55 protein-coding genes and 6 pseudogenes (2 of these 61 running past the window's edge) are annotated in these 54963 nt (G+C 61.4%); 40 read left to right on the top strand and 21 right to left on the bottom strand.

Annotated elements, in window-relative coordinates:
* Window positions 1–93 carry the 5' portion of a hypothetical protein gene (locus AC1VON_RS09600; protein WP_483121726.1) on the bottom strand. Its footprint begins 129 nt before the window's first position, so the window shows 93 of its 222 coding nt (coding positions 1–93); the start codon lies at window positions 91–93; its stop codon lies beyond the left edge, outside the window.
* Between the two features lie 471 nt (window positions 94–564).
* On the opposite strand from AC1VON_RS09600, the gene AC1VON_RS09595 reads away from it, so the two are divergent.
* A complete protein-coding gene (locus AC1VON_RS09595) occupies window positions 565–1179 on the top strand; it encodes a class I SAM-dependent methyltransferase (protein ID WP_483121724.1) in 615 nt (204 codons plus the stop codon).
* Window positions 1180–1586: 407 nt separating this feature from the next.
* On the opposite strand, the gene AC1VON_RS09590 is transcribed toward AC1VON_RS09595, so the two are convergent.
* The 3 genes and pseudogenes from AC1VON_RS09590 to AC1VON_RS09580 form a co-directional block, all read right to left on the bottom strand.
* Window positions 1587–1808 carry an ArsR/SmtB family transcription factor gene (locus AC1VON_RS09590; protein ID WP_483121722.1) on the bottom strand — a complete coding sequence of 74 codons (222 nt, stop codon included), beginning with the start codon at window positions 1806–1808 and terminating at the stop codon, window positions 1587–1589.
* 1529 nt (window positions 1809–3337) lie between these two features.
* Window positions 3338–3554: pseudogene (locus tag AC1VON_RS09585) on the bottom strand (conjugal transfer protein TraD).
* 1 nt (window position 3555) lies between these two features.
* A pseudogene (locus tag AC1VON_RS09580) lies at window positions 3556–3881 on the bottom strand (conjugal transfer protein TraD).
* A 181-nt stretch (window positions 3882–4062) separates the two neighbouring features.
* On the opposite strand from AC1VON_RS09580, the gene traA reads away from it, so the two are divergent.
* From traA to AC1VON_RS09565, 3 genes are all read left to right on the top strand, one after another.
* Entirely contained in the window at window positions 4063–7104 is a 3042-nt protein-coding gene (gene traA / locus AC1VON_RS09575; RefSeq protein ID WP_483121720.1) for a Ti-type conjugative transfer relaxase TraA, read from the top strand.
* 128 nt (window positions 7105–7232) lie between these two features.
* Window positions 7233–7463, top strand: coding sequence for a helix-turn-helix transcriptional regulator (locus tag AC1VON_RS09570; RefSeq protein ID WP_483121718.1), 231 nt, complete (start codon window positions 7233–7235; stop codon window positions 7461–7463).
* Window positions 7464–8654: 1191 nt separating this feature from the next.
* The gene (locus AC1VON_RS09565; protein ID WP_483121716.1) at window positions 8655–9122 is read left to right on the top strand and encodes a histone H1/H5 family protein; all 468 of its coding nucleotides are present in this window, start codon (window positions 8655–8657) and stop codon (window positions 9120–9122) included.
* A gap of 27 nt (window positions 9123–9149) precedes the next feature.
* Here the strand turns inward: AC1VON_RS09565 and AC1VON_RS09560 are convergent, their stop codons facing one another.
* Both AC1VON_RS09560 and AC1VON_RS09555 read right to left on the bottom strand, forming a co-directional pair.
* Complete coding sequence (locus AC1VON_RS09560) at window positions 9150–9437, bottom strand: GIY-YIG nuclease family protein (RefSeq protein ID WP_483121714.1); 288 nt, start codon at window positions 9435–9437, stop codon at window positions 9150–9152.
* 61 nt (window positions 9438–9498) lie between these two features.
* Window positions 9499–10335 carry a universal stress protein gene (locus AC1VON_RS09555; protein ID WP_483121712.1) on the bottom strand — a complete coding sequence of 279 codons (837 nt, stop codon included), beginning with the start codon at window positions 10333–10335 and terminating at the stop codon, window positions 9499–9501.
* A 154-nt stretch (window positions 10336–10489) separates the two neighbouring features.
* Between AC1VON_RS09555 and AC1VON_RS09550 the strand changes: the two genes are divergently transcribed.
* A complete protein-coding gene (locus tag AC1VON_RS09550) occupies window positions 10490–10888 on the top strand; it encodes a c-type cytochrome (RefSeq protein WP_172352538.1) in 399 nt (132 codons plus the stop codon).
* A gap of 17 nt (window positions 10889–10905) precedes the next feature.
* Entirely contained in the window at window positions 10906–12459 is a 1554-nt protein-coding gene (locus AC1VON_RS09545; RefSeq protein ID WP_483121709.1) for a bifunctional aminoglycoside phosphotransferase/ATP-binding protein, read from the top strand.
* A 13-nt stretch (window positions 12460–12472) separates the two neighbouring features.
* On the opposite strand, the gene AC1VON_RS09540 is transcribed toward AC1VON_RS09545, so the two are convergent.
* Entirely contained in the window at window positions 12473–15154 is a 2682-nt protein-coding gene (locus AC1VON_RS09540) for a bifunctional acetate--CoA ligase family protein/GNAT family N-acetyltransferase (protein WP_483121707.1), read from the bottom strand.
* A 136-nt stretch (window positions 15155–15290) separates the two neighbouring features.
* On the opposite strand from AC1VON_RS09540, the gene AC1VON_RS09535 reads away from it, so the two are divergent.
* The 5 genes and pseudogenes from AC1VON_RS09535 to AC1VON_RS09515 form a co-directional block, all read left to right on the top strand.
* On the top strand, window positions 15291–15677 hold the full coding sequence (locus AC1VON_RS09535; RefSeq protein ID WP_172352541.1) for a DUF302 domain-containing protein: 387 nt from the start codon (window positions 15291–15293) through the stop codon (window positions 15675–15677).
* 11 nt (window positions 15678–15688) lie between these two features.
* Entirely contained in the window at window positions 15689–17566 is a 1878-nt protein-coding gene (locus AC1VON_RS09530) for a heavy metal translocating P-type ATPase (protein WP_483121705.1), read from the top strand.
* Window positions 17566–18012, top strand: a complete 447-nt coding sequence (gene trxC / locus AC1VON_RS09525; protein ID WP_172353140.1) for a thioredoxin TrxC — start codon at window positions 17566–17568, stop codon at window positions 18010–18012. The genes AC1VON_RS09530 and trxC overlap by 1 nt, the downstream gene beginning before the upstream one ends.
* Window positions 18013–18098: 86 nt before the next feature.
* Window positions 18099–18485 carry a hypothetical protein gene (locus AC1VON_RS09520; protein ID WP_483121704.1) on the top strand — a complete coding sequence of 129 codons (387 nt, stop codon included), beginning with the start codon at window positions 18099–18101 and terminating at the stop codon, window positions 18483–18485.
* A gap of 95 nt (window positions 18486–18580) precedes the next feature.
* Window positions 18581–18853 (top strand): annotated as a pseudogene (locus AC1VON_RS09515) (NAD(P)H-dependent oxidoreductase); the annotation flags it as partial.
* Here AC1VON_RS09515 and AC1VON_RS09510 read toward each other — a convergent pair.
* Window positions 18827–19183: pseudogene (locus tag AC1VON_RS09510) on the bottom strand (alcohol dehydrogenase catalytic domain-containing protein); the annotation flags it as partial. The pseudogenes AC1VON_RS09515 and AC1VON_RS09510 sit on opposite strands and share 27 nt — an antisense overlap.
* A gap of 476 nt (window positions 19184–19659) precedes the next feature.
* Here AC1VON_RS09510 and AC1VON_RS09505 point away from each other — a divergent pair.
* Both AC1VON_RS09505 and AC1VON_RS09500 read left to right on the top strand, forming a co-directional pair.
* Entirely contained in the window at window positions 19660–20307 is a 648-nt protein-coding gene (locus AC1VON_RS09505) for a helix-turn-helix domain-containing protein (protein ID WP_483121702.1), read from the top strand.
* A gap of 45 nt (window positions 20308–20352) precedes the next feature.
* Window positions 20353–20868: a GNAT family N-acetyltransferase gene (locus AC1VON_RS09500; RefSeq protein ID WP_483121700.1), complete on the top strand. Its 516-nt coding sequence runs from the start codon at window positions 20353–20355 to the stop codon at window positions 20866–20868.
* 334 nt (window positions 20869–21202) lie between these two features.
* Here the strand turns inward: AC1VON_RS09500 and AC1VON_RS09495 are convergent.
* Window positions 21203–21343, bottom strand: a pseudogene (locus AC1VON_RS09495) (hypothetical protein); the annotation flags it as partial.
* 135 nt (window positions 21344–21478) lie between these two features.
* Here AC1VON_RS09495 and AC1VON_RS09490 point away from each other — a divergent pair.
* On the top strand, window positions 21479–21679 hold the full coding sequence (locus AC1VON_RS09490; RefSeq protein WP_340163198.1) for a DUF1858 domain-containing protein: 201 nt from the start codon (window positions 21479–21481) through the stop codon (window positions 21677–21679).
* On the opposite strand, the gene AC1VON_RS09485 is transcribed toward AC1VON_RS09490, so the two are convergent.
* A complete protein-coding gene (locus tag AC1VON_RS09485) occupies window positions 21676–22380 on the bottom strand; it encodes a Crp/Fnr family transcriptional regulator (RefSeq protein WP_483121698.1) in 705 nt (234 codons plus the stop codon). The two genes, AC1VON_RS09490 and AC1VON_RS09485, sit on opposite strands and share 4 nt — an antisense overlap.
* Before the next feature lie 204 nt (window positions 22381–22584).
* Between AC1VON_RS09485 and AC1VON_RS09480 the strand changes: the two genes are divergently transcribed.
* From AC1VON_RS09480 to AC1VON_RS09455, 6 genes are all read left to right on the top strand, one after another.
* Complete coding sequence (locus AC1VON_RS09480) at window positions 22585–23784, top strand: NnrS family protein (RefSeq protein WP_483121696.1); 1200 nt, start codon at window positions 22585–22587, stop codon at window positions 23782–23784.
* A gap of 161 nt (window positions 23785–23945) precedes the next feature.
* Entirely contained in the window at window positions 23946–24392 is a 447-nt protein-coding gene (locus tag AC1VON_RS09475) for a pseudoazurin (protein ID WP_483121694.1), read from the top strand.
* Between the two features lie 258 nt (window positions 24393–24650).
* Entirely contained in the window at window positions 24651–25754 is a 1104-nt protein-coding gene (gene nirK / locus AC1VON_RS09470) for a copper-containing nitrite reductase (protein WP_172352550.1), read from the top strand.
* A 69-nt stretch (window positions 25755–25823) separates the two neighbouring features.
* On the top strand, window positions 25824–26702 hold the full coding sequence (locus AC1VON_RS09465) for a formylglycine-generating enzyme family protein (protein WP_483121692.1): 879 nt from the start codon (window positions 25824–25826) through the stop codon (window positions 26700–26702).
* A 24-nt stretch (window positions 26703–26726) separates the two neighbouring features.
* A complete protein-coding gene (locus tag AC1VON_RS09460; RefSeq protein WP_172352552.1) occupies window positions 26727–27173 on the top strand; it encodes a group III truncated hemoglobin in 447 nt (148 codons plus the stop codon).
* A 92-nt stretch (window positions 27174–27265) separates the two neighbouring features.
* Window positions 27266–27697: a potassium channel family protein gene (locus tag AC1VON_RS09455; RefSeq protein WP_483121690.1), complete on the top strand. Its 432-nt coding sequence runs from the start codon at window positions 27266–27268 to the stop codon at window positions 27695–27697.
* 20 nt (window positions 27698–27717) lie between these two features.
* Here AC1VON_RS09455 and hemN read toward each other — a convergent pair whose 3' ends face one another.
* Window positions 27718–29067 carry an oxygen-independent coproporphyrinogen III oxidase gene (gene hemN / locus AC1VON_RS09450; RefSeq protein WP_483126298.1) on the bottom strand — a complete coding sequence of 450 codons (1350 nt, stop codon included), beginning with the start codon at window positions 29065–29067 and terminating at the stop codon, window positions 27718–27720.
* Between the two features lie 154 nt (window positions 29068–29221).
* Here hemN and AC1VON_RS09445 point away from each other — a divergent pair, with 154 nt between their 5' ends.
* From AC1VON_RS09445 to AC1VON_RS09400, 10 genes are all read left to right on the top strand, one after another.
* Window positions 29222–29935, top strand: coding sequence for a Crp/Fnr family transcriptional regulator (locus AC1VON_RS09445; protein WP_172353141.1), 714 nt, complete (start codon window positions 29222–29224; stop codon window positions 29933–29935).
* A 228-nt stretch (window positions 29936–30163) separates the two neighbouring features.
* Window positions 30164–31774: a cytochrome-c oxidase, cbb3-type subunit I gene (ccoN, locus tag AC1VON_RS09440; protein WP_172352555.1), complete on the top strand. Its 1611-nt coding sequence runs from the start codon at window positions 30164–30166 to the stop codon at window positions 31772–31774.
* A gap of 10 nt (window positions 31775–31784) precedes the next feature.
* Window positions 31785–32516, top strand: a complete 732-nt coding sequence (gene ccoO / locus AC1VON_RS09435; RefSeq protein WP_172352556.1) for a cytochrome-c oxidase, cbb3-type subunit II — start codon at window positions 31785–31787, stop codon at window positions 32514–32516.
* Window positions 32517–32528: 12 nt separating this feature from the next.
* Window positions 32529–32678, top strand: a complete 150-nt coding sequence (locus AC1VON_RS09430; RefSeq protein WP_172352557.1) for a cbb3-type cytochrome oxidase subunit 3 — start codon at window positions 32529–32531, stop codon at window positions 32676–32678.
* Between the two features lie 2 nt (window positions 32679–32680).
* Window positions 32681–33544, top strand: a complete 864-nt coding sequence (ccoP, locus tag AC1VON_RS09425; RefSeq protein ID WP_172352558.1) for a cytochrome-c oxidase, cbb3-type subunit III — start codon at window positions 32681–32683, stop codon at window positions 33542–33544.
* A gap of 169 nt (window positions 33545–33713) precedes the next feature.
* Window positions 33714–35273, top strand: a complete 1560-nt coding sequence (gene ccoG, locus AC1VON_RS09420; RefSeq protein ID WP_483121687.1) for a cytochrome c oxidase accessory protein CcoG — start codon at window positions 33714–33716, stop codon at window positions 35271–35273.
* On the top strand, window positions 35270–35785 hold the full coding sequence (locus tag AC1VON_RS09415; RefSeq protein WP_483121685.1) for a FixH family protein: 516 nt from the start codon (window positions 35270–35272) through the stop codon (window positions 35783–35785). The genes ccoG and AC1VON_RS09415 overlap by 4 nt, the downstream gene beginning before the upstream one ends.
* Entirely contained in the window at window positions 35782–38067 is a 2286-nt protein-coding gene (locus AC1VON_RS09410) for a cation-translocating P-type ATPase (protein WP_483121683.1), read from the top strand. The genes AC1VON_RS09415 and AC1VON_RS09410 overlap by 4 nt, the downstream gene beginning before the upstream one ends.
* Window positions 38064–38234 carry a cbb3-type cytochrome oxidase assembly protein CcoS gene (gene ccoS, locus AC1VON_RS09405; protein ID WP_140775307.1) on the top strand — a complete coding sequence of 57 codons (171 nt, stop codon included), beginning with the start codon at window positions 38064–38066 and terminating at the stop codon, window positions 38232–38234. The genes AC1VON_RS09410 and ccoS overlap by 4 nt, the downstream gene beginning before the upstream one ends.
* Entirely contained in the window at window positions 38234–38995 is a 762-nt protein-coding gene (locus tag AC1VON_RS09400) for a CBS domain-containing protein (RefSeq protein WP_340163199.1), read from the top strand. Before ccoS ends, AC1VON_RS09400 begins: the two co-directional genes overlap by 1 nt.
* 111 nt (window positions 38996–39106) lie before the next feature.
* Here AC1VON_RS09400 and AC1VON_RS09395 read toward each other — a convergent pair whose 3' ends face one another.
* From AC1VON_RS09395 to AC1VON_RS09385, 3 genes and pseudogenes are all read right to left on the bottom strand, one after another.
* Window positions 39107–39655, bottom strand: coding sequence for a hypothetical protein (locus tag AC1VON_RS09395; RefSeq protein ID WP_172352562.1), 549 nt, complete (start codon window positions 39653–39655; stop codon window positions 39107–39109).
* A gap of 166 nt (window positions 39656–39821) precedes the next feature.
* Window positions 39822–40082, bottom strand: a complete 261-nt coding sequence (locus AC1VON_RS09390; protein ID WP_483121680.1) for a DUF6455 family protein — start codon at window positions 40080–40082, stop codon at window positions 39822–39824.
* Between the two features lie 193 nt (window positions 40083–40275).
* Window positions 40276–40881, bottom strand: a pseudogene (locus AC1VON_RS09385) (VIT1/CCC1 transporter family protein); the annotation flags it as partial.
* Between the two features lie 191 nt (window positions 40882–41072).
* Between AC1VON_RS09385 and AC1VON_RS09380 the strand changes: the two are divergent.
* Genes AC1VON_RS09380 through AC1VON_RS09370 form a run of 3 tightly spaced genes read left to right on the top strand, consistent with a single transcriptional unit; the run spans window position 41073 to window position 44111 of the window.
* Window positions 41073–41858, top strand: a complete 786-nt coding sequence (locus AC1VON_RS09380; RefSeq protein WP_483121679.1) for an FMN-binding protein — start codon at window positions 41073–41075, stop codon at window positions 41856–41858.
* A gap of 25 nt (window positions 41859–41883) precedes the next feature.
* Window positions 41884–42603, top strand: a complete 720-nt coding sequence (locus AC1VON_RS09375; RefSeq protein ID WP_246740840.1) for an FAD:protein FMN transferase — start codon at window positions 41884–41886, stop codon at window positions 42601–42603.
* On the top strand, window positions 42600–44111 hold the full coding sequence (locus tag AC1VON_RS09370; protein ID WP_483121677.1) for an RnfABCDGE type electron transport complex subunit D: 1512 nt from the start codon (window positions 42600–42602) through the stop codon (window positions 44109–44111). The genes AC1VON_RS09375 and AC1VON_RS09370 overlap by 4 nt, the downstream gene beginning before the upstream one ends.
* A 7-nt stretch (window positions 44112–44118) precedes the next feature.
* On the opposite strand, the gene AC1VON_RS09365 is transcribed toward AC1VON_RS09370, so the two are convergent.
* From AC1VON_RS09365 to AC1VON_RS09355, 3 genes are all read right to left on the bottom strand, one after another.
* On the bottom strand, window positions 44119–45330 hold the full coding sequence (locus AC1VON_RS09365) for a sensor histidine kinase (RefSeq protein WP_483121675.1): 1212 nt from the start codon (window positions 45328–45330) through the stop codon (window positions 44119–44121).
* Between the two features lie 128 nt (window positions 45331–45458).
* The gene (locus tag AC1VON_RS09360; protein ID WP_483121674.1) at window positions 45459–46124 is read right to left on the bottom strand and encodes a response regulator transcription factor; all 666 of its coding nucleotides are present in this window, start codon (window positions 46122–46124) and stop codon (window positions 45459–45461) included.
* Window positions 46121–46447 (bottom strand): PepSY domain-containing protein, encoded by a 327-nt coding sequence (locus tag AC1VON_RS09355; RefSeq protein WP_172352569.1) that lies wholly within the window; start codon window positions 46445–46447, stop codon window positions 46121–46123. The genes AC1VON_RS09360 and AC1VON_RS09355 overlap by 4 nt, the downstream gene beginning before the upstream one ends.
* Window positions 46448–46574: 127 nt before the next feature.
* Between AC1VON_RS09355 and AC1VON_RS09350 the strand changes: the two genes are divergently transcribed.
* Window positions 46575–46841, top strand: coding sequence for a hypothetical protein (locus AC1VON_RS09350; protein WP_172352570.1), 267 nt, complete (start codon window positions 46575–46577; stop codon window positions 46839–46841).
* A gap of 56 nt (window positions 46842–46897) precedes the next feature.
* Complete coding sequence (locus AC1VON_RS09345; protein WP_172352571.1) at window positions 46898–47365, top strand: DUF2231 domain-containing protein; 468 nt, start codon at window positions 46898–46900, stop codon at window positions 47363–47365.
* 49 nt (window positions 47366–47414) lie between these two features.
* On the opposite strand, the gene AC1VON_RS09340 is transcribed toward AC1VON_RS09345, so the two are convergent.
* Window positions 47415–48029 (bottom strand): cation-transporting P-type ATPase, encoded by a 615-nt coding sequence (locus AC1VON_RS09340; protein ID WP_483121671.1) that lies wholly within the window; start codon window positions 48027–48029, stop codon window positions 47415–47417.
* 10 nt (window positions 48030–48039) lie between these two features.
* Window positions 48040–48849 carry a universal stress protein gene (locus tag AC1VON_RS09335; protein ID WP_483121670.1) on the bottom strand — a complete coding sequence of 270 codons (810 nt, stop codon included), beginning with the start codon at window positions 48847–48849 and terminating at the stop codon, window positions 48040–48042.
* A 264-nt stretch (window positions 48850–49113) separates the two neighbouring features.
* On the opposite strand from AC1VON_RS09335, the gene AC1VON_RS09330 reads away from it, so the two are divergent.
* From AC1VON_RS09330 to AC1VON_RS09310, 5 genes are all read left to right on the top strand, one after another.
* The gene (locus tag AC1VON_RS09330) at window positions 49114–50598 is read left to right on the top strand and encodes a PAS domain S-box protein (protein WP_483126297.1); all 1485 of its coding nucleotides are present in this window, start codon (window positions 49114–49116) and stop codon (window positions 50596–50598) included.
* Window positions 50579–51202, top strand: coding sequence for a response regulator FixJ (gene fixJ / locus AC1VON_RS09325; RefSeq protein ID WP_483121668.1), 624 nt, complete (start codon window positions 50579–50581; stop codon window positions 51200–51202). The genes AC1VON_RS09330 and fixJ overlap by 20 nt, the downstream gene beginning before the upstream one ends.
* A gap of 463 nt (window positions 51203–51665) precedes the next feature.
* Window positions 51666–52943, top strand: a complete 1278-nt coding sequence (gene hemA / locus AC1VON_RS09320; RefSeq protein WP_483121666.1) for a 5-aminolevulinate synthase — start codon at window positions 51666–51668, stop codon at window positions 52941–52943.
* Between the two features lie 83 nt (window positions 52944–53026).
* Entirely contained in the window at window positions 53027–53455 is a 429-nt protein-coding gene (locus AC1VON_RS09315) for a DUF2267 domain-containing protein (protein ID WP_172352574.1), read from the top strand.
* 121 nt (window positions 53456–53576) lie between these two features.
* Entirely contained in the window at window positions 53577–53906 is a 330-nt protein-coding gene (locus AC1VON_RS09310) for a hypothetical protein (protein WP_483121664.1), read from the top strand.
* A 107-nt stretch (window positions 53907–54013) separates the two neighbouring features.
* Here AC1VON_RS09310 and AC1VON_RS09305 read toward each other — a convergent pair whose 3' ends face one another.
* Together AC1VON_RS09305 and AC1VON_RS09300 are read right to left on the bottom strand one after the other, a co-directional pair.
* The gene (locus AC1VON_RS09305) at window positions 54014–54523 is read right to left on the bottom strand and encodes a hydrolase (RefSeq protein WP_483121662.1); all 510 of its coding nucleotides are present in this window, start codon (window positions 54521–54523) and stop codon (window positions 54014–54016) included.
* 137 nt (window positions 54524–54660) lie between these two features.
* A protein-coding gene (locus tag AC1VON_RS09300) for a c-type cytochrome (protein ID WP_483121660.1) crosses the window boundary here: on the bottom strand, window positions 54661–54963 show its 3' portion. Its footprint extends 30 nt past the window's final position; only the last 303 of its 333 coding nucleotides appear in the window; the start codon falls outside the window, past its right edge; its stop codon occupies window positions 54661–54663.

Raw genomic sequence — 54963 nt, 5'->3', positions numbered from 1 at the left:
TGATGGCAGACCGCCTTTGAGCGCGCCCCATTTCAAGTCGTGGGCCGGTGTGAAGACGTAGCCGAGAACAACGGGGAGTTTTTGACCAGCCACGCCTTCATCCGGTGACGCCGATGTTCATGCCGGTATTATAGGAGACGATCCGGGACGCCGCATCTTCGTGACGGCGCGATATTGCACCGATCACGGTCGATGACTTCTTGGCGTGGCGCCCAAGAGGAGCCCTGAGCCGAAGCGCACTTCGTTCATTGGTAGTGATTTTGCTCTCTGCTTCGATCGACAATAAAAGCCCGCCGACCGGAGCCGATGGCCTTGATCAGCAAGCCAGGCTTCAGCCGGTCGGGCCGCAGTTAGAAACACAAGCAGCGACAACCGCCGTATCGCGCTTCACCAGTGCCGGCTTAACGTAGATCTTCTTCATACGATACTTCCCCGCCTGACAGCCCTCAATATGCTAGGACTGTCTTGTGAAGGTGCTGACCGCCAAGCTTTACGGGCGAATTGCTAGAAGTCGGATGGTCGTGCGGATGGGATCTTCAGGGCGAGCGGGGAGGATTTGATAGGATGGCGCCAAGATTTATAGCAAAACAGCTTTCCTGGCCGAGCGGGATCGCCGGCCGGCTTGTGCGGGCCGGTATGAACCGCGGCAATGCCGGGCTTAACAGATACGCTATCGATCAGTTGGGTTTGGTTCCGGCGGACCATGTCATAGAGGTTGGATTCGGCGGCGCGGCCCTGTTGCCGCAGTTCCTTCGCGAGGCAGCTTTCGTCTGCGGTGTTGATCGCTCACGGGATGTCGTGAACGCTGCCACCCGGCGGTTCGCGAACGCAGTGCGTGCCAGAAAAGCCGAGTTCCTGGTGGGCGCAGTAGAGAGCCTACCTTTGCCAGATGCCGCGTTTGACAAGGCCCTCAGTGTCCACACTGTGTATTTCTGGCAGAACCTTGAAGCTGGATGCGCTGAGCTTGTTCGCGTTCTGAAGCCGGGCGGGCGCGTCGTGCTGGGCTTTCTCCCGAAGATGCATATGGACCGGATGAATATGCCGTCGGATATCTTCACAGCCCGCGAGCCTCATTCGGTCATCGAGGCCTTGCAAGATGCAGGGTTTAAGGAAACCGAGGTGCGGAGACCCAGCCCTGGAACGGCATGGCTAGTTGCGACAGGCGTGCGAACAGACTGAGCAACGCTAGCCCGACGGCCGGGCGGCGGTATCGCTCAATCGTAGGGCGCTGCCGGTTCCGCTGGGTTCCCAAGTTTGGCGGGCAACTGAGGCGCAGGCGGTGGGCCCACCCCAATGGCGGAAGAAGCGGGCCCGGCCAGGAGCGAATTCCCTAGCCGCAGCGGAGGGGATTGCTGCACTTCAAGAACCAGCCGACGAAAATCAAGTTCCGGTTATGCTAAAAAAAGCCGCTGTCCCTTGGGGGAGAGCAGCGGGCAAGTTTGGAAGTGCGCTGCCATGAGTTTCAAGCACGTCACCCCGGCCGAGCAGGTGTGCCGAAGGCCGCGGACTTTGAGCAGGGCATTCTGGATCACGGCCGCTGTGGGGCGTCGGGCAATAGATCGGGAAGCCTGTCGTTTTGGGCCAGATCATCCAGCATCCGGACGATGGCTTTCGCGGCTTCTGATTTGCAAGAAATAGTGGCGGCGCGCTCCATCCACGCGCGATTCCACGATCCCTTCCTCTGCTAGAAGCGCCAGGTGCTGAGATGTGGCCGAAGCGGAGAGACCTATCAACCCGGCCAACTCGCCCACCGTTTTTTCACCGTCAATCAAATGAACCAACATCAATAAACGCTTGCCGTTGCCCAAGGCGCTTAGCCAACGAGCAATGAAGGCTGCGGACGCTCGGGCGGGTCGCCGACCGGCGCCGCAATGCGGGATCCGCCTTAATTTCTGCAAGCCGCTTTCTGACGTACGACACTAAACCGCTGACCTTGTGATTCCAGTGCGGACGGACCGCCGCGCCAGTGGAAAAGCCCGCCACCGCGTGAAGGCAGTGACGGGCTCTTGTTTGTCCGCTCGGTCGGGGGACGACCGAGCACATGCAGAACGTCATCAAGCGGGATCGGTTCCAACAAAAAAGCCCGCCACCTTTCGGGAGCGGGCACAGACAATGGCGGGTGCAATGCAAGGGCGGTAGTGCGGTCTCCTAATTTCGTCAGCGGGATTCCGCAAAAAGACTCGCTGCCAGAGAGGTCGTCGCAGCGGGCAAGTTTTGAAGTGCGCTGGAATCACCAGCGTCGATCAACGAGCGGCGGCGAGGTTGGTTGCCGGAATATTGATCCCGCACCGGCCGCCCCTAGGTCCTCCTCAAGGTCCAAATTCCGTGCAGGCCGATGGTATGGCGACGCGAGCGCCCGGCGGTGCGGTACTGCACAACGTAGCTGCGCTTAAGCTGCATCTCAATACCCATCGACTGCACGATAGGCGCATCTGTGACCTGGTAGACGGAGACGAAGCCTATCCCGAACCCACCGATTTGCGAGGCGACACGAATCTTATTTCGGCTCCCATACGAGGGATGGCGTGGAAGCTACACGCCCGCATGCGACCATCGGGATCGCCACCCTGCTCCCATGGGCAGCGGAGTTCGTGAAGGCCGCACGTTGAGAATTCCGCGTTGTTCCGGATAAACAGTGCATTGTCGGTCACGTCGAAGATGAGGTTGTCCGCCGCCGCGTCGTCCGCGTTCTAGATGATCTCGAGCGCCATGACACCAAAGCCCCGGAGGCCAGCATCGCAACAACGAACGGCAGCTTCAGGATCGTCGGCAACATTGCTACATGGGAACATCAAGCGCGAAGCTGCCATGCGCGCCAAGACGAGTCGACTTCGGATTAAAGAGAGGTCGTAGGGGCAGCCAAAGTCGAAGAAAGTTAGATTCGGGTTCGTGCCTCCTTCTACCTTCAAATTCCGAACGATTCTGTACTGGAAGTGGGACTTCAGCACTTCACTAGAGCCGACCTTGCCAACTATTCGCTTATATGCGTCACCCGAAGTGCTGGCGTGCGGACCTCACCCGACCGCGGCAACTGATACCCCAACTGGTTGGTGCCATCTTGCTGGAGCGTCGAGCGAGTCGCACGAGTTTGACCGGGTCGCCAAGGAGCTGCGCGTCACCTGACGGCGAAGGCCTAAGCAAGCTCGAGGCAGAGCGAAACGCCCATCCAGGGTTATTGCTGGATACTGGTGGACGAGTACCCAAAGGAATACGCACTGAGCCCTGCCGTTGCGGGCCGCTGAATGGACGATGAGGAGCTCAATGTCTGTTCGAGGACTTGCGTCCGCCTGCCTCGACGGCCGCCGGAACGGGTGTGTCATTTGGCGATGCTGATGCTTCACTCATTCTCAAACGCCTTCTTCCCCTTTGCTGCCCAGAGCGCCCGCGCCTGTGCCCCCGATCGCTTTTGAGCTTGTCGACCATGCAGAGCAGAGCGCCGAGGATGGTGGCGCTATCATCGCCGGTGAGGTCGACGATCCTGGCCTTGATAATGAGGCCCCCAGTTCGATCAGATGCCGCGTGCGCTTGCGGTGTTCGACCTGCCAGCTGCGCACGTCATGCCGCGCTCGGGCCGCCTGATGGCGGTTGCGCTCTGTCCGGCCGCGCTGGAGTGCCGTCAGCGCCGCCGTCAGTCGGCGGTGCAGATCGCCGTGACCGGCTTTGAAAGAACACGGCCCCGCGCTTGGCCCAAGCCTGCTTCTTTCCGGTGCTTTGGTTTCGCCCAGCACGATCAGCGCACCCGCCAGTTCTTCGGCGCTGAGCGCGTCGGCTCCGGTCAAGATCACCAGTTCGCCAAGCTGCTGTACCTTCCGGTTCTTGAGCTCGCGCGCCTTGTCTTCGAGTGACTTCAGTTCCGCGTCGAAGTCCCGTGGTTTGCGCATCTGCGTCTGCATTACCTTCGTCCGTTGTCGATGCAGTGATGGTAATTGAGCGTGTCGCGGAAGGCTTCCCTGTTGCCGGGACAGCCCGGGACGGGCTGGTCCATCCCGAGAATTTTTTGAGGGAGGGCGCGCTTATACGTCGTGCCGACGTAGGCTTTGACGTGCAAATGATCTGGTCGCGATGGCGATCTATCATCTTCATGTCAAAGTCATTGGCCGGAAGGCAGGCTCAAGCGCTGTCGCGTCGGCCGCCTACCGCTCGGCTTCGCGGTTGCGTGACGAGCACGTCGAACGCAGCCATGATTTTTCAGCCAAACGCGGTGTCGTCCATTCCGAGGTGATGTTGCCGCAGGATGCACCCAAAGCCTGGCGCGACCGCGAACGGCTTTGGAATGATGTCGAGGCGTTCGAGGTTCGCAAGGATGCGCAGCTTGCGCGCGAAGTCGAGTTTGCGCTCCCGCGTGAACTCAGCCAGGCGCAAGGCATCGAACTGGCGCGCGACTTTGTACAAGTCGAGTTTGTCAGCAAGGGCATGGTGGCCGATCTCAATGTGCATTGGGACAGGGCGGAGGATGGCAGTCCCAAACCGCATGCTCATGTGATGCTCACCATGCGGTCGGTGGACGAGAATGGTTTTGGCGCCAAGGTTCGAGACTGGAATGCTACCCAACTGGTCGAGCGCTGGCGCGAGCGATGGGCGGAGCTCGCCAATGAGCGTTTGGCCGAACTCGACATCGACGCCCGCATCGACCATCGCAGTCTGGAAGCGCAGGGCATTGCCCTGGAGCCACAGACCCAGATTGGTGCACCGGCTCAACGCATTGAGAACGGTGGCCTTGCTGCTGGCGACACTGAAGCCGATCGCGCCGAACTGCATCGCGAGATCGCGCACAACAATGGTGCGCGCATCATTGCCGATCCATCCGTGGCGCTGGATGCCATCACGCATCAGCAATCGACCTTCACCCGAAAAGACATTGCGAAGTTCTCGCATCGCCACAGCGACGGAGTGGAGCAGTTCAACGAGGTGATGGCAGCTATCAGCAACGCACCCGACCTGGTCGAGCTCGGCAAGGATCGACGCGGCGAGGACCGCTTCACCACTCGGCAGATGATCGAGACCGAACAGCGCCTTCACCGCGCGGCAGAGCGTATCGATTTGGACGAGCGCCACGCGGTGGGTGACGCACATCGCGAGGCAGCCCTGGCGCGGGCTGCGCAACGCGGTCTTGTCCTGTCAGGCGAGCAGACCGATGCGCTTGCGCACATCACCGATGGTCGCGGTCTTGGTGTCGTTGTCGGTTTTGCCGGAACGGGCAAGAGCGCCATGCTGGGCGTTGCGCGCCAGGCATGGGCCGCTGCGGGCTACGAGGTTCGAGGCGTGGCCCTCTCCGGCATTGCCGCCGACAACCTGGAAGGCGGTTCAGGCATCCCGTCACGCACCATCGCCAGTATGGAGCATAGCTGGGGACAGGGCCGGGATCTGCTCACCGCGCGCGATGTGCTGGTGATCGATGAGGCCGGCATGGTCGGCACGCGCCAGTTGGAGCGCGTGCTTTCCCATGCGGCGGACGTCGGCGCGAAAATCGTCCTCGTCGGCGATCCGCAGCAGTTGCAGGCAATCGAAGCCGGCGCTGCATTCCGTTCAATCCACGAGCGACAAGGCGGCGTCGAAATTGGTCAGGTGCGCCGGCAGCGCGAGGACTGGCAGCGTGAGGCAACGCGCGATCTGGCAACCGGCAGGATCGGTGCTGCGATCAGCGCCTACGACGCGCAAGGCATGGTGCACCAGGCTGCAACGCGCAATGAGGCGCGAGGCGAACTCGTCGAGCGCTGGGATCGCGACAGGCAGGCGCATCCAGAGGCAAGCCGGATCATCCTCACCCACACAAACGACGAGGTGCGCGCACTCAACAACGCAGCGCGCGAGCGAATGCGCGCTGCCGGCGATCTCGGCGACGAGGTTCAGGTGGATGTGGAACGCGGCCCAAGAAACTTCGCCAGTGGCGATCGCGTCATGTTCCTGCGCAACGAGCGCGGGCTTGGCGTCAAGAACGGCACGCTGGGCATCGTGGAGGAAGTCAGCAAACAAGGCATGACGGTTCGCACCGATGACGACAGGTCGGTCCGCTTCGATCTGAAAGATTATGCCGACATCGATCACGGCTATGCCGCGACCATTCACAAGGCTCAAGGGGTGACCGTCGACCGGACCCATGTGCTCGCGACGCCTGGCATGGATGCGCATGGCAGCTACGTCGCCATGTCGCGGCATCGAGACGGGATGGACCTGCATTATGGCGGCGATGACTTCGCCAGCCGCGAGCGGCTCGCACGCACGCTGTCACGGGACCGCGCCAAGGACATGGCGTCGGATTACGAGCAGATCGACCCCGCGCAGAGCTATGCCGAGCGGCGCGGCATCACGTTCCGCGAGCGCGTCGTCGTGATCGTGCGCCGCATCGTTCCAGAGAAGCTGCGCGACAGGATCGGCGGATTGCTGGACGGGTTGCGCTCGCCAGGAGACGGCGAGCCTATGCAGGGAGGTGGGCAGAGACCGGAAAGGGAAGATGTTGGGGTGCGGATCGGAGATGCTGGCCCGGCGCCGGAGAGAGATCCTTCTGCCAGGGGAGTGCCGCGGAATGTGCCGGTGGACGCGGAAGCGGCGTTGCGCAGTGCTCGCACGAAGGCGCTTGTGCGTCATGCGCGCGCTCTCGACGCGATCCTCAGTGCTGGAAATGCGGACGGGCAGGGCAGTCCCGAGCAGACGCGCGAGTTGAGTGATGCCCGTAACGCTTTCGAGAAGGTGCGGCCCTATGGCTGGCGCGATGCCGAAGCGGCTTATGTGAAAAATCCAGAACTTGTCCGCGAGGCGGGGGCCGGCCGCGTCAGCCGCGTCGTGCTTGCTCTCCAGCTTGAAACGGAAATTCGTACCGGACTGGACAACGATCCCGGCCGCCGCGCCGACCGTTTCGTGGAGCGTTGGCAAAAGCTCGATCGTACGGGACAGCAGCAATATCAGGCCGGCGACATGTCCGGATACAAATCAACGCGGTTGGCCATGTCGGATATGGCCAAAAGCCTCGAACGCGATCCGCAGCTTGAATCCCTACTGGCAAACCGCAAACGCGAGCTTGGCATCAACGTGGATTCGGGTCGTCGCTTGGGCGCGGAACTCGCCTTCAGTCGCGGCATCAGCAAGGGGCGGGGCATTGGAATCTAAGGCACGCCGATTTGCCGACGTTTCCACTCCGCAGCCGGCTGAGGCGACAAACCTGATTGCCTCCGGCATGGGTTCGTCTTGTCTGTCCCAGCTGAAATCAGCAACAACCAGTGAGGTGCAGGCAAGCTATGTCTCAGCCAGATCGCATCGTACGCCTCAGAACCGTCCTTGACCGGACCGGCCTGTCCCGCTCAACCCTTTATCGCAAGATCGCCGAAGGAACGTTTCCGGCTCAGATCAAGATCAGTGTCAACGGTGCGGGATGGAGGGAGTTGGATATCGATCGGTGGATTGAGAATCCCGTATCGTGGAGGCCGAAGCGAGATGATGAAATCAGATTGCAAGAGGTGGCAAAATGATAGCATCTATCGCATCATTCAAAGCAATTTTCTGTGGATAACGGAACCGAACCATCGGTATGATTTTGGATTGGGTAATTTTGTGGGTATTTATCAATATCCTCACTGACTTTTTATAAGTAAATTCAAATAGATAGCTAAAAATTCGATTCCGCCTCTGGCACCATCACCCTCCCAAGGTGTTGATACAGCTGAAAAACCAGCAAAATTATGTGGTTAGGGCTACCCGAGTGCTACACACAGGTGTTACACATGGTCCTAGCAATGGGCCGTTCCGTTAAACATCGTAAAACCGGCGTTTACTGGTTCCGAAAGCGGGTGCCAGCTGACATCGCCGTGTTGACCGGCCGCCGAGAAGTCAATGCATATCCCGGAGCCTTGGTCTATTTCATCGAAGGCGGTGCGATCCCGGCTGGAATCTCTCAAGCTGCGGTGCAGATGTCCGAAGATCGGCGGATTTGGCGACCGCTGCCGGAGGGCATCGGAAAGGTGACGGGTAAGCTCGCTGGAGCGACAGAATGCTCGCGTGGCCAAGGCGTTCTTGGACCACCTTCGGATGCAGGCCGCTTAGCAGCAGATGGCTTGGCTAAAGCTACAAAGTTAAGCATTGACTTCCAACGCATATGGAGATCGTGATTGGCGGAAGGTGACCAATCGCGCCGCGCCCGTGCGCCGCGTTCCCTGCGCTCACCTTTTCGTCCAAGAATGTCCGGCTTCCAATCGGCTTTACGTCAACGATCACAGTTGTGGACGAAAATTGCCCGTCCGTCGAAGCTGATGCCGCCTGCTGCAGTGCCGCCGCGACGACGGCGCGCCCGAACGATTCATATGTGTGAACCGAACCTGCAAGATTGGCAATTTGGGATTGAAACTCCGTCTCTTTTCCGCGTGGACTTTTGGCCATAGTTTGACTCCCGATCATGAGGAGTTTCACTATAAACGGCTGTGCCTGAAGCCACAACTTGCTTTATTTGATGCGGGGTAAATTCGACACCTTGTTCAGCGCAGTCTTTTCTCAGTTTACGCGCTATGGATGTTGCGCAGGCTTTGGCGCGATCCTGCGAGCCAAGGAGATGCACGCTTGGAAGCGCAAGCACTGGCGGCAGAATGGTGCCCTCGGTTCGGCCAGACGACTTACGATTTGATTGATCACCGCGTCTATGAGGTCGGTTGGAATAGAAGGGAGACGCCTTGACACATCTCGACGAGTTGCTTCGCAAGTATCGGGATGACACGCTGTTTCGTCGTCTGGCAATCGGTTCACCGACTTGGTCTGAAATGATCGCAGAGGCAATCATGAAAGATCGCACCGGTGCGGACTATCGTCTGGCCAGTCATAACGCAGCCTCCATCGATCTGGTCGCCGAGAACGGCAACCATGTGCAGGTCAAAACTGTTGGCACCGTTTCTTCATTCGCCGGAATTCGGCGAGGTCGCGATACAGCGGTCGAAGTCCTTGTGATCACGACTTTCGGCGAGCAGCTCCGCTTCTTTCTGGTGCCCATGACAAGGTTCAAAGAGATCGCTCGCACCTACGACTACCCAGAACGCAATCTCTTTTCGTGGGAGATCAGTGGCTCCCGCATAAAGAGCGGCGCGCTCGACGCTTTCGAGATTTCCCGAGATGGGGTGGAGATTCCCGGACTAAAAATGGGGTAGCAAATCGAGCGATGGCTACCCCAAAGACTACTGACCCGCGCTCCGCATGTTCCACGGGAGGGCGTACTTCTTGATCAAACCCAGTTCCAGCCCGGCGCTTCCGTGAACCGGCAGGCCGTTCCACTCTAGGTCAGGGGGAAACGCGTAGACATCAATCTTGGCGTGCGTTGCCAATTCGTTGATCATGGTCGCGTTGATTTTCAGGCTTGTGCGCTGCGAAACCCCGGGGCGACCGTAGAAATAGAGCCGTTTGGCCAGCCCCATAGTTGCAACTCCGACATACAACACGACATCGCTCTTGGCGAAGGCATACACGCCGACCGCCTTGGGCAGCGAAGCATATGGATTCGATTTCGCCTTTCGTTGGACGCAGCCTTCAACGAGCCATGATGATCGGCAGTCCGGGAGCCTCGATCATGGACCTTGTCACGCCGCCGAAAATCCTCTCGCGCAGCCGCGAATGACCATAGGCCCCCATGACCATGAGCTCGGCCCCAGTGTCGACCGCGTGCTGGCGCAGAACGTCGGCGATCGAGTGGTTTGAACTCGGCAAACGGTCCACAGTTACCTTTACGCCATGACGGGAAAGATAGGTCGCCACGTCCGCCCCGGGCTCCGCGCCGTGATGCCGCTCGTCCTCGATCGGGTCGACCATGACGACCCGCACCTCATCGGCACCTGAAAGGATGTCGAGCGACTCTCGCAAGGCGCGCGACGCTTCCAGGCTGGCGTCCCATGCGACGAGGACGCGCTTCGGTTTCAACGTCGCGGACGCCCCTTTGGGGACGAACAGGATTGGCTTTCCCGACGAAAACAGCGCGCCTTCGATGACCTTCTCCTTGAGCGTTTGGCTCGCCAGCAAGTCCGGCCCAAGGACGGTTATATCGGCGTAACGCGCGCGCCGGCCGATGACCTCATCCGCCCAGGCATGGTCCGGGTAGTCATCACTGAGGTCCGTCGATACGGGGCTCTCCGACAGCATTTTGGAAACGGCTAAATTCCGCTTCTGCAGCATTTCCATTTCGGCTTCTCGCTCCGCGAGCCAAGCCGGCGAAACCACCTCGGCATATGCCCCGCCAGAGGGAGGCGCCGCGATGACCAGAACAAGCACCGAGAGATGGGCATTGATTTCTTCACACAGGCCGGCGGCAAGCTTCAGATCAGCGTCTCCCTGATCGGCCCCTGTAACCGTTAGCAATGTCTTGAATGGCATGGCGGCGTCTCCTTGTTCGGGAGTCATAACGTAGCCAGCCGGTCGGATTCCTGCCTTGCGCTAAATCAAACCGATCGCTTCGCAGGATTGATCCCGATCAACGTACGCGCGCCTCGCAAACCTTAGCCTGACACCATGGCTGGAGGCGGATCAAATGAGATTCGGAACAACGATAGGTTTCCTGGCGTTGACGCTGAGCACCGCGGCGGCACAACAGATGAGCAATGGACGCCAGGAATATCTGAACTCCTGCGCCGTCTGCCACGGCGTGGACGGCAGGGGCGACGGACCAATGGCTGACGTATTGCGGAAGAGCCCCGCGGATTTGACCACGCTCGCGAAGCGCAATGGCGGGGAGTTCCCCTACTGGCGGGTCTATGCCACGATCGACGGTCGCGGCCTCGTGCCAGAGCACGGCGAGCGCGACATGCCAGTCTGGGGCAATCAGTTCCTGCCCGACGATGTGAAGCGCTACGGTCCCTACGGTGGCGAAGCGATCACCACGGAACGCATTCAAAACCTCGCCGGTTACGTTCAGACGCTTCAACGCTAGCAGGACTGGCACGCGCAATGATCACTCAAAATCAAGACGTCGTGGTCGAGATGATGAAGGACCCCGCCACCTATGGCGAGGCTGGTCCCGTCGAGACGATCGAAACCCACATTTCCCGGATATTCCTTATAGGGCAACGCGCATTCAAGATGAAACGCGCGGTCAAGCTGCCCTATGTCGATTTTTCGACGCCGGAGTTGCGGCTCGCCGCCTGCGAAAAGGAAGTGGAGTTGAACTCCAGAACGGCGCCCGGTCTCTATCTCAATGTCCGCCGCATCACGCGTGCGGGAAATCGGCTTGCGATGGATGGGTCGGGGGAACTGGTCGACGCTGTTATCGAGATGGTTCGCTTCGATCAGTCGAACCTCCTCGATCGCTTGGCCGCCGCGGCGAAGTTGACCCCCTCGCTGATGACGGCCGTGGCGCGCATGATTGTCCAATATCACCGCAATTCCGAGGTGATCCACGCTGGCAGCGGGTCAGGGAACATTGGCGGTGTGCTTGAAATCAATTCGGCCGGATTTGCTACGAGCCACGTGTTCGATGGAAAGGAGATCGAAACGCTCAACGCGGCGTTTCGCGCCACCCTCGCCCGCCATGCCGGCCTGCTTGACCAACGCGAGGCGGCAGGCCGGGTCCGCCGCTGCCATGGCGACCTGCATCTGCGTAACATCTGCGTCTTCGATGGCGAGCCTCGCCTGTTCGATTGCATCGAGTTCAATGATCAGATCGCCACCGTCGATGTCCTTTACGATCTCGCATTCCTGCTGATGGACCTGTGGCATCGCGGTTTTCCGGAGTTCGCCAATCTGGTGATGAATCGCTATCTCGACGACGCCGATGACGAGGATGGCTTCATCCTGCTGCCCTTCTTCATGGCGGTGCGGGCGGCGGTGCGTGCTCACGTGACCGCGACACAGGTCGAGGAGGGCAGCCAGGACTCGACAAAGCTGGTCGCCGAAGCGCGATCTTATTTCCGACTCGCGCACGTCCTGCTTGCCGAAACGCCGCCTCGGCTCGTGGCGATCGGCGGTCTGAGCGGCTCGGGCAAGACGACGGTCGCCGAAGCGCTTGCGCCGAGGATCGGCGCGCCGCCCGGCGCCCGAATCGTCGAGAGCGACCGCATCCGCAAGGCCATGCATGGCGTGGCCGCCGAAACGAGGCTGCCGGACAAGGCCTATCGGCCCGGCGTGTCGGAACGCGTCTATCGCCAGATCGCCTGGCGTTCGGAACTGATCCTGGCCGAAGGAGGCTCCGTGGTCGCCGACGCCGTATTCGACAAACCGGAGGATCGCGACAGGATCGAGCGCGCCGCGAGTGACGCGAATGCCCCGTTTGCGGGATTTTGGCTGGCGGCCGATCCGTCTGTGCTTTGGCGTCGTGTCAGCGAGCGAAAGGGCGGCCCGTCGGATGCCACGGTCGACATCCTGTCACGACAATTGCAGCGTGACGCCGGTGCGTTGACTTGGCGCAAGATCGAGGCAGACCGCAAGGTGGCCGAAATTACCGCCGAGATGGCGGCCGTGATTGAGGGCACCGCTTCAGCCAGCTTCAGGAAGACCGGATCATAGAGCTGACCACCGCCTAGCGGATCTCCAGTGTCGCCATGGAAAGGCCGGGCTCGCTGGGATGATGGGCAACCGAGAAGCCGAACTCCCGGCACATTGTGAGCATCTTGCGATTTTCGTTGAGGATCGTGCCCTCGATGCGGCTGATACGTTCAGCCCTCGCATAGTCGATGATCTGGTTCAGCAGATCCCATCCCAGCCCATGGCCCTGTAGGTCCGATCGCACGAGCAGCGCATATTCGCCGGTCCTGTGATCGGGATCGCAGGAAAGCCGACCGATTCCCGCCAGCGCTCCCGTGTCCTTTTCAAGCGCGACAAAGGCGATGTCGCGATCGTAGTCAAGCTGCGTGAGCCGCTTCAGCATCTGGTCCGGGAAGTTCTTGCGCAGCGACAGGAACCGGAGCCTCAGGTCATCGGGGGAAATTTTCGCCAGGAACACGGGATAAAGCGCTACGTCCGCGGGGACGATTGGCCGGATGTGAAAGGTCATACCGTCCGACAGAAGATCGCGACTCCATCCTGACGGATAGGGTCTTATGGCAAGGGCTGGGTTCGGGGCTGGCTCATCCACCCGTCGCGTGTCGATTTCGATGCGGGCATCGAGCGCAATCACACCTTCGGCATCGGCAAGCAACGGGTTGATGTCGAGGGAGACCAGGCAAGGGAAGTCGACGATCATTTGCGACAGGCCATTCAGCGCAGCGATGATCTCACCTCGGTTGGCTGGCTTGCGATCGCGATAGCCGGCAAGCAGGCGGCCTATTCTGGTCGCGTCGATCGCGTCCGCTGCCAGCACGTCGTCAAGCGGCGGCAGGGCGATCGCGGTATCGTTCACAACCTCGACCGCTGTGCCGCCAGCGCCAAACAGAATGATCGGGCCAAACATCTGGTCCAGATTCATGCCCAAAATGAGCTCCTGCGCATGCTTGCGCACGACCATGGCTTGCACGGTGTAGCCGTCGACCTTCATCTCCGGCGACCGCGCGCGCAAGCGTGCCTCGATCGACTGGGCGGCTTCCGCAGCCTTCTCGGCGGTCGCAATGTCGAGGACCACGCCGCCGAGGTCCGATTTGTGTGAAACCACTTTCGACAGCAATTTGACGACCACCTTTTCGGAGCCTTCGAGAAGCTCGCCGGCTACCTGCGCAACCTCGGGGATGGATCCGGCTACAATGGTTCTCGGCACGGGGATGCCATAGGCGGCTATCGCCGCTTTTGCTTCCGGCTCCGTCAGCATGCGCCGCCCTTCGCTGGCCACCTGCCGGAAGATGGCATGCACCGATGCCTTGCCGTCGACCCGGTCATCACCTTGGCTCGAGGGCGTGCGCAGGAGCGCCCGCTGAGCTTGCGACCATTCGCTGAGATAGGAGGCAGCGATCGCCGCGTCCTCCGGCGTTTCGAAGCTCGCAATGCCGGCTTCCGTCAGGACGCGCCGGCCTTCGCGCGCGGTATGCTCACCGAGCCAGCACGCAAGAAGTGGTTTTCCACCGATCTCGCCTTCGTCGCCAAGCTCGGCCACCTTCCTGGCGGCGTCGGGCGAGGAACCGAGCCCGGTTGGGCAGTTCATGACAAGTATGACGTCCGTTCCCGGATCCGCCGCCAAGGCCTCCAGCGCCGCCCCGTAGCGCTCCGGGGCAGCATCACCGACGATGTCGATCGGGTTTGCATGCGACCAGGTCGGCGGCAGCACATGGTCAAGCTGCTTGATCGTCGAGGGCGCAAGTTCAGCCAACTCGCCTCCGCGGTCGACAAGCTTGTCGACCGCGAGAACGCCTGCGCCGCCGCCATTGGTGACGATACCGACGCGCGCCCGATCGAGCGGAGAATAACGCCCGATCGTTTCGGCGGCATCAAGCAATTCGGCGAGATCTTTCACACGCAGCACCCCTGCCCGTCGTAGCGCCGCTTCCACGACCCGGTCGGAACCAGAAAGTGCTCCAGTGTGGGTCGCGGCCGCCTTGGCCGCCTGTTCGTGACGGCCGGGCTTGATGGCGACTACCGGCTTGAGGCGCGCAGCCGCCCGAGCGGCCGACATGAACTTGCGCGGGTTGGGTATGGTTTCGAGATACATCACGATGGCTCGCGTGTGAAAATCGCCCGCCAGCATGTCGAGGCAGTCGCCGACATCGACGTCCGCCATGTCGCCGAGGGAGATGATCCGGGAAAAGCCGACATTGTTCGCGGCCGCCCAATCGATCAGCGACGTGGCGATCGCGCCGGACTGCGAGATCAGAGCGATGTTCCCGGGCTTCGGCGCCATATGGGCGAAACTGGCGTTGAGCTTCGCTGGAGGGACTATCAACCCGACCGTGTTCGGCCCGATGATCCGCATAAGCGAGGACTTGGCCGCATCGAGCATCGCCTGGCGCAGACCATTCCCATGATTGAGCCCCGCCGTGATAACGACGGCCGCTCGTGTTCCCCTCTCGGCCAGTTCCCGCACGATGCCGGGAACGGTGTCGGGAGGGGTTACGATCACGGCCAGATCGGGAACGCCCGGCAGATCGGCAACCCTGCCGTAGCAGCGGTGGCCGGCCACGTGCGAATATTTGGGATTGACCGGCCAAATCTCTCCCTCGAAGCCGCCGACCACGATGTTGTCGAAAACAACGCGACCGACCGAGCCAACGCGCCCGGTCGCGCCGACAACAGCGATGGATTTCGGGGAAACGGCGTATTCAAGATTTCGGATTGTCATCCCGGAAAACTCCTTGCCGCCACATTCACCGAAGGCGCCGAGCATTCATTGCGCCAGATCAAGGCGTCATCCGGGCCCTTGCGGATAGCTACAGCAGCGCTGCTCCCAAGCTGTTCTGCCGTCGAAGGAGAAACCGATGAGTTATTATTTCAGCAAAAGCCTCGACATGCCGTTCGCCGCGGCGATCGAACACGTCACCAAAAAGCTTGCAGACAAGGGCTTCGGTATCCTGACGCGGATCGATGTCCAGCATACGATGAAGCTCAAGCTGGGTGTAGACTTCAAGCCCTACATGATCCTCGGCGCCTGCAATCCGCATTTCGCGTGGCGCGCGCTGCAGGCAGAGGACAAGATCGGCGCGATGCTGCCTTGCAACGTAATTGTGACCGAGATCTCGCCAGGCACAGTCGAGATTGCCGCTGTCGATCCGGTCGCGGCGATGGGGGTCGTCGAGAACCCGGCACTTGCCGCAACAGCAAAGGATGTCCGGTTGTTGCTGCACGAATTGATCAGCGAACTTTGACGGCCGACTCCATGGACGAGTCCGCACTGCGGCGCGCGCTGCTGATCATCGCCATAGTAGGTCTGGCGCTTGGGCTTGGAGTGTGGCGGAGCGGTATTGGTCCCATCTCGCCTGACACAATCTGGACAGTGGCGACCCTGCCCGTCGTTTTCACACTCGCCATCTCCATCTTGCGGGATTTCTGGATCGGCCGGATCGGCGTCGACGCGATCGCGCTGGTTTCAATGTCGGCGGCGCTGCTGCTGGGGCAGGCTCTGGCGGCGGTGGTTGTCGCCATCATGTATGCCGGCGGCACAGTGCTGGAAGACTTTGCGCGCGGCAGGGCGGAACGCAATCTCAGAGCGCTGACCGATAGGGCGCCGCACGTGGCGCATCGTAAATCCGCAGATGGCACCGAGACAGTTCCGATCGAGCAAGTGGCGGTCGACGACGAGCTTCTGGTGCGCGCCGGCGAATTGCTGCCGGTCGACGGGATCTTGGTCAACGCTTCGGCCATGTTGGATGAATCGACCGTCACCGGCGAGCCCCTGCCGGAGCGTCGCGGCGCCGGCGACGTATTGCGCAGCGGCACCGTCAACGTCGGCGAGGCCTTTGTCATGCGGGCCTCCGCTGTGGCCGACAAGAGCACCTACGCCGCGATCGTGCGCATGGTCGCAGCCGCGCAAACCGCCAAGGCGCCTTTCATACGCATTGCCGATCGTTTTGCCCTGCTCCTGCTTCCGGCCACGCTTCTGGTCGCCGGCATCGCCTGGTATCTTTCCAATGATCCGATCCGCGCCCTCGCCGTTCTGGTGGTCGCAACGCCGTGTCCGCTGATCCTCGCTGCGCCTGTTGCATTCATCGGGGGCGTGTCACGTGCCGCCAGGGCCGGGATCCTCATGAAAGGCAGCGCGGCGATCGAGGCCCTCGCCCAAACACGCACCGCAGTCTTCGACAAGACCGGAACCTTGACGCTCGGCGGCGCCGAGCTGATCGAGATCGACGTCGCTCCGGGCCAGGAAGCCGATGAATTGCTGCGGCTGCTGGCCTCGCTCGAACAGGCATCGCATCATGTCCTTGCGGATGCGATTGTCCGCATCGCCCGTCATGGAAACCTGGCGCTCTCCCAACCCCATGATGTCCGCGAACATCGCGGGGAAGGCCTGAAGGGGCTGGTGGACGGAATGTCGGTCGCGGCCGGGTCGAGGCCGCTCGTTCTTGGGAACGACCCACTGCCGAAGTGGGCGGAAAGTGGAGAGAGCCGGTACCGCGACGCGCAGGTACTCAGGGTGTTTCTGGCTATCGATGGCCGGCTTGCCGGCATTTTCACATTAGGAGACACCATACGCGAGGATGCTCCTGACACTCTCGGGGCTCTGCGTTCGGCGGGGGTCGCGCGGATAGTCATGCTCACCGGCGACGATGGCACAGCCGCTGAAAAGGTTTCCGCTTCGCTTCGGCTCGATGCGTTCTTTGCCAATGCCACGCCTGCCGACAAGGTCGCGACAGTGGAGGCCGAGAAGGCGACGGCGCCGACGATGATGGTGGGCGACGGCATCAACGATGCTCCTGCCCTTGCCGCGGCGACCGTGGGCATTGCCATGGGGGCTCGTGGCGGGACAGCTTCGTCGGAAGCGGCGGACGTGGTCGTGCTGACCGACAGGCTGCAGCCTGTCGCCGAAGCATTGCGGATCGCCAGGCGCACGCGCGGGATTGCCCTGCAGAGCATCATCGTCGGGCTGGCGCTGTCGGGCGCAGCGATGATCGCGGCCGCCATGGGGCACATAACGCCGGTGGCGGGAGCATTGCTTCAAGAGGGTATAGATGTCGCCGTCATCCTCAATGCGCTGCGCGCCCTTGGCGACGGGCATTTCGAAAACAATCGAACCAGGACAGTTGAACGGTCATGATGCAGGAGAATCTCGTGGTTTGCACCAAATGCGGCGTGGTCAATCGCTTGCCGCCGAACCGAAACGGCACCGACGCGCAATGCGGAAAGTGTGGCGCCCGGCTGTTTTCAGGGGTCCCGCAGGATATCGACGCGATGAACTTCGATCGTCAGATCGGGCGCGGCAGTCTACCCGTCCTCGTCGATGTCTGGGCTCCATGGTGCGGTCCCTGCAAGACGATGGCGCCGGCCTATGAAGCCGCAGCCAAGGCGCTTGAGCCTCATATTCGGCTGGTCAAGCTGAATTCCGATCAGGAGCAGGCCATCGCGGCGAGGTTGAGCATTCGCGGCATCCCAACCATGATCCTGTTTCACCATCAGCGAGAGATCGCGCGCATCTCGGGGGCTATGAGCGCCAGCCAAATCGTCGGCTGGGTTCGCGGCCATGTACCGACCAGCGCCAGTTGAGCCTCCCGCCAGACCGGGATCCGTTTTGACCTTGATCAAGGTCACGCCCGGTTGCCACGGTAGGAATGGCGTCAAAGGAGTTTGCCATGACCAGCTTGCACGACCTCACCCCGAAATTCAGGAACATCCGCCTGCTTCTGGCGCGCGAGAAAGGCCATCCGGAAGGTGACAGCGAAGAAGGCTACGATGTGCTGGCTCCACTCACCGACGAGGGACGGCTGGATGCCGAGGAATGGAAATCGCATAAGGCCTTCTGCCGTGTCCGCCGCTTTGGCACCGGCGGACAGGATCTTGTCGGTCGCTTGCGCCGCAAGCCAGGCGGTCAATGGTATTTCGACTATGCCGAGGGCGATCGTGACGATGAGGTTGGCTTTCATCTCGGCGAGGAGCGCTTCGTCACCGGGGAATATGTCTCCATAACGCGCAACGGGGCCATGCACACTTATCAGGTGGCCCGGGTCGAGCAACCTTAGCACGTCTCTCGCATCTGACCGGAGGGAGCCATGTCGCGCCGTATACTTGTTCTCATCGGCCACCCCGACCTTCCCCTGGCCGGCTGTGCCGTGCCTTGGCTTCCGCGTATACCGAAAGCGCGGAACGCGCTGGCCACACAGTACGCAAGATCGACCTGGCCTTGCTGGACTTTCCGATGCTCCGGACGATGCAGGAGTTCGAGCATGGCGAGATTCCCGACAGCCTGAGAGAGGCGACGGAGGCAGTCGTCTGGGCGGAGCATTTCGTCCTTGTCTTTCCGCTGTGGCTGGGCACCATGCCGGCCATGCTGAAGGCTTTCCTGGAGCAGGTGATGCGACCAGGCATCGGCAACGACATGGCTGGCGAAGCCGCCATCGCGCGTATAGCCGGTGAAGAGCGGCTGGTCACACAGGTTTTCGGCGCCGGCGCTGCAATAGGGACAATGTCCGCAAGTGTGCCCCAGCCATGGAGCGCCTACTCTCTGCCCGAGCGGGATTTCGACACGCCCTCACCGACAAGATCGACGATGCCGACGATTCCGTGACCCGGCACGAGCGGCAGCTTCGGCCGTGGCAACTCACCGTCCACGACATGCAGATCGGCGCGGCAGACCGCGCATGCCTCAACCTTGCAAGGGATCCGGGCGGTCGACGAGCGTCAAACGCGTACCGGGCTTTTCCAGCACCATTGCCTTCATCACGCTTCCCCGGTTTCTCAGATGGTAGATGAGAACAGCCCCGCTTCGGAATGGAAACGCTCGGGTTTGGCACCTCGTTCCTATCGCGGGTCCCTGATCTTGACCGGGTACGGCCGGATGTGACGACCGAAACCGTGACTCGCTGGACCATGGCTATGCTTCCGGGCAGAAAGCACTTCGAAATAAAGGCCCGCGGCGGCGAGATAAGCCAGGCCGAGTATCCCAGCCCAGATTTCAATCATATCGGAGGTCATGTCAGATTCTCCTGGTTGGTCCTGACCAGATAATTGCCGAGCCAAATCATGCCGGCCTTGATCGTGGTCAATCGCACCGACCATGTGGCCCACACGCCATATCTGGCTCCATCCGATGATTTCGGGATCGCTCTAAGTAGTTTCCCTTAGGGAGATAACCGAATTTCGGCTTGGCCGGATTTGCGCGATTGCTGTTGTCACAAATTCACCGGGATCCCAGCCATGTACGCTCAAGCCTCCGCCAAGATCGAACTGCCGCCCCATCTTCTCCAGCAGAACCCAGCCGCCATCTTTGACGGCGCGGCCGTGCAGCCAGTGAGCTTCTTCGCGGCAGGCACCGAGATTTACGCTCAAGGCGAAAAGGCCGGAGCTCTTTACTACGTCGAGTTCGGCGCGGTCCGCATCTACCGGCTGCTCGCCGATGGCCGCAGGCAGATCAGCGCGTTCCATCTGGCCGGAGAAACCTTCGGGTTCGAGGCCGACGCCACTCACCACTTCTTCGCCGAAGCGATCAGCGCAACCGGTGTCCGGGCCTTGCGCGCTCCATCAGGCACGGACATGTCCCGCCAGCTCCTGCCTCTCGCGCTCAAGGGCCTGACCCGGGCACAGGAACATCTCCTCGTGCTTGGCCGCCAGAACGCCATCGAGCGCGTCGCGGCATTCCTCGTCGAAATGTCGGAGCGTCAGGGCGGGCTGCGGCAGGTGGAATTGCCAATGTCGCGGAACGACATCGGCGACTATCTTGGCCTTACCATCGAAACCGTGTCGCGGGTCTTCACCCGCCTGAAGGAGAAAGGCGTAATCCGCCTGCTCACCCTGCGCAGCATCGAAATTCTCAAGCGCGATACGCTGCTGGCAATGGGGGAATAGGCCATTCGAGCCAATCCCGCGCATCAATCCTGAAAGGGGCGCAAAATGAAAACCACACTTACAACTCACACTGGATTTCGCTTCGAAGTGCGTCATGCGCGCCCCGATGATGAGCCGATCGTTGCCGAGTTCTTCACCCATGTGACGCCGGAAGACCTGCGCTTCCGCTTCCTCGGGGCCGTGAAGGAGGTTTCGCACGAGCGGCTGGTGGCAATGACCCGCACCGATGATCCGCATGTCCATAATTTTCTTGCCTTCTCGACCGACGGAATGCTGATCGCGGTGGCGACCCTCGCCGCCGATCCGGCCGACCAGCGTGGCGAAGTCGCCATCTGCATCCGCGAGGATCGCAAGCATCTCGGCGTCAGCTGGGAATTTCTCGGCTATATCGCGCGCTACGCGGACGAGCACGGCATCAAGACGATCGAGTCGATCGAGAACCGTGAGAACCGCGCGGCGATCGAACTTGAACGTGAGATGGGTTTCACCGTCACAATGGATTCCGACGACCCGACGCTCGTTCTGGTCCGGCGCAAGCTCGGCGCCAAGATACCGAGCTAAAGCATGCAGCCCGGAAATGCGCGGCCATGGCATGCATAAAGCAATGGCCCAAAGTGCGTCGCCTGAATCCGTTTCAGCGCGACGCGCTCTGGCTTTTTGCCATCCGGGCATGATGCGGAAAAGCGCGAAGCGGTTTTCCGGCGACATTGTGTTCTATCCATTTGATCTTGATACGGATTCGGATTTCAGGTCGATTCGACCTGAAATCATCCGACTCTAGCGCGGCACCGGGATTGCCTCGAAGCCGAGCAACTCTGCAGCCACCGCACGTTCCTCGTCGGCTGGAATGAGAAGCACGTCGACGAGGGTATCCGGGGCGCTGGCCAATTCTTCGCCGTTCGCATTCCTCGAAGACATCCTGCAACCGGTTCGAAGCCGTCTCGTCGGGTCCGACGATGCGGAAACTCCTGGCGCTTCGGTTCAACGTCATGACGTCGCGCAGGAAACTGCCCATCACGCGGGTTGACGCCGACCGCGGCTCCAAACCCATTTCGAAGCCGCGACTCGCAGGACAAGACAGCGCCGTCTTTGCTCCAGAGCAACGAACGCCCTGAAAAGGCTAGGCAGGATAGTCGTTTGCAAGATGCGGACAAGCAACATGAAACGCAAATTGAACGCCGATGCGACCATGGACGGGATCATGCGCGAGGCGCCGGCGACAATTCGGGTCGTTCTCCAGCACGGAATGCTGTGCGTCGGCTGCCCGATCGCGCCCTTTCACACCGTTTTCGACGCGGCGCGCGAGCATGACCTGGATGAGGATCAGCTTCGCCACGATCTGGAGGCGGCCATCGAAAATGACGTGGATTAGCTCTTTGCCGCGCGACCTTCAGCGATGACAAGGAGACGATGCGGCTCGATCACGACTATCCTCTGCCGTCCGCTTTTGACCAGCCCCTGGTCCTCCCAGGCGGAAAGCAGCCGGCTGACCGTATGAAGCGTGGTGCCCGTCATTTCCGCAACGTCCTGGCGTGAAATCGGGAAGTCGATCAGAATTCCCTCCTCGGTCTTTTTTCCTGACTGCTTGATCAGCTTCAGCAAGGCATGCGCAACGCGCTGCTCCACCTGCTCGGTGGACATCTCGATGACGCGGGCATGGGCATCCTGCAGCCTCACTCCCACCGCCTTATAGGTATTGGCACTGAAGCTCGGAAAGCTCGCGGCGAATGTGGACCAAAGCTGGCTCGGCCAGGCAAGCACCACGCAATCGACGGCCGCGACGGCATTTGCCGGATAGGTCGTCCGACCCAGCGCGCTGGCAATCCCCATCAATTCGCCCGGGCTTATATAGCGCACGGTCACCTCATGCCCATCCGGAGTCGATTTCACCACGCGTACATGACCGTCGAGCAGCAGGAAGAACGAATGGGCCTCCTGCTCCTGCTCGAACACCGGCTGATCCTTGGCGACCCGAATAGACCTTGCTTGTCCGACCACGCGATCGAGGTCCGCGGAAGCGATCCCCTCGAATACGGACAGCCCGGCAATCAGTGATCGATCAAGGCTTGCCAAACGCCCTCCTCCCCAACTTCAACAATGCAACGCGCTCAGGCCCCTGCCCGAGTGTGTCACGGACCACCGCGCCTCGACAAGTGGAGCCTCCCTTGGCTGCCACTGACAATCACCCGCTTGTTTGCGCTGGGGCAAGCTCCACCCTTCGCGACCGGGATAGAAGACCCCAAACAGGCGCCCTGCCTGGTTTCGATGAGGCATCTCATGGCAATTCCACGGACGCGACCAAGCGCCTATCCGGCAATTCTCTCTTACGGGTTCCGGCCCTTCTTTCTGCTCGGCTCCCTGCAAGCCGCTGCTGCGATCCTTTTTTGGCTGCCCCTCTACTACGGCAAGCTCGAAACCTTCAGCGCCTTCCTGCCCGTGGACTGGCATATTCATGAATTGCTTTTCGGTTACCTGCCGGCAGTCGTGACCGGATTCCTGCTTACTGCAATTCCGAATTGGACCGGACGGCTTCCCGTTCAGGATCTTCGCCTGCTGATGCTGGTGCTGCTCTGGGTTGCTGGTCGGGCGGCCGTGTTCCTTTCTGCGGAAACGGGATGGCTCCTGAGCGCGGTCATGGACTGCTCCTTTCTTCTCGCGGTGGTGGCGGCCGCCGCAACGGAAATCATTGCCGGGCGAAACTGGCGAAACCTCAAGGTGCTGCTGCCTGTCACGATCCTCTTTGCGGCAAACGTCATGTTTCATCTGGAGGCGCATTATCAGGGAGCCTCCGACATGAGCCGGCGTCTCGGCCTTGGAGCGGTTGTCGTCCTCATCATGATTGTCGGCGGGCGGATAATCCCAAGCTTCACCCGTAACTGGCTGGCTCGCGAGAACCCCGGCCGGCTCCCGGTATCGTTTGGCAAGTTCGATATCGCAACAATCGCGCTGTCTGCCGTCGGCCTCGCGGCGTGGACCTTCTTTCCCGAGAATATTGCAACCGGCGCATTGCTGATCGCCGCAGCGGTCTTCAACGCAGTTCGGCTTGCCCGCTGGGCGGGCGACCGGACGCCGGCCGACCCTTTGGTTCTGATCCTGCACATTGCATTCGCCTTTGTGCCTCTGGGCCTGTTGCTTGCCGGACTGGCCGTGTTCGCGCCGGGAGCAGTTCCTGCGGTGGTCGGCATTCATGCATTGGCTGTGGGAGCGGTGGCATGCATGACGCTTGCCGTCATGACCCGCGCCTCCCTCGGCCATACCGGCCGCGAACCGACGGCAAGCGCCGGAACACGTGCGATTTTCGCTGCGATCGTCATTGCCGCCATCCTGCGCGTAGCCGCCGCTATGGCTCCCGCCGTAGCAATTCTCCTGCATATCTCGGCGGCGTTCTGGGTTGCCGCCTTCATTGGCTACGCCGTTCTCTTTGGCGGAATGCTCGTGCGACCGCGCCGGCAAGCGCGCGGCAAGAGCGGCGCATGAAGGTTGGCTGGCGACGTTCCGCGGTCGCCTAGTTCCTACCAGTCCCGCGCCAATCATTTTTCGTCGAAACAATTTGCGCCAGCACAAATTGCCAGGCCGTCCGACGGCCTACAAGGACGCAGCGGTTGATGCCGTGATGAACCAAAGAAAGGACTATTCCAATGAAACTGCCCCTCATCGCCGCGGCGATCGCGTTGCTCTCATTCACCGGCGCGGCAAATGCCGAAGAACATGTCGTCCAGATGCTGAACAAGGGTGACAAGGGTTCGATGGTCTTCCAGCCCGACTTCGTCCAGGCGGCGCCCGGCGACACCATCAAGTTCGTGCCGACCGACAAGTCCCACAATGCAGAGATCATCAAGGGAATGATTCCGGACGGCGCCGAGCCCTTCAAGGGCAAGGCGAGCGAGGAGATCGCGGTCACCCTCACCAAGGAAGGTGTCTATGGCGTGAAGTGCGCCCCCCACTATGGCATGGGCATGGTGGCGCTGATCGTCGTCGGCAAGCCGGTCAACCTGGATGCGGCGGAAGCCGTCAAGCAGATCGGCAAGGCAAAGCCCGTCTTTGCCGAGTTGTTCGCCGAGGCGACCAAAGCTGCTTCGAACTGACTCGACATCATCTGAGCCTGCCTCCGGTGATGGCGAGCCGGAAGCACTGGCCGGGCGGACCTGGGGAGAGGTCCGACCCGGCCATTTTCATTTCTGCCGTTTGGCACGCCGCCGTGACCAGGGTCATCGCAAAGATATGCTTCGGCAACTGCCTTCAAGTCAAAATTCATCTGGCTCAGATTTGCGCAAACGCAAAGACGTGCCGCGTCAAGTCACTATCCTGATTCCATCGAAACCGTTGAAGTCGAGGAGATGAAAATGCTTACGAGACGCGAAGCTCTGCTGGGTTCTGTTCTTACCGCCGCTGCCGTTGCCGCCATCGGCCCGGTGCCGGCAATGGCGACCGTGAAGGATGTGGCGTCACTGCCGCGCGAAAAAGTGACCCTTGTCGCGCCGCCTTTCGTGCACGCTCACGACCAGGTGGCCAAGGGTGGCCCCAAGGTTGTCGAGTTCACCATGAAGATCGAGGAGAAGCCGATGGTCATCGACGCCGACGGCACGCAGCTCAATGCCATGACCTATAACGGTTCCATTCCGGGCCCGCTCATGGTCGTGCATGAAGGCGACTATCTCGAGCTCACGCTGATCAATCCCGACACCAATACGCTCGCCCACAATATCGACTTCCATGCGGCGACCGGCGGGCTCGGCGGCGGTGCACTGACACTGATCAACCCAGGAGAGCAAGTGACGTTGCGCTTCAAGGCGACCCGATCCGGAACATTCGTCTACCATTGCGCACCGGGCGGCGCGATGATCCCCTGGCATGTCGTGTCGGGAATGAGCGGAGCGGTGATGGTCCTGCCGCGCGACGGCCTGAAGGACGAAAAAGGCAAGCCCGTCCGCTACGACCACATCTACTATATCGGCGAGAACGACTTCTACATCCCCCGCGACGAGCAAGGAAAATTCAAGAAGTACGACTCGGCCGGCGACAATTACGACGATACCATGAAGGTGATGCGCGGCCTGATCCCGACGCATGTCGTCTTCAACGGCAAGGCTGGATCGCTGACCGGCGAGAACGCCATGAAGGCCAAGGTCGGGGAAACGGTGCTGATCGTCCATTCCCAGGCCAATCGCGACACTCGCCCGCACCTGATCGGCGGCCACGGCGACTTCGTCTGGGAACAGGGCAAGTTCGGCAATCCCCCGGCGAAGGATCTCGAGACCTGGTTCATTCGGGGTGGATCGGCGGGCGCCGCTCTCTACACGTTCCTGCAGCCGGGGGTCTACGCCTACGTGAACCACAATCTGATCGAGGCCGTCGAACTCGGCGCAACCGCGCACTTCACGGTCGATGGAACGTGGGACGACGATCTGATGATGCAGGTCGAAGCTCCCAAGGCGATTGCCTCATAGGAAGAAAAGTCGATCGCCCTGCAATTCGCTGGCACCGCCGGCGAATTGCACGGCAGGCGGAGTTTGGGCATGTCCTTCGATCCTGTCTTCACATTCGGAACCATCGCGGCTGCCGCCCTCATCGGACTGGGTGTCAGCCACGCGGTCGACGGCATGTCCGGGCAACCTCGGAGGCCAGTTGTCTTGACCGACATGGTCACCTTGGCGCCTGGCTCCTTCAACCACCCGCAACCAGGCGAATTCCTCAAGGACGACCATTCCGCGCCTGCGCCAGTCTTGCAGGAGACTATCGACGCGCCGCTGGAAATCATGAGGTTCCAGGTGACGGCGTCGGACTATGACCGTTGCGTCTTGGATCGTGCCTGCAAGCCGGCTGATTCGCGCCTCGCCGGCAACGTTCCGGCGACCGGCGTCAGCTTCATTGATGCACAGGCCTATGCGAACTGGTTGTCCGAGAAGACAGGTGAAGCGTGGCGGCTACCGACCGACGCGGAATGGGCCTATGCCGCGGGTGAGCGATTTCGAGCCGATATCGATATAGAGGGTGGCGATGGCGATCCGGCCGATCCGGCGAGGCGATGGCTCAGGCAATATCGCAATGAGGCGGCGCTCGGCCGCAAACCGGATCCTGAACCCCGGCCCCTTGGGGCATTTGGAGCCAATTCAAAAGGTGTTGCGGACATTGCCGGCAATGTTTGGGAGTGGACGGCGACCTGCTATGCCCATGCGACGATGTCAGGTGATGGCGTGCGTATCGCCAGTTCGATCACCAATTGCGGTGTGCATGTCGTGGAGGGTTTCCACCGTACTTACATGTCGAACTTCATTCGCGACGGCAAAAGCGGCGGTTGCGCGGTCGGCACGCCGCCCGACAATCTCGGTTTCCGCCTTGTCCATGATCCTGGTGGCTTCCTGCAGGCCGCCCGTCAACGACTGGGCCTCACCTGATTGCTCGAGAAGAAAGGAACGTGGATGACTCCGAAGCCGGCCTCGCTTGACAGGGTTCGCCCTGCCGCCGAACAGCCCTTGGCGCGCCCCGGCGTCGACCGGGCCTCGATAGGAGTGCTGGTCCGCAAATTCTATTCCAGGGTGAGAAAGGATGAGCGGCTCGGACCCGTCTTCGCCCGAGAAATCGTTGGCGATTGGGAGCCCCATCTGGAGAAGATGACGGACTTCTGGTGCTCCGTCATATTGAAAAGCGGCGACTATCATGGCCGGCCAGTGCCTGCTCATCTGAAGCTCAAGAATGTCACCGAAGCCGACTTCGAGATTTGGCTGGCTCTCTTCGGCGAGACCGCGTCCGAGCTCTTCACGGCCGAGATCGCGGCGGTATTCGTGGAACGAGCGGAAAGGATAGCAACGAGCCTGAAGCTCGCCATGTTCTTCCACCTCGGCCGCGCCACCAAGGTGCCCGGCTAGCAAATCCCGCCGGCGCGGTGGACTCTACCGAGCTGATGTCCGGTTTGATCGTGCGCAAGGACTGTGGCCGTCGGGGCCCGTAATTTCCGCCGATGATCCTTAATCTTTTCGTCGGCACGATCGTCATCAGCCTGACGGTACTGATCCATACTTTCGGCCTCATCGCCATCACTCACGCGACGGGACGGCTTGTTGCACTCTTTCGCATGCACGGACGGCGCAGCCGGGTCCTGGCCATGATCAGCGTGGTCATGGGGCTTTTCGCTGTCATGACGGCGGAGGTCTGGCTATGGGCCGGAATCTATCGGCTACTCGGAATCCTGAATGACTTCGAGACCGCGCTTTACTTCTCGACCATCACCTTTTCGACGGTCGGCTATGGAGACGTGGTGCCCGCCCATGACTGGCGCGTGCTGGCGGCCCTCGAGGGCATTAATGGCTTTCTGCTGATCGGCTGGTCGACCGCGTATCTGATCGCCGCCGGCACCCGTGTCGGTCCCTTCAGGGTTGGCGAGCACTTTTGACCCGCCACCCGAGCCATCGGTCAAACCGCTGGCGAGTGCCTGCCGGTTCCATTGCCGAGATACTTGTCGAATCTCGCCGCCACCGTCCTGACCAGGGGACGGCTTTCCCGCGGCACGACGAAGTTTTCACCTTCGAGCCGAAGAAGCTGGCCGGCACTGCTGATGGCCAGCCGGCTCGCCTCGCAGAGCAGCGTCTGGCCGCCCGCTCCAAAGCGTTCGACAAGGTCCACCGCCGAGAAGGTGAAGTTGCACATCAGACGCTCGATGATCCAGCCCCGCGCCAGATCATCGAGACTGAACTCAATGCCGCGCGCTATCGCCAGCTGTCCGGAATCCACGGCCTTTTCGTACTCGCCGGTGGCAACGATGTTTTGTGCGTGGCCCTGGCGATACCGGCTGATCGACGAGGGACCGAGACCGATCAGGGTTTCGCACTGGTCCTCGGTGTAGCCCTGGAAATTGCGGCGGATCTTGCCGGCACGGGCGGCAACCGCCAGCGTGTCCTCCGGCTTTGCGAAATGGTCCAATCCCAATGCCTCGTAGCCGGCGTCGACAATCAGTTGCGCCGCAAGCTGCGACTGCGCCAGACGTGCAGCGGAATCGGGCAGCCAGGCTTCATCGATCATCGTCTGGTGCTTCTTGAACCAAGGCACATGCGCGTAGCCGAACAGGGCAAGCCTGTCTGGCGCCAGCGTCAGCGCCTGGGCGACGGTCGCCGCGACACTCTCGCGGGTCTGGTGCGGCAGACCGTAGAGCAGATCCAGGTTGACGGACGTGACGCCTCGTGCCCGCACCGCATCGACAATGCTTTTGGTCAGCGCGAAACCCTGCTCGCGATTGATCGCCTTCTGCACCTTGGGATCGAAATCCTGTACGCCGAGGCTCGCTCTTGTCATGCCGATCGCGGCGAAGGCATCAAGCCGACCCTCATCCATGTCGTTCGGGTCGATCTCGACGCTGAGGCTGGCATCGTCGAGGAAGTCGAATTGATCCCGCAGCGCTCTTCCGAGCACGAGGATGTCGTCGGGCTTGAGCATTGTCGGGGAACCGCCGCCGAAATGAACGGCGCGAACCCTGCTCCGCCCCCTCACAAGGCCGCCGACCGTTTCGATCTCCTTGTGGAGTGAGCGCAGGAAGGTGGCCACAGGCGCATAGTGACGCGTCTGCTTGGTATGGCAGGCGCAGAACCAGCACAGCCGGTCGCAATAGGGGATATGCAGATACAGCGATATCTCATCATCGCCGTCGAGCGCGTCCATCCACCCGCGAACCGTGACCGCATCGACGCCCGGATGAAAGTGCGGCGCCGTCGGATAGCTCGTGTAACGCGGCACGTTGTCGACAAGGCCCACGGGAGGTGTTGGGCTCAGGGCCGGGGTTGGGCACGGGGAATGGATGGCGGCGGCGGGAGGGGTCATGATGATCAGACTGCCTGAACCACGCCGGCAAAACCTTGATCTCGATCAAGGCGACTCAGGTCACAACGGGCGCAAATTGCCGTCCCTATTGATCACGGGCGTTGCAATGGCCGCCAGACAGGATGCTCGACAAGCTGATGTTCCCGCAATTTGCAAATCCTGCGAAGCGCGGCAGGGCGGATTATGCGGCGCGCTCAATGCCCGCCAACTTGCCGAGTTGGCCAAAGCCTCGTCCAGGCATGAGGTTTTGGCAGGGACGGAACTGCACGACGAGGGAACCTACTCGAACCTGTTGTCCGGCGTGGTCAAGCTCACGAGAAATCTCTCCGATGGTCGTCAGCAGATTGTCGGGTTCCATTTCGCGCCCGATTTTCTGGGCAGGCCGTTCGAGGCGAAAAGGCCGATCAAGGCCGAAGCCTTGACGAATGTGGCGCTATGTTCGTTTCCAAGAACGATCATCGATCGAATGACAAGCGAGGAGCCGGAACTTGGACGCCTGCTGCTGAGGCGTGCGCTGAACGAACTGGACGAAGCGCGCGACTGGATGGCGGCATTGGGGCGCAAGACCGCCTCCGAAAAGGTCGCAAGCTTCCTTCTTATGTTCGCCAGAAACATCGACCCGTCCAAACACCCAGCAGACCCTATCAGCTTCGATCTGCCGCTGACACGCGGGGAGATCGCCGATTTTCTCGGCCTGACGATCGAGACGGTAAGTCGAGAATTCTCCAGGTTGCGAGTGGACGGCGCGATCCGGATCGCAAACAAGCGACACATAAGCCTCGCAAGCACAGCTCGGATCGAGGAACGCTGCGGCAACTAGCCCGCTGCCGAACCGTCGTCCAGCTTTGACCTTCCAAAGGTCGTTTCATCGGCGCTTCCTGCCTGGTCACGTCACTGCCAGAGCTACGCTCCCGGTCGCCGCAAATCCTCCCCATACAAAAGCTCTCCGCGTTTGACCTGGATCAAGGCCCGGTAGCGGAAAATCCCGAAATGGTGCCGCGAGCGGGCATTTCCGCCGGAACTTTCGAGACGCGATCGGGGACTTGCGATGAAATTTGGCACGGAGATCGTCCTTTTAAGCCTGTTTGCTTTTGGTGCCCTCGTGGCCGCCGGCTTCGGCGTGGATGTCCCTTTTCGCCAGCACATGTGGGTCTTGTTCTTCGCCGTGGCCGGCTTCACAGCGATCCTGCTGCGCAATACGGATTTCAAGCCCGCGGCGCCGATCGACCCCTCCGCCTACATGGATGGTCCGATCCGCTACGGAGCCATCGCAACGGTGTTCTGGGGTGTCGTCGGCATGCTGGTCGGCGTGATCATCGCGCTGCAGCTTGCATACCCTCACCTCAACATCGAGCCCTGGTTCAATTTCGGTCGGTTGCGGCCGGTCCATACCTCCGGCGTGGTCTTTGCCTTTGGCGGCAACGCGCTGATTTGCACCTCGCTTTACGTCGTCCAACGCACCTGCCGGGCACGCCTTTTCGGCGGCAATCTCGCCTGGTTCGTCTTCTGGGGATATCAGCTTTTCATCGTCATGGCCGCGACCGGCTATCTGCTCGGCATCACCGAAAGCCGCGAATATGCCGAGCCGGAATGGTATGTCGACATCTGGCTGACGGTCGTGTGGGTCGCGTACCTGATCCTGTTCCTCGGCACCATCCTGAAGCGCAAGGAACCGCATATCTACGTCGCCAACTGGTTCTATCTCGCCTTCATCGTCACCATCGCGATGCTCCATGTCGTCAACAATCTGTCGATGCCGGCATCATTGCTGGGATCGAAGAGCTACTCGGCCTTCTCCGGCGTTCAGGACGCACTTACCCAGTGGTGGTATGGCCACAACGCGGTCGGCTTCTTCCTCACCGCCGGTTTCCTGGGCATGATGTATTATTTCGTGCCCAAGCAGGTTAATCGGCCGGTCTATTCCTACCGCCTTTCGATCATCCACTTCTGGGCACTGATCTTCCTGTACATCTGGGCGGGCCCGCATCATCTTCATTACACCGCCCTGCCCGATTGGGCGCAGACGCTGGGCATGGTGTTCTCGATCATGCTGTGGATGCCTTCCTGGGGCGGCATGATCAACGGCCTCATGACCCTCTCCGGGGCCTGGGACAAGATCCGCACTGATCCCATTGTGCGCATGATGGTTGCGGCCATCGCCTTCTACGGCATGTCGACCTTCGAAGGCCCGATGATGTCGATCAAGACGGTCAACTCGCTCTCGCACTACACGGATTGGACAATCGGCCACGTCCATTCGGGCGCGCTCGGCTGGGTCGGCCTTATCACCTTCGGCGCGATCTACCACATGGTGCCCAAGCTCTGGAACCGCGAGCGGCTCTATTCGCTGCGGCTTGTCACCTGGCACTTCTGGCTGGCGACGCTCGGCATCGTTGTCTACGCGGCAGTGATGTGGGTGTCGGGCATCATGCAGGGACTCATGTGGCGCGAGTACGACGAGCAGGGGTTCCTCGTCTACTCCTTCGCCGAGACCGTCGCTGCCATGCATCCCTACTACGTCATGCGCGCCGCGGGCGGCGCCATGTACCTCGCCGGCATGCTGGTCATGGCCTGGAACGTCACCATGACCATCCGTGGCTACCAGCGCGAAGAGCAGCCTTTGCCCGGTTCCGCCCCCGTCCTCCAGCCTGCCGAATAAGGAGCCAGATATGGGCCTGATGGATAAACACGCGCTGATCGAGAAGAACGCCACGCTGCTTCTTGTCGGATCCCTGCTGGTTGTGACGGTCGGCGGTATCGTCGAGATCGCGCCTCTGTTCTATCTCGACAATACGATCGAGAAGGTCGATGGCATGCGGCCCTACTCGCCGCTCGAACTCGCGGGCCGCAACATCTATGTGCGCGAGGGATGCTACCTCTGCCACAGCCAGATGATCAGGCCGTTCCGGGACGAGGTGGAACGCTACGGCCATTACAGCCTGGCGGCAGAGTCGATGTACGACCATCCGTTTCAATGGGGGTCCAAGCGGACCGGACCCGATCTCGCTCGCGTCGGCGACCGCTATTCCAACAGCTGGCACGTCCAGCACCTTACGGACCCACGTTCCGTCGTGCCCGAGTCGATCATGCCGGGCTATGCGTTCCTGAAGGACACGCCGATCGAGGTGAAGGATTTCTCGACGAATCTGGTAGCGAACAGGCGCGTCGGAGTGCCCTACTCCGACGACATGATCTCCCACGCGAACGCCGACCTGATGGCGCAGGCCGATCCCAACGCCGACACATCCGGACTGGAGAGCCGCTATCCGAAAGCCAAGATCGGCGACTTCGACGGCAACCCCCAGCAGGTCACCGAGATGGATGCCCTGGTGGCTTACCTCCAGATGCTCGGCACCTTGGTCGATTTCAGGAATTACGACGAAGCAGCTGGCTACCGCTGAGGAGAGCAACCGATGGAATACAACTTGATGCGGGAGTTCGCCGACAGTTGGGGTCTGCTTGCCATGGCCCTGTTCTTTGTAGGCTGCATTGCTTTCGCGCTTCGTCCGGGTGGCAAAGCGCATGCCGATCACGCCGCACGGATTCCTCTTAAGGACGATTGATCATGAGCAGCGAGCATGTCGACGAAATCTCGGGCGTGACGACGACCGGCCACGAATGGGACGGGATCAGGGAGCTCAACAATCCCCTGCCGCGCTGGTGGGTGATCACCTTCTACGTCACCATCGCCTGGGCGCTGGCCTACACGATTGCCTATCCCGCCTGGCCGATGCTGAGTTCCGCAACCAAGGGCGTTCTGGGCTTTTCCAGCCGCAATGACGTCAAGAACGAAATGGCCGCGGCTGAAGCCGGCAAGGCCAAATACCTCGCGGCAATGCAGTCTAAAACCGTTTCGGAAATTGCCTCGGACGATGCGTTGCGCGAGTTCGCCGTCGCGGCCGGCGGCGCGGCATTCAAGGTCAACTGCGTGCAGTGCCACGGCTCCGGCGCGCAAGGGTCGACAGGGTTTCCTAACCTGAACGATGACGATTGGCTTTGGGGCGGCAAGACGGAGCAGATCCAGCAGACGATCACGCACGGCATCCGTTTCGCCTCGGACGCCGATACCCGTCAGTCGGAGATGCCCGCCTTCCTCGATGTGCTCAAGCCCGAGCAGATCGCGCAGGTCAGCGCCTTCGTGGCCAGCCTTTCCGGGCCGGTACAGGACAAAACCCTGATCGAGCCCGGCACCAAGGTTTTCGCGGACAATTGTGCCGCCTGCCATGGCGAGAACGCAAAGGGCAACCGGGAACTCGGGGCACCCGATCTCACCGATGCGATCTGGCTTCACGGTTCCGGCGAAGCCGCGATTGCTTCTCAGGTGCGAGCCCCGAAGAACGGGGTGATGCCTGCCTGGGTCGGCCGCCTTGGCGAGACGACGGTCAAGGAACTGGCTGTCTATGTCCATTCGCTTGGCGGCGGAGAATAGGAGCGGGGCCTGTTCTCAGCCCTCGGCCGTTCAAGCGACGAGGCCCGGCCATGCCGGGCCTCGACTTGCTTTTGATGTCTCAGTTTGACCTGCATCAACGCGACGCGCCCGGGCGACTGCAAGACTGTTGGAGACAGGCGGCGTCACTTCGCCGTGATTGGAGATCGTGGTGCTGGATCAGTCGCAGGTAGAACGGCTCGAAGCCGAAGCGGTCAATTCCGCAAAGACGCGACAGCCGCTTTATGCCGCGCGCAAGAAAATCTTTCCGAAGCGGGCCTCCGGCCGTTTCCGCCAGTTCAAATGGCTGGTGATGGCGATCACGCTCGGTATCTATTACCTGACGCCGTGGCTGCGCTGGGATCGCGGGCCCTTCGCTCCGGATCAGGCCGTTCTGATCGATCTGGCGAACCGCCGTTTCTACTTCTTCTTCATCGAGATATGGCCGCAGGAATTCTACTACGTCGCCGGCCTTCTCATGATGGCGGGCGTTGGTCTTTTCCTGATCACATCGACGGTCGGGCGGGCCTGGTGCGGCTATACCTGCCCGCAGACCGTCTGGGTGGACCTGTTCCTTGTCGTGGAACGGGCGATCGAAGGCGATCGCAACGCCCGCATCAAGCTCGACGCTGGCCCGTGGACCGTTCGCAAGCTCCTCCTGCGCGTTTCCAAGCACGCCGTCTGGCTCGTCATCGCAGCGGCCACGGGCGGAGCCTGGATCTTCTACTTCGCCGACGCGCCGAAGCTGCTTGGCGAAGTCGTCACTGGCACGGCGGCGCCCGTGGCCTATGTCACGATCGCCGTGCTCACCGGCACCACCTATGTGTTTGGCGGGCTGATGCGGGAGCAGGTCTGCACCTACATGTGCCCCTGGCCGCGAATTCAGGCTGCCATGCTCGATGAAAACTCGCTGACCGTCACATACAACGACTGGCGCGGCGAGCCGCGTTCGCGCCACGCCAAGAAGGCCTCGGCGGCCGGGCAATCGGTCGGTGACTGCGTCGATTGCAACGCCTGTGTCGCCGTCTGCCCCATGGGCATCGACATCCGTGACGGTCAGCAGCTGGAATGCATCACCTGCGCGCTGTGCATCGACGCCTGTGACAGCGTCATGGACAAGCTCGGCCGAGAACACGGGCTGATTTCCTATGCAACGCTGGCTGACTACAACGCCAACATGGCAGTGGCCACTTCCGGCGGCACTGGTCCGGTCAATCCGGCGCTCGTAAGAACGGCGAGCGGCAGCTTCGCCGACGGCTTGGCACATTTCCATCTCGGCAAGATCTTCCGGTTGCGCACCTACATCTATCTCGGCGCATGGTCGGCGATCGGCTTGGTGCTCGTCTATTCGCTGCTGACGCGCGAGCGGCTGGAGCTGAATGTCCTGCATGATCGCAATCCGCAGTTCGTGACGCTCTCGGACGGCTCGATCCGGAACGGCTACACGGTCAAGCTGCTCAACATGATACCCCAGCCGAGGACGATCGAGGTCACGCTGCAGGGTCTCGACGGCGGCGAGATGAGCATCGTTGGCATCGACCAGCCCGCAAGTCGCTCGTTCGCGATTCCGGTCGAACCCGACCGGCTGAAGACGCTCAAAATCTTCGTCAGGCAGCCGGCGGACCGCATCAAGAAGCCGGTGCAGAATTTCGAATTTCGCATCGACGACAGGGCGAGTTCCGAATCCGCCGAATACACCGCCAGTTTCAACGCGCCGGAGAGTAGCAGATGAGCGCCGAAATGCGGAAGCCACGCGAGTTCACCGGCAGGCACATGATGATCGTCACCCTCAGCTTCTTCGCCGTGGTGATTGGGGTCAACCTCACCCTGGCCACGCTCGCCCAGAAGAGCTGGACCGGCCTCGTTGTCGAGAACACCTATGTCGCAAGCCAGCAGTTCAACGAAAAAGCACGGAAAGGAAGGGCACAGGCGGCGCTAGGCTGGACGGGCAGGCTGACCATCACCTCCGGCGAGGTCCGCTACAGCCTTGCCGACAGCAAGGGCAAGCCAGTGCCGCTGCACGGCGTCAAGATGCTGTTCCGCCACCCGGCCTATGAGGCCGAGGATGAAACCCTGACACTTGCCGCGGTGTCCGGAAGCACTCCGGGCGACATACAGGAGTTTGACGTCCGGCACACGCCGAAGGATGGCGTCTGGATCGTGGAGATCGATGCGGACGCCGGACTGACGTCACCGTTCCGTGACGTTCGCCGCGTCATGATCTCGAACGGAGCCCTGCAATGAGCTGCTGCGCGCCAGGGGCTGAAATGGCGTCGGAGGTTGCCGCCGCCGCGTCCGCACCGCCGTCGAGCGAGGAGATCAAGCTGGCGAGCCGCTTTCTGGGCAGCGACATTCACCAGACCGACCTGTCGGTGCCGACGGTTCACTGCGGGGCTTGCATCCAAGCCATCGAGGCTGCGCTGGGCTCGGTCGAGAACGTCGATTCCGCTCGCGTCAACCTGTCGACGAAGCGTGTGTCGGTGCGCTGGCACGGCGATAGCGTCCCGCCATTCTTTGCCGTGCTCGGCCGCCTCGGCTATCAGGCGCACCTGTTCGACCCGGAAATTCACGAGAAGGACAGGACGCTTTCGGAGCTGATCCGCGCTGTCGCCGTCGCGGGCTTCGCCGCCGGCAACATCATGCTGCTCTCGGTATCGGTCTGGTCCGGCGCGGAAGGTCCGACACGCGATCTGTTTCACTGGCTGTCCGCGCTGATCGCCATCCCGGCGCTCGCCTTCGCCGGCGGCATCTACTTCCGCTCCGCGGCGAACGCGCTGCGCCATGGCCGGATGAACATGGACGTGCCTATCGCGGTGGGGGTTTCGCTGGCCTACGCGATGAGCCTCTATGAGACCATCAACCACGGCGAGCACGCCTATTTCGACGCTTCGGTATCGCTGCTTTTCTTCCTGTTGATCGGCCGCACGCTGGACCACGTCATGCGTGAGCGAGCGCGAACCGCGGTCAATGGCCTGTCGCGGCTTGCCGCGCGGGGTTCCATTGTCCTGCGCGACGACGGAACACGCGAATACGTGCCCGTCGCCGAGCTCGCGGCAGGAATGCATCTTCTCATCGCGGCCGGAGAGCGGATACCGGTCGACGGCGACATCATCAGCGGGAATTCCGACCTGGATTGCTCGATCGTCTCCGGCGAGAGCGCGCCCAAGACCGTGAGTGCCGGCACACATGTCCAGGCTGGCACGTTGAACCTGACGGGTCCGCTGACGATGCAGGCAACCGCCGCAGCGAAGGATTCCTTCCTTGCGGAAATGGTTCGACTGATGGAGGCCGCCGAGGGCGGCCGCTCACGCTACAGGCGGATTGCGGACCGGGTATCGGCACTCTACGCGCCCGTTGTCCATCTGGCGGCCTTTGTCACATTCCTCGGCTGGATGGTTGCGTCCGGCGATTGGCACCGGGCCATGACCATCGCCATCGCCGTGCTTATCATCACCTGCCCCTGCGCGCTCGGCCTGGCCGTGCCGATTGTCCAGGTCGTGGCAGCCCGGCGCCTGTTCGAGGCCGGCGTCATGGTCAAGGACGGTTCGGCCATGGAGCGTCTCGCGGCGATCGACGCGGCGGTGTTCGACAAGACCGGGACGTTGACCCTGGGGCTGCCCAGACTGGTCAATGCCGCATCAATCGATCCGGCCATGCTGGCGATCGCGGCCGACATGGCAGCTCATTCCCGGCACCCGTTTTCAAAGGCTCTGGCGACATACGGAAACGATCGTAGCCGAACCAAGTTCGACCGCGTGCAGGAAGAGCCCGGCTTCGGCATCGAAGCCTTCGCCGGCGGCGACACCTGGCGCCTTGGCCGGCGCTGCTGGGCAGGGTGGAAGGCCCGTACGGGCGGTGAAGGAAAATATGGCGGCCTTGGCGGCACGGTTCTCGCCAAGAATGGCAGGATCGTCGCTTGCTTCGCCTTCGAGGATGCCACGCGACCCGATGCGAAGGCGGCGGTAGGGAGATTGAAGGACGCCGGCATCCCGGTCGAGATGCTCTCCGGCGACACTGCGAGGGCCTGCGCCGAGGTGGCGGGGATCCTCGGCATCGATCGCTTTGTGCCGGCCTTGCTGCCCTCGGGAAAGGTCGAGAGGATAGAGACGTTGACCCGCGCCGGTCACAAGGTGCTGATGGTGGGCGATGGCCTCAACGACACGCCGGCGCTTGGCGCCGCTCATGTCTCGATGGCTCCGGCGACCGCCGCCGACATTGGTCGCAAAGCCGCGGATTTCGTCTTCCTGCGCGAGAGCCTGTTGGCCGTACCGCTTGCCCTGGATGTCTCGCGCAAGGCTGGCCGGCTCATACGCCAGAACATCGCAATCGCGATCATCTACAACGCATTCGCCGTGCCGATCGCCATCCTCGGATATGTGACGCCGCTCATCGCGGCGATCGCGATGAGCGCTTCATCGCTGATCGTGATCGCAAATGCGATGCGGCTTCAGGCCACGGCAAAAGCGGCACCTGACGCGGCTCCGGCCAGGCGCCGCACCGACGTCATCCAAGCGGCCCATCCATGACCACGCTCGTCTACCTCATTCCGGTAGCCCTCTTCCTGGGGGCGCTCGGTTTGTCCGGCTTCCTGTGGGCCTTACGCAGCGGCCAGTACGAGGATCTCGACGGAGCTGCCGAGCGGATACTGATCGAGCCCGATGTGCAAGACAATGAAGGCCTGCGATCAAACTGATGCAGATCAAAGCGCCGACGCTCCCGGCGTTCCAGAAAATGCCTGAGGAAGAGCAGGAGGCACCGATGCAAGCGCAGGACATCATGACGACACCGGTGATCTCAATCGATGCTTCGGCCTCGATCGCCGACGCGGCCGACCTGATGTTGACCAGGAAGATCAGCTGCCTGCCGGCCACACGCGACGGTGTGGTGGTTGGCATCATCAGCGAAGGTGACTTCCTCCGGCGCAAGGAACTTGGCACCCAGCGTGTTCGTCCTCGCTGGCTCGAATTTCTGACCGGCCCCGGCAAGATCGCCGATGAGTATGTGCACACAGCCGGCCGCCGGGTTGGCGACGTCATGACGACGGACGTCGTCTCGGCACCGCCTGGGGCATCGCTGGGCGAGATCGTCGAATTGATGGCTGACCACGACATCAAGAATGTGCCGATCCTCGATCAGGGCAGACTGGCCGGGATCATAACCCGCTCCGACTTGTTGCGCGCCCTGCTGCGGATCCTGCCCAAAACCGGCGCCGCGACTACCGATGACGAGGTCATACGCAGGAAGATCATTGCCGAGCTGCAGGGGCAATCCTGGAGCGGCGGCGATCTTATCGGCGTTACTGTCGATAGGGGTGACGTTGAACTGAGCGGCGCCATTTTCGACGAGCGTCAGCGAAAGGCCGCTGTCGTTGCGGCCGAGAACGTCGCCGGGGTCAAGAAGGTCACGGACAAACTCTTTTGCGCCGGGCCGTTCTCGGTCCTACTTCTCTCCTAGAAGACGCCACAGAGCCTGGCGGAACCGCTCCCCAACAGCGCATCGCCAAAGGGAGATTTCGGGCTGCATGGCCGCCCGGTCCAGTCCAGCATTCCGGCGCCCGCTTCCCCCTTAAATCGCGAACGAGGGTATCAAGGGCCGAACCAACAACAGCGCGAAGGCAATGAGCGCCGCGCCGGCGATTGTATCTGCTATCTTCCTGCCGCCGCTCAGCCGCCTGCCCAGCAACAGCCACATCGATCCGGTAATTGCCGTGATCATAAGCAGCGCGATCCAAGCGATGCCCCGCGCGGCTGCTTCGATGTCCATCGGCACGATGGCCACGCAATAGATGAACGCCTTCGGATTGAGGACGGTGGTTGCCACGATGGAAATGCCACCACCGTTCCCGGTTGCGTCGTCGCGTTTGACGGCGATCAGGCGAAAGCCAAGTATTACGAGCCATGCAGCGGCAACCAGTTGAACCATCTGGATGGTGCCAGGCGGCACCAGGGAACGCAGGGAAAGCCAGAAGGCTGCCGCGATCCCGTATCCGCATGCCTGCGCGACAAGGAGCGTAGCGGCGTTCCCTCGCTTGACTGCGCCCGCCGCCAGAAGAGCATTGGTTGGCCCCGGCGCGGCAAAAAGCAGGAATGCTTCCAGAAAATGCAGATTATCCAAACTGCCTGCCTCGTATGCGAACCTGTCAACGACAGCAGTCCACTTGAGCAGACTGTCGTCAAAAGCCTCCTGGACCGTCAGCTCGTCGCAAGGGCGAAATCGTCCGTCGCCGGCTGGAACAAGGGCGCACCGCAGCAGCCAATCCGGCTACGGCGTTGGTGTTCCATCAACGGATAGATTGCAACCGGGCGATCAAATCGCCATTGCGGCAATAGGCCGGCGGGTGATCCGCATGCGCCGTCTGATCAAGCCAGGTCGCGCATTCCTCCTGGTGGCGGCAGGACCGGCACCGGTCCACCGCGCGATTGGTGACGGCGACGTGATCCGCCACGACTTTCAGCGGCCTGTCGACGCCCAATTTCTGCATCATGCGCCCCATCAAGGCCGTTCGAGCATCAAGTCCAATCAGATATTCGAGAAAGTTCATATCGTCACACTCCTCAGACAGCAATCATTGCCATGCCAAGCGGCGTGTGACGTTGATCTCCATCAACGAGGGCCGTTCCGTTCCGGGAATTGCTTCCGCTGGACAAGGCCACCTTCTCGCCCAGCGCAGTCAGCGCTGAATACAGCGTGGCTCGCCTGGATATGATGACTTCGGTAAAGCCGCCGTCCTGGCCTGCGGTCCCAAACATAGCGCCAATGCCCGCGGTCAGCGCCATCGCCAGCGCTCCCCAAAAGGTGACCCGAGCGGTGGCCTTCAATACGTTGGCGCCGCCCGCCCGCGCGCCAATCGCGCCCAGCACCGCAAGGAATAGCAGCGATGCAATCGAGACTGCCGCAACCAGTCTCGCGGGTGGCGCAAGCATCACCATTGCCAATGGCATGATCGCACCGATTGAAAACGCCGCCGCCGAAGCCAGCGCCGCCAGGATCGGTCGTGCAGCGGTAATCTCGGAAATACCAAGCTCGTCGCGGGCGTGTGCGCTAAGCGCGTCCTTGGCCATCAATTGGTCAGCCACCTGCAACGCCAATTGAGGCCCCACGCCGCGATCGATGTATATCTGGGCAAGCTCCTGCCTCTCGAACTCGGGTTGCGTCGCCTATTCGTCTCGCTCACGGGCGAGATCCGCCTTCTCGGTATCGGCCTGGGAACTGACGGATACATATTCGCAGGCCGCCATCGACATGGCGCCTGCCACCAGGACGTTGGTCGTGGTGGCGTTGGCGGCTGCAACCCCGATGATCAGGCTGGCCGTCGAAACGATGCCGTCAAGCGCAGGAATGCAGCTTCATTGCTCCCTGATCGGAACAAATACCCTGATCCAAGTCAAATGGCTGCGCCGATTCGCCCGATGCGACCCTTTTCGCGGGCCAAGGCGCGCTGACAGCCAGCTGTCAGCTAACTCATGAGATATTGTCGCGAGAAGGCATGCAACGGTCCGGCCGCTGCGCCTGAAGCCAGGATGCAATTCTTATGAAACAAATCGCCTTATCGCTCTTCGTGATCGCCTCATCAGGCGCCTATGTCTGGGATCAGGCAGGCACAGCGCCGGCCAACGACCTGATCGATGCGGACGGTGCCGCCAATGCCGTAACGCAGAGCACTCCGCAGCCATTCGTTCCACAGGCGTCGGCCGATCCGGTCGCAGAGCCAGCGGCGTCGCTGCGCAAAATTCCCCAGAATGCGCAGCGGGAGCCGACTCCGCTGAGGCCGATTGATGCCAGAGCGGACAACACGGCAGCCGTTGCAGCCGCTCCAAAGCCGGTACTTGCTCCCAGCCCGCCGCAGGCCGCGAGGCTTGCGCCTCCTCCACCGAAGCAAAATCCCGCGCCGGCGATTGCCGAGGCGCGCATGCCGGATGCACCAACGTTCGCGGTGACGCCTGCGGTCTATATTCCAATCCCGCAGCCGAGGCCGGCATACCCGCAAGCAACCGCGCGCGTGATTCATACCGGGATGAAGGTCGCGGCCCACGGCTATACCGACGGGGTCTACACCGGCCCCGCGGCCGACGCCTACTACGGTATCATCCAAATCCAGGCGCTCGTCCAGGGCGGCCGCCTGACGGCGCTCAAGGTACTGAAATACCCCAATGACCGCCGCACCTCCATCAGCATCAACCGGCAGGCATTGCCCATGCTGCGCGATGAGGCGATCAGCGCGCAAAGCGCAGATGTCGACATCATCTCGGGCGCCACGCTGACCAGCAGGGCCTTTATCCAATCACTGGGCGGCGCCTTGAAGAAGGCCTCATCGTAATTTCATGCGCGAGACGAGAATAATGATGGGCATGCCCATTACCGTCGACCTCGGCCGCTCGGCTGGCGACCTCGGCGGGCAGGTCTTCGACTATTTCGACGATGTCGACCGGCGTTTCAGCACTTACCGTCAGGACAGCGAGATCTCGGCCATAAACCGGGGCGACATTCCGGTTCGCGACTGGAGCGGACAGATGATGGACGTGATCAGGATTGCGGAGCAAACCAGAAGGGAAACTGCCGGGTATTTCGACATCCACAGGCCCGACGGCGCGCTCGACCCCTCCGGCATCGTCAAGGGCTGGGCCATCCGCAACGCAGCCGAAATCGTCCGTCGGGCGGACGTCAGCGACTTCTTCATCGAGGCGGGCGGCGACATCCAATCCTCCGGCAGGAATGCGTCCGGTCGAGACTGGAGCGTCGGCATCCGCAATCCCTTCCAGGCGAATGAGATCGTCAAGGTGGTCTATCCGCGTGGACATGGCGTCGCCACTTCCGGCACATATGCGCGCGGGCAGCACATCTACAATCCCCGCGCGACTCATGACCCAATCAGCGACATCGTCAGCCTGACCGTTATCGGCGCCGATGTGCTCGAGGCCGACCGCTTCGCCACAGCCGCCTTTGCGATGGGCAGGGACGGCATCCTCTTCATAGAGCAGACGCAAGGGCTCGAAGGATATCTCATCGACAGCAACCGCCGTGCGACACCGACAAGCGGCTTTGGAGTCTTCTGCCAGCCATGATCAAGACCCTCGACCGGCTTCTCGACCACCTCACGATGTATCGGCTGGTTCTCTACTACCTGGTGGCGCTGCTGGGCGCCGCCTTTGTCCTGGGCTTCCTGAACCTTGTGCCGCATGATCCGAGAGAGCTCGCCTTTACGACCGCCCTGGTGCTGGCCACCTGCTGGATCACCAACAAGGTCTTTGCACGTATCTTCGAGGTTCCGGCCAATGGCGAGTCCGTCCACATTACCGCGATGATCCTGGCGCTCATCCTCGATCCGATTGCCGCCACCGATGCCAAGGCCATCGGCGCCGTGGCACTCGCCTCGGTCTGGGCGATTTCGTCGAAATACATCCTGGCCGTGGGCAGGAAACACCTGTTCAATCCGGCCGCTCTGGGCGTTGCCTTGACAGCGCTGTTGCTCGATCGTCCCGCCACATGGTGGGTGGCGGGAAGCCTCTGGCTGCTCCCCCTGGTGCTTGTGGGCGGCGCTCTCGTGGTGCGTAAGCTGCGTCGGCTCGATCTCGTGGCCACGTTCGTCGGGGTGGCGCTGGCGACGATACTGGCAACCACCGACCCGTCTCGATATGGCACCGCTCTCGCGGAGACCTTCGGTTCGTCGCCGTTGCTGTTCTTCGCCTTCGTAATGCTGACCGAGCCGCTGACGGCGCCCACGACGCGCTGGGCGCGCATCGCCTTCGCCGGCGTCGTCGGCTTTCTGTTCGCACCCAACGTCCATATCGGCTCGTTCTATTTCACACCCGAACTCGCTCTCCTGGCGGGTAACCTCTTCGCTTACGCCGTGAGCCCGAAGGGTCGGTTTGTGTTGACTTTGGAGCGCATCGAGCAAACAGCCGTCGACAGCTACGACTTTATCTTCAGGTCGCAGCGAAAACTCGCTTTCCAGGCGGGCCAGTACCTTGAATGGACGCTTGGCCTCGACCGTTCCGACAACCGCGGAAACCGGCGCTACTTCACGGTCGCCTCATCGCCTACCGAGCAATCGGTGCGGCTGGGCGTCAAGTTCTATCCGCGGTCGAGCGCCTTCAAACGGGCGCTGGGCGGCATGAAACCCGGCGCCACGATCCACGCTGCACAACTGGCCGGCGATTTCACGCTTCCCTCCGATCCGAAGACCAAGATCGCTTTCCTGGCAGGCGGCATCGGCATCACGCCGTTCCGTTCGATGCTGCAATATCTCATCGATCGCAAGGAAGCGCGGCCTGTCGTCGTCCTCTATGGAACAGAGAGCCAAGACGACATCGCCTATCGCGACGTGCTCGACTCCGCGCGGCGCAAACTGGGCATAAGAATATTCCACGCCGTGGCCAAAGGCGCGGTGGGGGGCCAGTATCCCGGCTATATCGACGCGCGCCTGGTGCGCCTCACCATGCCCGACTACCTCGAACGCATCTTCTACATCTCCGGGCCGCAGAGCATGGTCAAGGCGGTGCGCAAGAAGCTTCTGGCAATGGGCGTTCGCCGCTCCAGGATCAAGGTCGACTACTTCCCCGGATTTGCCTGAACGCCGCTCACCCATGCCGCGGCAGGTGGATGGTCACCGCCAGACCGGAATAGGCGTTGGCCATTTCGAGGCGGCCCCCATAGGCTTCGACGATATCCGAAACGATCGCCAGGCCGAGGCCGCTGCCGCCGCCCTTGCTGTCGAGCTGAACCCCGCGCAACAAGGCGGCATCCCTGGCGGCCTCGGGAATGCCCGGTCCATCATCGACGACTTTGATGATCACCTCGCCGGCGCTCGCGGATGCGCTCACATGAACCAGGGATTTCGCGAAACGCGTCGCGTTTTCCACCAGATTGCCGAGAATCTCGGATAGGTCGCCTTCATCGACCGGCGCCATGAAATCCTCGGCGGCATCGATCACGAATGAGAGCTGCTTGCCCCTTGGCGTGCGTTTGACGACAGCGACCACGCCGCTCGCCACGTCTCGGACAAGGCACGCGGCATCGCCGGAGACGCCAGGCGCCAGACGAGCACGCGCCAACTCCCGCTCGACATGGCGGCGAATTGCGCTCGCGCTCTTCTCGATTTCGTCGGCAAGCTCGCTTTCGCCCTTTTTTCGTAAAGTCCGGATATCGGCGGACAGGACCTGCAGGGGCGTCTTGAGGCCATGCGCAAGGTCAGTGGCGCGCGAGCGCGCGCGAGAGAGGGCTTTCTCCTGGGCGTCGAGCAGGCGGTTGATTTCGTCGGCAAGTGGCTGCACCTCGCTCGGCGCGGCCGCGCCAAGCCGCGCCGTCCGCTGCGCAATCACGTCTTTGACGGCGACCCTTAGGCCTTCCAGCGGCGCCAGGCCAACGGTGATCTGGATGAAGAAAGCCCCCATCAGAGCAGACGCGAGCACAATGAGCGCCGGCGCAAGATCACGAACATACTCGCCAACGGAAACTTCCACGTTGCGATGGTCTTCCGCCACGACGGCGCGAAAGGCCCGCCCGTCGGCGTCGGTGATCGTGCGCATGACGGCAACGGTGAGCTCGCCGCCCGGCCCCTTGAGTTCTTCCTTCAGCAGTTCGCCATTGGCTGCCTGTTGAGGCAAGGCCAGCGTTGCATCCCACAAGGAACGCGATCGAACGAGGCTGTGGGTAGCCATATCCTCCACTTGCCAGTAGTGGCCAGACAGCGGACTGGCGAAGCGTTGATCGGCCAGCGTCGAGGCCACCGAGAGCCGGCCATCGGCTGTAAAGCTCGTCGCCCCAATCAGTTCATTGAGATCGACCGTCAACTCACTGACGACACGCCTCTCGACGTTCAGTTCAAACAGATAGCGAAGGCCGACACCGGCGATGGCAAGGGCGATGACAATCGATATCGCCGCGGCCGACCAGAGCCTGAAACGGATAGAATTGCGCATCAATCCGACCCGTCGGGCACGAAGTAACCAAAACCGCGTCGTGTCTCGATCACATCATTGCCGAGTTTCCGTCGCAGGCGCGCCACGATGACCTCGATCGTATTCGGGTCGCGTTCATTGTCGGAACTGTACAGATGCTCGGCAAGTTCAGTCGACGCGACCACGCGGCCGGCATGATGCATCAGGAACGCCAGCAGCCGGTATTCCAGCGGCGACAATGCCACCGGAACGCCGCGAAGCAAGATGCGCATCTGGCGTGTATCGAGCAGCAAAGGGCCTGATTTCAACACCGGAGCGGCCTGCCCACTTGAACGGCGCAGGATGGCTCGCAGCCGCGCCAGCAGCTCCTCCATTTCAAAGGGTTTGGGAAGATAGTCGTCGGCGCCCGCGTTGATGCCTTCCACGCGCTCGGTCCACAGCCCCCTCGCCGTCAGGATGAGGACGGGAAAGCGGCGGCCATTGGCGCGCCAGCGCTTCAGCACGGTAAGGCCGTCGAGCTTCGGCAGTCCAAGGTCAAGAATCGCCGCGTCGTAGTTCTCGACATCGCCCGCAAACCAGGCCGCTTCACCATTGTCCACGATGTCGACGGCCATGCCCGACGCCTTCAAAACCATCGCGATGTCGGCCGCGATGCGTGGTTCGTCTTCAGCCACGAGGATCTTCATTTGTGGTCGCCTTCACCGCCCAAAACACCGCCCGCGCCGGCATCGACATCAATGATCCGGCGCCTGCCATCGGCAGCGACCACCTGGAACCGATAGATCCACTTGCCTCCGGCGCGAATGAGGTCGATCGCAACAATCTCACCGGGAGCCTTGGCGCGGACAATGGCCATGATATCGGCGAGGCCCTCGATTTCGCCGCGCTCATAAAGATCGCGCGCCCGATCGTGGTCATCGTCGTCATCCTGCGCCCTGACGGACAATGGCGCGGCCAGCACAAGTGCGGCCACGCCCAGAGCTGCCAGGCTCATCGACACGGTTTTCATGGAAAGGAGCTGTCGCATGCGGAAGCTGTCAAACCGCTGTCAATCATTGTCAGCCGGCGGCAAGGACCACGCCTCTATCAAGGGCCATCGCGCCCGATGATGGGTGCGCAGAGAAGGATACGAAACCATGCGCAATTTTCCTGTCTTGCTTGTCGCCCTTGGAGGCCTGACCGCCTTTGTCATACCCGCTGCCGCGGAATCCGACCACGGATCATGCGCAACCGCGTCCGCCACTTCTTCGGCAACAATCGACCTTGAGGCCATCCCCATGATGAGCGCCACTGGTCCCAAGTCAGTCAAAGGTGTCGGCGACGATGAATGCAGCGACGGCAAGACTGTATCCGGCGCCCGCGGTGATCGGGAAGACGAGAAATTCGGGGACAGCGACGACTGACGGCCGATCGAGCGTCCACCGACCATTACCCACAATCCTCCTGGAGAACATCTGCAATGCCGGAAATTCAGCATATCCATCCCATTCTTGTGCATTTCCCTATCGTGCTCATGTACGTGCTTGTGGTCATCGACCTTGCCGCGCTCGCCAATCGCAACCCCGTGACGACGCGTTCGGGCGTGGGAACAATTTCCACCTTTGCCGCCGTCGCCGCAGGACTCTTTGCGGTCTGCACCTGGTTCTTTGGCGGCATGGCCCTCGACCACGCGGAGGCCGCCGGCTTCAGCAGCGATATAGCGGAAATCCATGAGGGCTTGGGCGAGATCAGCGCCTTGACCTTTCTGGGCTGGGGCCTGCTCCGGCTCGTGCTGTGGGTGAGAAATCGAGAGCTGGGTACGCTGACCTTCGCCATTCCCGCGATTGAAATAGCCGGCGCGGCCCTGGTCACCGTAACAGGTTATTATGGCGGGCAGCTGGTTTACGACCTTGGCGTGAACGTCACCAAGGCCGCGGTCGGAGGGTGACCTTTCGACGTTCGACCTCGATCCATCGCCACGCAAGAAGGGCATGCCTTCAGGCACACGCCTCGACGAACGTTCTGGACGGCTCCCTTGGTGATGAGGAGCTGTTCATGTGCGCTGTCCTGCACGACGATGGACAAGCGCTTGCGAACAAATTCGTAGGGGCTCTCGTCGTCGCCGGGAACGATCTCTTCGACATCGACAGTCCGTTCGAAGCTATCCCTAAGCACGGTGGCCTCGCGGGAGATCGCTGCTGCAGGACCTCCATCGCACGAGAGGCGCCATATTCCTGAGTGAAGCTTAAGACACAGCTGGCGAGCACGATCGCGCCGATGATCGCCGCTACATGACCTTCCCCGACGAACACTGAAACGGCGGCGGCAAAGACCAGGATCAGGACGAGTGGGCTGCGAAAATGGCGCGCGAATACAGCCAATGCCGATCCGCCGGACCGAGACGCCAGTGCGTTGCGGCCGAATTTGGCAAGTCGGATTGCCGCATCGACGCTCAGCAGACCGGAAGTCGAGGTCTTCAGCCGGCCGACCAACTCACTCGTTTCGAGCGACCAGTAGGCAGGCTCGACATGGCCGGAAAGGCGGCTGACCGGTCGCTTCTCATCTGGAACTTCCTCCAGCTGGTCCGGGCTATCTGCCGTTCTGGCCGCCATGGTCGCAAAGTCAATTCGAGAACAGGCGGCTGATGCCGTTCTCGCCAATCAGGGAGCGTGTGATGCCGCCAAAGGCCCATTCCCTGAGCCGGCTGTGGCCGTAGGCGCCGGAAACGATCAAATCGGCGTGGACCGAGCGAGCGAATGCCATCAACCCGTCGCCGTCGGCGGTACCGGCGAACACTTCGGTTCGCGCCATGATGCCATGCTGCTCAAGAAACACCGCGACGTCGGCGAGGCTGTTTCGAACGTCCTCTCCCGAAGCTTCTTCCATGGTGGCGACTACAACCTCTTTGGCCTCGGCAAGGAGGGGCAAGGAGTCGGATACGGCCCTTCGTGCCTCCCGGCTGTCCTTCCAAGCGACCAGGATGGTTTTTCCAAGCAGGTGTTCGGCGTTGCCCGCAGCAACCAGCACGGGACGACCGACCCCGAGCACCAAGCTTCCTATATCGAGTGCACGGAAGACGTCGTCGCCGCCATCGGCGGTCACGATGAGATCAGCTGAACGGGCCACCAGCCCTAAAGCGCGCGTCGGACCGCAAACATATTGTCTCCATTCGCTGCTGATGGAGTGCGGGACAAGCTTCTCAAAGGTGTCTCGCAGTTCAGCAAGACGCTTCTCGATCTCCTGCCGTTTGACCTGCATGACCTCGCCTTCATAGACCAGGCCTTCGCCCGTGGCCACCAATGGCGGAACGTCCGCGGCAGCGAAGCCGATGAGGTGAGCATCGAAGCGATGCGCCATTTCTGCCGCCAGTTTCACGAGAGGTCCTGGCTCTGCATCAACGGCCAAGTTGACGACAATCGTTTTGTAGGACACGCAGGCACCTCACAGAAAATAGGTGGGTCCCTAATGCTCCCTCGCGAGGCTAAGCACTTTGATGTGGGTCAAAATGACGGAGTGAGTTGTTTGCGAACGAATGCATGGGTGCTAAACCTGCCACCGGTAGTGCGTCTCAATGCAGGGCAAGATGTGACAAAGAAGGGGCCAGTTTCTTCCGCGGACGCAGTCGCCAAGTCGCCGGTTCCGTCAGTGCATCCGGCAAGGCATGACGATGTGCCCGGCCATCAGCTTCTCGCACGGATGTTCGACCAGACTCCTGGTTTCATGAGCTTGCTGAAAGAACCTGGCCATGTGTTCGAATTTGCGAACGCCGCCTACAAGCGAATGGTCGGAGAGCGGAAACTTATCGGCAAATCCGTGCGCGAGGCGTTTCCCGATCTCGAAGGTCAAGGCCTCTTCGAGCTGCTGGATCGCGTCTACGAAACCGGCGAGCCCTATGTGGGCCGAAGCGTGAAGGTCGTCTATCGCAACGTCGAAACAGGCGCTGCGGAGGAACGGATCCTCGACTTCGTCTATCAACCCGTCAGGGCGGCCGACGGCCAGATCACCGCCATCTTTGTTCAAGGCACCGACGTCAGCGACCTGTCGTTCGCCAATGCTGCGCTGCAGCTGCGGGAGGATCACCTGCGTTCGATCCTGGCGACAGTTCCCGATGCGATGATCGTCATCGACGAAAGTGCAAACATCCAATCCTTCAGCACGGCGGCCGAGATGTTGTTTGGCTACAAGGCCAGCGAGGTCATCGGGCAAAACGTCAAGATGCTGATGCCCCCGCCTTACCGGGAGGAGCATGACACGTATATGCAGCGCTACCTGAAGACGGGAGAACGCCGCATTATCGGACTTGGCCGAACCGTAACCGGGATGCGCAAGGACGGATCGACGTTTCCGATGGAACTCGCTGTCGGCGAAATGCATCCGGGAACAGGCCGCTTCTTCACCGGCTTCTGTCGCGACCTGACGGAACGCCACAGAACTCAGGCCAGGATGCAGGAGCAGCAGCAGGAGCTGCTTCACATGGCACGCTTCACCGCGCTTGGCGAAATGGCCTCGACATTGGCGCATGAGATAAACCAGCCGCTGACGGCCATCACGAACTACCTCAAGGGCAGCCGCCGTCTTCTCGAGAAAAGCAAGGACGAGAACGCCGCCATGCTGCAGGATGCTGTCGAGAAGGCTGCCGAGCAGGCCCTGCGCGCCGGCGACGTGATCCGTCGCCTCAGGGATTTTGTCGCCAGGGGCGAAAGCGAGCGTCAGATCGAACGTCTGCCAACGCTCATCGAGGACGCCTCATCGCTCGCCTTGGTCGGCGCCAGGGAAGCAGACGTGCGCGTCAGTTACGATCTTGACCCGGCGGCCGAGCTTGTTTTGACCGATCGAATCCAGATCGAGCAGGTATTGCTGAATCTGATGAGAAACGCCGTGGAGGCCATGCAGGGTATCCCCAGGCGGGAATTGCATGTCGTTACGGTGGCACGGCAGGATGGCATGGCTGAAGTTGGTGTGATTGATACGGGCCCGGGGCTGGCGCCGGAAGTTTCAGCCCAGCTCTTTCAGCCTTTCGTTACCACCAAAAAGCACGGAATGGGTGTCGGTCTGTCCATTTGTCGCACTATCGTCGAGTCGCACGGCGGTCGTATTTGGGCGGAAGCAATGCCCGGCGGCGGGACAGCGTTCCGATTCACTTTGCGCGCCGTGGAGAAGGATGAGGTCGCTGGTGGCTAATGATATTGTTCATGTGGTCGACGACGATGTCGACGTTCGCAAGTCGCTGGGTTTCCTTCTGGCGACAGCCGACTTTGCCGTGCGCCTCCATGAATCGGCAACGGCATTCCTGGCGACGGAACCGAAGGAGATCCATGGCTGCATCGTCAGCGACGTACGCATGCCCGGCATCGACGGCATCGAGTTCCTGCGGCAACTGAAAGCCCGGGGCCTCGACGTGCCGGTGATCGTGATGACGGGGCACGCCGACGTCGCCCTGGCCGTCCAGGCGATGAAGGAGGGCGCTGCCGATTTCATCGAGAAGCCGTTCGACGATCAGGTGCTTATCGATGCAATTCGCTCGGCCCTGGACCACCGCAGCCAGCCCGCCGCGGCACACCCACAATCGACGGAGATCAGGAAGAATCTCGCCACGCTATCGGAGCGAGAGCACCAGGTGCTGGAAGGGCTTGTTTCCGGGTTACCGAACAAGACGATTGCCTACGACCTGGGGATCAGCCCGCGCACGGTCGAGATCCATCGCGCCAATGTCATGAGCAAGATGGGCGCCGGCAGCCTCTCGCATCTGGTGCGCATGGCCCTGATCGCCGACCCCAAACATTAGTGCATCCCAGGAAGACGAGCAGGGGTTCTCCGCCCGAAGCCGCCGCGCTAAGGCGCGTTTCGAAGTGAAGCCACCTTATCTTCTCGGAGATGCCAGTCGCGCCAGTGGGTCGGCCGAATATCGACGCGGATACCGGTAACGGCATGCCGCCATCCCTCCCGGCCTTTTTCACAAGGAAATACAAGCGGATGTAAGCCTTCTTCATCCAGAACGGCTAGTTCGAGGCTGCGGCCAAACGGAGCGCTTGCTATTGGATTCCACATCCGGCCAGCGTCGGCGAAATTGCAGTTCCGCGCTTTGATTTGAATCAGTTTTTGGGCGGCTTGCGGCGAGGAGACCTGCCTGCAACGAGGCATCTGCGTGTCCCGTAATTTGACATAGCTCAAAGCGCGGACCGCTCCCTGCCCTTAGGTAGGCCGACCGTCGCAGATCGTGGCCGGCTTCTTGTACAGGACATTTCGACATGAACTACCAGCGGTTCTTCGAAGAAGCGATCGATCAGCTCCATGCGGAGCGTCGCTATCGTGTCTTCGCCGATCTCGAGCGTATCGCGGGCAAGTTTCCGCGCGCCATCTGGCGTTCGAACGGCCGCGCCGAGGAAATCACCGTCTGGTGCTCCAACGACTATCTCGGCATGGGCCAGCACGCGGATGTCATCGCCGCCTTCCAGAATGCGGCCGGCAAGATGGGTTCGGGAGCCGGTGGCACCCGCAACATCTCCGGCACGTCCAACCCGCTGGTCGAGCTCGAGCATGAACTCGCCGACCTGCACGGCAAGGAGGCAGCGCTGGTCTTCACGTCCGGCTTCGTCTCCAACGAAGCTTCGATCTCGACCATTGCGCGGCTTTTGCCGAACTGCCTGATCATCTCGGACGAGTTGAACCACGCCTCGATGATCGAGGGCGTGCGGCGCTCGGGCGCGGAAAAGAAGATCTTCCGCCACAATGACGTCGCGCATCTGGAGAGCCTCCTGCAGGCGGCGGGCCGCGAGCGCGCCAAGCTGATCGTCTTCGAAAGCGTCTATTCGATGGACGGCGACATCGCGCCGATCAGAGAGATCGTCGAGCTCGCCGAACGCTACAACGCCATGACCTATATCGACGAGGTCCATGCCGTGGGCATGTACGGACCGCGCGGCGGCGGCATCACCGAGCGCGAAGGCCTCGCCGACCGCATCGACATCATCCAGGGCACGCTGGCCAAGGCGTTCGGCACGCTGGGCGGCTACATCACCGGCACCAGCGCGGTGATCGACGCGGTTCGCTCCTATGCGCCGGGCTTCATCTTCACCACGGCGCTGCCGCCCGCGATCGCCGCCGCCACCACCGCCTCCATCCGCCATCTCAAGCAATCGCAGGCCGAGCGCGACGCGCAGCAGCAGCAGGCGAGCCGAACCAAACAGATCCTGGCGGCCGCCGGCCTGCCGGTGATGGACTCTCCGACCCATATCGTGCCGGTGCTGGTTGGCGATCCGGAGCTTTGCAAGATGGCGAGCGACCGGCTGCTTGGCGTTCACGGCATCTACATCCAGCCGATCAACTACCCGACCGTGCCGCGCGGCACCGAGCGGCTGCGCATCACGCCGACGCCGTTCCATTCGGATGCGCTGATCGCGCAACTGCAGGATGCACTGGTCGAGACCTGGGATGCGCTCGGCATCCCCTATGCCAGTTCCGGCCGTCCCGCTGTCGCCAAGAGCGACCGCATCATTCCGCTCCTGGTGAACAAAGCAGGCGGCTGAAATCCAAGGCCTAGAACTTGATCCGGAAGCAATGCGCGCGGGTTCCGGGAAGGTAGAATAGAAACAGTCGGAGGATGACAATGATGACGCACCCTGTTTCGCACACTTCCATCGCGCATGCCGCCGAGCAGGCGCAGCAATGGGTGAACGAACTTGCCAAGGACCTGGACTGGAACGAGCAGAGCGCATTCCGCTTGTTGAAATCGGTGCTGCATACCTTGCGCGACTGGCTCTCGCCGGAGGAAATGGCCGATCTGTCGGCCCAGTTGCCAACCCTGATCCGAGGCATCTATTTCGAAGGCTGGAACCCGGCCGAACCGGCATGGGAACGGAAAAAGCGCGACTTCGTCATCTGCGTCCGCGACAGCTTTGGCTACGAGCCGGAGATCGACATCGATCGGGCAATCGGGGCGGTGTTCCGACTTCTCGACCGTCACATTTCGCATGGCGAAATCGTCCAGGTCCGAAACTCGATGAAGAAGTCATTGCGCCAACTCTGGCCGGAGGGATGACCGATGTTTCGCGATCGCCAGGATACGGGGCGAAAGCTTGGTGTCTCGCTGCAGGCGCTTCAGTTGAAGGATCCGATCGTGCTCGCCTTGCCACGCGGTCGCTGCCGAGATTGCCAAGGCCTTGGACGCACCGCTGGATCTGATCATCGTTCGTAAAGTCGGAGCACCGGGAAATCCGGAACTTGCCGTGGCCGCCATTGTGGACGGAGACCCTCCGGACGTCGTTCTCAACCGGGAGATCGTCGAAGCTTACGCTCTTGATGACAGCGCCCTTCGTGTCTTGATCGCGCAGGAATGGCCGGAATTGGAGCGGCGCCGGGCAACATATCGCGCGAAAGACCCGCCCCTGTCGGCGGCGTGCCCGTTGCCGTGCGCGAAGATGGCGCCATGGTCGGCGTCGAAGCCATCATTGACAAAGACGTGGCCAGCTCGCTGCTGGCGCGCCAGTTGAGCGCTGAGATGCTGCTGATGCTCCCGCAGCGATCGGCCGGCTTGAGGACGCGGCGGAGATCGTCAAACGGCTTCAGGGCACCTGGTTCGAGCCCTAGCCTGCCAGGCTCAGGAAATCTTGGCTACCCCTACAACGTAGTTCTTGCCATATGCCGCGGCGCATTTTGGGCAGGTCGTATAAAAGAAATACACGTCGCTGGCTTTGGGATTGCGCTGGCGCGCGAGTTCAAGCATTTCCTCATGCCAACCCCTCACCTGCTCGAATGCCCCCTCGAACACCCTGGTGACGAAGTCGCCTGTCAGCGTAGCCATTTCCTCCTCGGGCACGGCCTTTGAAACCGAAAAAAGATGCTCGCTCGTCCAAGGCGAGAGATCACGGCTTAGGACGATGAACTGGCTTTCGGCAGAAGCGCCGGCGTCGTCGATGTGCTCGTTAACACGGGCAAAGACGCTGCCCATGTTCACCGGAACATGCATGACGCTGTGGGTCGTCGCCCTCACGAACGGCTTGTCGGCGAAGTGCAATTCCTGATCGTCCCAGCCGCCCGGGTTGAATTTTGGGCAGCAACCCGTCGTATTCACGCTCGCATCATAGTGCGGTGTTTCGTTCGTCTGCATGGCTACCTCCTGACATGAGCACATCAAACCAGCTGACGACCCCGCCATCATTGATTACTGTCAACGCCGCCGAGAACCACGATCGACGCAGGTTGAAGCCGGTCCGTGGCCAAGATGAGATTGCTAATCGACCGCCATCATCGGCCCAGGCTTTGGATATAACTGATAATCGCGGAGATCTGGTCAGGAGAAGCTACGAACTCGGGCATGTCCGGATGTCCGGTGGATATCCCCTCGGCCAGAGCTTCCTGAAGATCTTCTATTGGGTACCGCCGGTGCAACACCCGGAAAGGCGGCGCGTCCGGATGGGCGCTCTCGCCGCCCGGACCGACCGCGTGACAGCGGGCACAGTTTTTCTCGACCAGTCTTTTTCCATAAGCGACCTGCGGGTCTTCGACAGCATAGGCTGACGATGCAAAGCCGAGTGCGAGCACAAGTAG

This window comes from Mesorhizobium sp. HAY1-8B, from assembly GCF_056868045.1.
This window is presented reverse-complemented; position numbering and strand designations above follow the sequence as displayed.

What these genes read in the sequence shown, in the direction of transcription:
- AC1VON_RS09595 (WP_483121724.1), top strand. Translation starts at nt 565, where the DNA reads ATGGCGCCAAGATTTATAGCAAAACAGCTTTCCTGGCCGAGCGGGATC.
- traA (WP_483121720.1), top strand. Translation starts at nt 4,063, where the DNA reads ATGGCGATCTATCATCTTCATGTCAAAGTCATTGGCCGGAAGGCAGGC.
- AC1VON_RS09570 (WP_483121718.1), top strand. Translation starts at nt 7,233, where the DNA reads ATGTCTCAGCCAGATCGCATCGTACGCCTCAGAACCGTCCTTGACCGG.
- AC1VON_RS09555 (WP_483121712.1), bottom strand. Translation starts at nt 10,335, where the DNA reads ATGCCATTCAAGACATTGCTAACGGTTACAGGGGCCGATCAGGGAGAC.
- AC1VON_RS09550 (WP_172352538.1), top strand. Translation starts at nt 10,490, where the DNA reads ATGAGATTCGGAACAACGATAGGTTTCCTGGCGTTGACGCTGAGCACC.
- AC1VON_RS09545 (WP_483121709.1), top strand. Translation starts at nt 10,906, where the DNA reads ATGATCACTCAAAATCAAGACGTCGTGGTCGAGATGATGAAGGACCCC.
- AC1VON_RS09540 (WP_483121707.1), bottom strand. Translation starts at nt 15,154, where the DNA reads ATGACAATCCGAAATCTTGAATACGCCGTTTCCCCGAAATCCATCGCT.
- AC1VON_RS09535 (WP_172352541.1), top strand. Translation starts at nt 15,291, where the DNA reads ATGAGTTATTATTTCAGCAAAAGCCTCGACATGCCGTTCGCCGCGGCG.
- AC1VON_RS09530 (WP_483121705.1), top strand. Translation starts at nt 15,689, where the DNA reads ATGGACGAGTCCGCACTGCGGCGCGCGCTGCTGATCATCGCCATAGTA.
- trxC (WP_172353140.1), top strand. Translation starts at nt 17,566, where the DNA reads ATGCAGGAGAATCTCGTGGTTTGCACCAAATGCGGCGTGGTCAATCGC.
- AC1VON_RS09520 (WP_483121704.1), top strand. Translation starts at nt 18,099, where the DNA reads ATGACCAGCTTGCACGACCTCACCCCGAAATTCAGGAACATCCGCCTG.
- AC1VON_RS09505 (WP_483121702.1), top strand. Translation starts at nt 19,660, where the DNA reads ATGTACGCTCAAGCCTCCGCCAAGATCGAACTGCCGCCCCATCTTCTC.
- AC1VON_RS09500 (WP_483121700.1), top strand. Translation starts at nt 20,353, where the DNA reads ATGAAAACCACACTTACAACTCACACTGGATTTCGCTTCGAAGTGCGT.
- AC1VON_RS09480 (WP_483121696.1), top strand. Translation starts at nt 22,585, where the DNA reads ATGGCAATTCCACGGACGCGACCAAGCGCCTATCCGGCAATTCTCTCT.
- AC1VON_RS09475 (WP_483121694.1), top strand. Translation starts at nt 23,946, where the DNA reads ATGAAACTGCCCCTCATCGCCGCGGCGATCGCGTTGCTCTCATTCACC.
- nirK (WP_172352550.1), top strand. Translation starts at nt 24,651, where the DNA reads ATGCTTACGAGACGCGAAGCTCTGCTGGGTTCTGTTCTTACCGCCGCT.
- AC1VON_RS09465 (WP_483121692.1), top strand. Translation starts at nt 25,824, where the DNA reads ATGTCCTTCGATCCTGTCTTCACATTCGGAACCATCGCGGCTGCCGCC.
- AC1VON_RS09460 (WP_172352552.1), top strand. Translation starts at nt 26,727, where the DNA reads ATGACTCCGAAGCCGGCCTCGCTTGACAGGGTTCGCCCTGCCGCCGAA.
- AC1VON_RS09455 (WP_483121690.1), top strand. Translation starts at nt 27,266, where the DNA reads ATGATCCTTAATCTTTTCGTCGGCACGATCGTCATCAGCCTGACGGTA.
- AC1VON_RS09445 (WP_172353141.1), top strand. Translation starts at nt 29,222, where the DNA reads ATGGCCGCCAGACAGGATGCTCGACAAGCTGATGTTCCCGCAATTTGC.
- ccoN (WP_172352555.1), top strand. Translation starts at nt 30,164, where the DNA reads ATGAAATTTGGCACGGAGATCGTCCTTTTAAGCCTGTTTGCTTTTGGT.
- ccoO (WP_172352556.1), top strand. Translation starts at nt 31,785, where the DNA reads ATGGGCCTGATGGATAAACACGCGCTGATCGAGAAGAACGCCACGCTG.
- AC1VON_RS09430 (WP_172352557.1), top strand. Translation starts at nt 32,529, where the DNA reads ATGGAATACAACTTGATGCGGGAGTTCGCCGACAGTTGGGGTCTGCTT.
- ccoP (WP_172352558.1), top strand. Translation starts at nt 32,681, where the DNA reads ATGAGCAGCGAGCATGTCGACGAAATCTCGGGCGTGACGACGACCGGC.
- AC1VON_RS09415 (WP_483121685.1), top strand. Translation starts at nt 35,270, where the DNA reads ATGAGCGCCGAAATGCGGAAGCCACGCGAGTTCACCGGCAGGCACATG.
- AC1VON_RS09410 (WP_483121683.1), top strand. Translation starts at nt 35,782, where the DNA reads ATGAGCTGCTGCGCGCCAGGGGCTGAAATGGCGTCGGAGGTTGCCGCC.
- ccoS (WP_140775307.1), top strand. Translation starts at nt 38,064, where the DNA reads ATGACCACGCTCGTCTACCTCATTCCGGTAGCCCTCTTCCTGGGGGCG.
- AC1VON_RS09400 (WP_340163199.1), top strand. Translation starts at nt 38,234, where the DNA reads ATGCAGATCAAAGCGCCGACGCTCCCGGCGTTCCAGAAAATGCCTGAG.
- AC1VON_RS09390 (WP_483121680.1), bottom strand. Translation starts at nt 40,082, where the DNA reads ATGAACTTTCTCGAATATCTGATTGGACTTGATGCTCGAACGGCCTTG.
- AC1VON_RS09380 (WP_483121679.1), top strand. Translation starts at nt 41,073, where the DNA reads ATGAAACAAATCGCCTTATCGCTCTTCGTGATCGCCTCATCAGGCGCC.
- AC1VON_RS09375 (WP_246740840.1), top strand. Translation starts at nt 41,884, where the DNA reads ATGGGCATGCCCATTACCGTCGACCTCGGCCGCTCGGCTGGCGACCTC.
- AC1VON_RS09370 (WP_483121677.1), top strand. Translation starts at nt 42,600, where the DNA reads ATGATCAAGACCCTCGACCGGCTTCTCGACCACCTCACGATGTATCGG.
- AC1VON_RS09360 (WP_483121674.1), bottom strand. Translation starts at nt 46,124, where the DNA reads ATGAAGATCCTCGTGGCTGAAGACGAACCACGCATCGCGGCCGACATC.
- AC1VON_RS09355 (WP_172352569.1), bottom strand. Translation starts at nt 46,447, where the DNA reads ATGAAAACCGTGTCGATGAGCCTGGCAGCTCTGGGCGTGGCCGCACTT.
- AC1VON_RS09350 (WP_172352570.1), top strand. Translation starts at nt 46,575, where the DNA reads ATGCGCAATTTTCCTGTCTTGCTTGTCGCCCTTGGAGGCCTGACCGCC.
- AC1VON_RS09345 (WP_172352571.1), top strand. Translation starts at nt 46,898, where the DNA reads ATGCCGGAAATTCAGCATATCCATCCCATTCTTGTGCATTTCCCTATC.
- AC1VON_RS09340 (WP_483121671.1), bottom strand. Translation starts at nt 48,029, where the DNA reads ATGGCGGCCAGAACGGCAGATAGCCCGGACCAGCTGGAGGAAGTTCCA.
- AC1VON_RS09330 (WP_483126297.1), top strand. Translation starts at nt 49,114, where the DNA reads ATGTTCGACCAGACTCCTGGTTTCATGAGCTTGCTGAAAGAACCTGGC.
- fixJ (WP_483121668.1), top strand. Translation starts at nt 50,579, where the DNA reads ATGAGGTCGCTGGTGGCTAATGATATTGTTCATGTGGTCGACGACGAT.
- hemA (WP_483121666.1), top strand. Translation starts at nt 51,666, where the DNA reads ATGAACTACCAGCGGTTCTTCGAAGAAGCGATCGATCAGCTCCATGCG.
- AC1VON_RS09315 (WP_172352574.1), top strand. Translation starts at nt 53,027, where the DNA reads ATGACGCACCCTGTTTCGCACACTTCCATCGCGCATGCCGCCGAGCAG.
- AC1VON_RS09305 (WP_483121662.1), bottom strand. Translation starts at nt 54,523, where the DNA reads ATGCAGACGAACGAAACACCGCACTATGATGCGAGCGTGAATACGACG.